Genomic DNA, 56,779 nt, shown 5'->3' on the forward strand with positions numbered 1-56,779 from the left:
TGATGTCGATCTGTCAAAAATCGTGATGTCATCCGGCTTCGGATTGACCTGGATTTCAGGGTTCGGTCCGATGACGTTCAGCATTTCTCGCCCGATCAGGAAAGGCGATCTCGACAGAGATGAGTTCTTCCAGTTCTCACTGGGTCAGACTTTTTAATCACCGGTTGATCGGTGGGTTTAATTTTAAATAACGAGGAAAACATTGTGACTGCGATACAAAAAATCTTTGCTGCTGTGCTGTTGTGTGTATTCTCAGCAGCAAGTCTGGCACAGGGCAAGGTGGTGATTGTTGATATTCAGGCGGCTATGCTGAGCACTGAAGTGGCTCAAAAAGAGCTGGCAAAACTGGACAAAAACCCGGAATTTGCCTCGCTCAAAGCCAAGCTTGATGGCCTGGTTGCAGACATGAAAAAACTGCAAGCCTCTGCTGAAAAAGACGGCCTCACCTGGTCTGCTGATCAGCAAGCCGAACACCGTAAGAAAGTAGAATATGTTCGTGCTGACTACGAGCTGGTTGGTAAAAAACTGCAGGCTGAGCAACAAGCGGTTATGCAAAAAGTGCTGCAAGACCTGAGCGCCAAAACCCGCACCGTACTGGAGCAACTGATCGCTTCTGACAATATTGGTTTGGTGTTGAACAGTCAGGCTGCTATTCATGCAACCCCGGCTTACGACATCACCCCGAAGTTGACCGAACTGTTGAACAAAGCCAAGTAAGTCCAGGATTATACCGTTGACCAGAACCTATTCTCTGGCCCATCTGGCTCAGCACCTCGGTGCTGAGCTGGTTGGTGATCCGGATCTTGTTATTGAAGGCATTGCCAATTTGCTCACTGCCGACTCCCGGCAAATCAGCTTTCTTTCCAATGCTACCTATCAAAAATACCTCGCAGAAACCCGTGCCGGTGCAGTGATTATTGCTCCTGACCTTGCGGAAACGTTTGCTGGTAACAAATTGGTGATTGCCAACCCTTATCTGGCTTATGCAAAGCTCACTAAACTCTTCAGTCGTCCATCTTCCTTGCAAGGCATTCATCCTTCCGCGGTGATTGGCGAGCAGGTTGAGTTGGGTGAAGGCGTTGCTGTGGGTCCTAATGCCGTGATTGGTAATCGCTGTGTTATTGGTGAAGGCACCATTATTGGTCCCGGAACGGTAATTGGCGATGATTGCAAAGTGGGCAAATTTACCCGGTTTGCCGCCAATGTAACGCTTTATGAAGACGTGATTGTTGGCGATGAATGCCTTATTCACAGCTCGGCAGTGATTGGTGCGGACGGCTTCGGCTTTGCGCGCGCCAGTGACAAATCCTGGGTGAAAATTTATCAGCTGGGCCGTGTGGTCATTGGTAATCGCGTTGAAATAGGTGCAACCTCCACGGTTGACCGGGGCGCGCTTGATGATACGATCATTGGTGATGGCGTAAAAATCGACAATATCGTCCATACCGCGCACAATGTACGCATGGGCAAAAACATTGCTATTGCGGCTATGACCGGAATTTCCGGCAGCGTGGACATTGGTGATAACTCCACCTTGTCGGGCGGTGTCGGGGTGGTTGGTCATATAAGTATCGCTAACGATGTACACATTACCGGAATGAGTATGGTAAGTGCGACAATTACCGAACCTGGCTCATATTCTTCAGGAACAGTACTTGCGCCTACGCGCGAGTGGCGTAAGAATGCGGTCCGCTTCAGACAGCTCGATTCTCTTGCTAATAGAATTCGCTCGCTCGAAAAAGCATTACAAAAACACGATTTATCGTAATCTACTATTACAACGCCAATGTGGCGTATGCAGGGGTCTTCGACCATGATGGATGTCAATGAAATCCGTAAATATCTTCCTCATCGTTATCCATTTTTGTTGATAGACAGGGTTGTTGAGATAGTTGACGGCGAATCAATTATTGCTTACAAAAACATTACTGTTAATGAAGAAGTTTTCAATGGCCACTTCCCGCAGGCACCGGTATTTCCAGGTGTGATGATCATTGAAGCGATGGCTCAGGCCTCCGGTATTCTCGGCTTTAAAAGCATGAACAAAACACCGGATGATGGCTCTATCTATTTATTTGCCGGCATTGATGATGTGCGCTTCAAGCGTCAGGTTGTGCCGGGTGATCGTTTGCAGCTGGAGTCGCGTGTGATCTCCAGCAAGCGTGGTATCTGGAAGTTTGAGTGCAAGGCGACGGTTGATGGTGTTTTAGCCGCCTCCGCTACTATTTTGTGTGCTGATCGCAAAATCTGAGTATTTTGCCCGGTTGGTTTTATTGCAAGCAGGTTAACGGCAACCCGTAACCTGCTTTCTGTTTTTTGATGAGCCGTGATTTACCCTGCCAAAGGGTTGCTGGATGTTTAAACTGGCGCTTCTGCCTTAATACGGAAGCAGGTCAAACGTCCAGATACAGGTATTGAACGGTATTTATCGCGAGAATCCTATTTTGATTGATCCTCAGGCAATTATTCATCCAGATGCCAAATTGGCTCCTGATGTACAAGTAGGGCCATGGACGACCATTGGCCCCGGCGTGGAAATTGGTGCCGGTACGATTATTTCTTCCCATGTGGTGCTGAAAGGCCCAACGGTAATTGGTAAAAATAACCGTATTTTGCAGTTCTCCTCGGTAGGAGAAGATACGCCTGACCTGAAATATAAAGGCGAACCCACCCGCCTGGTGATTGGCGACAACAATATTATTCGGGAAGGCGTCACTATTCACCGCGGCACCATTCAGGATCGCCACGAAACCACAATTGGTAACGACAACCTTTTGATGGCCTACGTACACGTTGGCCACGACAGCGTGATTGGTAACCACTGTATTCTGGTTAACAACACCGCTTTGGCTGGTCATGTGCATATTGGTGACTGGGCTATTCTTTCGGGCTTCACCCTGGTGCATCAATTTTGCCGCATTGGCGCTCACAGCTTCAGCGGTATGGGAACGGCGATTGGCAAGGATGTTCCGGCCTACGTGATGGTTAACGGTAGCCCGGCAGAGGCTAAAAATATCAATGCTGAAGGCCTTCGTCGTCGCGGTTTTGAAAAAGAAGACATCGCACAGCTGACCCGTGCTTACAAACTGATTTATCGCCGTGGTTTAACGCTGGAAGAAGCCTTGAAGGAATTGCGCGATATGGCAACCGGTTGCCAGCCGCTTAATGCTCTTATTGAATCTCTGGAATCATCGACCCGCGGTATTGTCCGCTGACGGAGGCTTTGTGACGGCTCGTTTGCGCATTGGTATCGTAGTAGGGGAGGCCTCGGGAGACATTCTCGGCGCCGCTTTGATGAACAGCTTGCGTAAACGCTTTCCCGATGCCGAGTTTTGTGGCATTGGTGGTCCGCGTATGTTGGCGCTGGGTTTTGAATCGTTTTTCCCGCAGGATCGCCTGGCGGTAATGGGCCTGGTTGAGCCGCTCAAACGCTTGCCGGAACTGCTGCGTATCCGTCGTTTTCTGATTGAGCACTTCATCGAAAATCCACCGGCGGTATTTATCGGCGTGGACTCTCCCGATTTTAATCTCACTATCGAAGAAAAGCTCAAAGCGGCAGGCATTGCCACGGTGCATTATGTCAGCCCATCGGTTTGGGCCTGGCGACAAAAACGCATCGTAAAAATTGCCCGCAGTGTGGATTTGATGCTGACGCTGCTGCCGTTTGAAGCCGAGTTTTATCAAAAAAACCATGTTCCCGTTGAGTTTGTGGGTCATCATCTGGCGGATGAAATCCCCCTCGATATTGACCAGAAAGCTGCCCGCGAACAGTTTCACATCCCCGAAAATGCCAGGGTAATTGCCTTGTTACCAGGCAGCCGGCATAACGAAGTGGAGATGCTTGGAGACCTGTTTTTGCAAACGGCTTCGCTGTGCTTCAAGCGTGACCCGTCGCTGCGATTTATTATTCCCGCTGCCAACCCGGATCGCTATCGGCAGTTACATTTATTGCTCGATGACTATGCGGAGCTGCCCATTCAACTGGTGCAGGGGCAATCGCAACAGGTAATGATTGCAGCGGATGCCTTATTAATTGCCTCGGGCACTACCGCTTTGGAGGCTATGCTGTTGAAGCGCCCCATGGTGATTGCCTACCGTCTGGCGTGGATGTCATGGGCGATTCTGTCGCGCATGATAAAAACGCCGTTTGTCGGTTTACCCAATTTGCTGGCCGGTCGGTTGATGGTTCCCGAGCTGCTGCAGGACAATGCAACACCTGAAAAAATGACCAATGCGTTGATGCATTATTTTGACTTTCCGGAGCAGGCCGAAACGCTGAAGCTGGAGTTTTACCGGATGCACGAACAACTTCGTCGCGACGCCAGTGAACGTGCCGCCGATGCGGTTGCAGCGCTGGTGCGTGCACGGCAACCCATCGCGGAGATTGAACATGCATGATCTTTTTGTGCCCGCTTATCAAGGGCATTTGTTAGCCGGTGTTGATGAAGTAGGGCGTGGCCCCCTGGCGTGGGATGTGGTTACCGCGGCGGTAATTCTGGACCCGGAAAATCCGGTGGAAGGGCTTAACGATTCAAAAAAGCTGACCGAAAAACGCCGTGAATATTTGTTTGAAGAAATTCAACTGAAAGCAAAGAGCTGGTGCATTGCCCGAGCTTCTGTTGCTGAAATCGACACGTTAAATATTTTGCAGGCCAGTTTGTTGGCGATGAAGCGCGCTGTGGATGGTTTGTCGATAACGCCGGAATATGTGCTGGTTGACGGTAATAAATTGCCGAAATGGAACTATGCTTCCGAAGCCGTGGTAAAAGGCGATAGTCGGGTGGCGGCGATCAGTGCCGCGTCCATTCTGGCTAAAGTCACGCGCGATCGTGAAATGTGCGCGCTCGACAGCGACTACCCCGGTTACGGTTTTGCCGGCCACAAAGGTTACCCGACCAAAGTGCATCTGGAGGCTTTGGACAGGCTGGGCGTCAGCCCGGTGCACCGTGTGTCTTATGCACCGGTCAAATTACGCATCGCGCAATTGGAACTGCTGTAACTTCTCTCTCCCGGCGGCACGCTATGCCGCCTCATAATGTTTATAACTATGGTCGCCAATTTCGTTCATCTTCGTTTACACACTGAATTCTCGCTGGCTGACAGTCTGGTGAGAATCAAGCCGCTCGTAAAACGCGTGGCTGAACTGAACATGCCCGCCTGCGCAATCACTGATCAAACCAATTTTTATGGTCTGATCAAATTTTACAAAGCGGCGCAGGGCACCGGTATCAAACCGATTGCCGGTAGTGATTTTTTAATTGCCCCCCAGGACAGCGAAGGCAAACCGGTGTTGCTGACGCTGCTGGCGATGAACGATATCGGCTACAGAAATATTACTGAACTGATCTCCCGCGCCTGGCAGCATGGCCAGGCTCAGGGCGTTGCCTACGTGCAGCGATCCTGGGTGGGTGAGCACAGCGAGGGCGTGATCGCGCTTTCAGGCGGTAAATGGGGCGACGTGGGTATGTCGCTGCTGGCGGGTCGTGCTGCCCAGGCGCAAAGTTTATTGCAAGAGTGGATGCGGGAATTTCCTGATCGCTTTTATCTGGAGTTGCAGCGCACCGGACGCGAGAACGATGAAAACCATCTGCATCAGGTGGTTGCTCTGGCAGAACAACTGCAATGTCCGGTGGTGGCTACCAACGATGTGCGTTTTTTACGCCAGGATGAATTCGAGGTACACGAAGCACGGGTATGTATCAGCGAAGGTCGCACACTTGATGACCCCCGTCGCGAACGCCGCTACAGTGATCAACAATATTTACGCTCTGCCGAAGAGATGTGCGAGCTGTTCAGTGATATTCCCGAGGCGATCGAAAACACTCTGGCGATTGCCTGCCGTTGTAATGTCACCATCCAGATGGGCAAGTATTTTTTGCCGGAATACCCGGTGCCCGAAGGGCTGACCGAAGCCGACTTTTTTCGCAAATTGTGTGCCGAAGGTCTGGAAGATCGTCTCGAGCGAATTCTCGATAAAAACTCGGCCACCTACGCAGTGGACCGCAACGTATACGATGACCGTTTGTCCTTCGAGCTGGATATCATTATCCAGATGGGGTTCTCCGGTTACTTCCTGATCGTAATGGACTTTATTCAGTGGGCCAAAGACCACGATATCCCGGTAGGCCCGGGGCGGGGTTCGGGTGCCGGCTCGCTGGTCGCTTACGCACTGAAAATTACCGACCTTGATCCCCTGCAATACGATTTGCTGTTCGAGCGCTTTCTCAACCCGGAACGGGTTTCCATGCCCGACTTCGATATCGACTTCTGCATGGACAATCGCGACAAGGTGATTTCCTACGTAGCCGATAACTACGGACGTGATGCGGTCAGCCAGATTATTACCTTCGGTACCATGGCCGCCAAAGCGGTAGTGCGCGATGTGGCGCGGGTGCAGGGCAAGTCTTACGGGCTGGCCGATAAGCTGTCAAAAATGATTCCGCCTACGCCAGGCATGACACTGGCAGTAGCGCTGGAGCAGGAAGCAGTACTGCGCGAATTCCTCGAAATCGATGGCGACGCCCAGGAAATCTGGGATATGGCCACCCAGCTTGAAGGTCTCACCAGAAACGTCGGTAAACACGCTGGTGGTGTGGTTATTGCCCCTACCAAACTGACCGACTTTTCACCGCTCTACTGCGACGAAAGCGGCGGTGGTCTGGTTACCCAGTTTGATAAAAACGATGTGGAAGAAGCGGGGCTGGTCAAGTTTGACTTCCTCGGCTTGCGCACGCTGACCATCATCGACTGGGCGCGTTTGATGATCGACAAACAGCGCGTAAAAAAAGGCGAAGAACCGCTGGATATCAGCGCCATTCCGCTGGACGATCCAAAAACCTTTGCGTTGTTAAAACGTGCCGAAACCACCGCAGTGTTCCAGCTGGAATCCCGCGGTATGAAAGACCTGATCAAACGTCTGCAGCCGGATAACCTCGAAGATCTTATCGCTCTGGTGGCGCTGTTCCGGCCTGGGCCGCTGGAATCGGGCATGGTGGATGACTTTATCAACCGGAAGCACGGTCGTGCCCAGGTTGCCTATCCCGATGCCAATTTCCAACACATGAGCCTGAAACCGGTACTCGAGCCCACTTACGGGGTTATCGTCTATCAGGAACAGGTCATGCAGATCGCGCAGGTGCTGGCCGGTTATACGCTGGGTGGCGCTGATATGTTGCGTCGTGCCATGGGTAAGAAAAAACCCGAAGAAATGGCCAAGCAGCGGGCGGTATTTGCCGAGGGGGCTGCCTCTCAAGGGGTTGACCCGGAGCTGGCTACCCGTATTTTTGACCTGGTAGAAAAGTTCGCCGGCTACGGTTTTAACAAATCGCACTCGGCTGCCTATGCGCTGGTGTCTTATCAAACCGCCTGGCTGAAAGCGCATTACCCGGCGCACTTTATGGCAGCCACCATGTCGTCGGACATGGATAAAACCGACAAGGTGGTGACCTTCATTGAAGAATGTCGCCAGATGAAATTGCGGCTCTTGCCGCCTGATGTAAACAGCGGCGAATTCCATTTCACGGTGGATGATAAAGGCAACATTATTTACGGCTTGGGTGCCATCAAAGGGCTGGGTGAAGGGCCGGTAGAGAGTATTATTGCCGCTCGCCAGCAGGGCGGGCCATTTCTGAATCTATTTGATTTTTGTGCCCGCGTTGATCCGCGCAAAGTTAACAAACGTGCACTGGAAGCACTGATCCGCTCCGGCGCCGCAGACAATTTGATTGACGGTGCCGGTATTGATCATGACCGCGCCGCCATGTTTGCCTCTATGAATGAAGCGGTGCGAACCGCCGAACAGGCGGCGGCCAATACCAGTGCCGGCATGACGGATTTATTCGGCGATGTAATTTCCACCACCGCCGGTGATGAAGACGTTTACCGCGATTTCCGCAAAACCCGCGCCTGGACTATCAAGGAGCGGTTGCACGCTGAAAAAGAAACACTGGGCTTGTATCTCACCGGCCACCCGATTGACGAATATGAAGTGGAGCTGCCGCATCTGATTAGCTCCCGGATCGGCGATCTGAAACCGGAGAAAAACAACCAGACGTTGGCGGGCCTCGTGGTTGCCCAACGGGTGATGAAAACCAAGCGCGGCGACACCATGGCGTTTGTCACCCTCGATGACCGAACGGCGCGCATTGAAGTCGCTATTTTTGCTGATACTTACAACCAGCACCGCGAGTTGTTATCGATGGATAACATGCTGGTGATTGGCGGGCAGGTGAGTTACGACGACTTTAGCGGCATGTTAAAAATGCGTGCCGACTCGATTCGCTTATTGGCCGACGTGCGCCAGGAAAAAGCGCGGGAAGTCGCCTTGAAACTTAACGCTGGCCAGTTGATGCCTGACTTTTCCAAGCGTCTGGCCGAATCGCTGGAACCTTACCGCGATGGTAATTGTTCGATTGTTATCGACTATTCCCGTAGTGATGCCCGTGCAGAATTGAAATTGGGTGCCGCCTGGCGCATAAGGCCGGACGATGAATTACTGCAGCGCCTGCGCGACCAGTACGGCAAAGACAGCGTCCGGTTGATTTACTGACAGCTTGCGAGCGGAGGATAAACCGAATGACAGTGACCTGGTTTAATCAGGGAGTGTTGCATGTGGAGATTACCGCGCAGCTGCCGGTGCAACACCCGTTGCTCGCGATTTCTGATGCAGAGTTAAAGGATGACCTGGCGGTTGATCAGGTATTGCAAGCCATCGAAAGTAACTATCAGCAAGGTTACGAAGCAAGCGCCAGTATTGAAGAAGAGCTGAATGGTATTGTGTTCGGCGGCCGGGGTGATCCGTTGCTCAAGCCGGATGTGCTGTTGGCGGCCGTAGAAGAATTCAAGCTGCATCGTCATGGTGTACCGGTTGCCGTGGCGAGCTTTGGCCTGGTGGGCGAACCGGATATGCAATCGCTGGCGGTGAGCCTGGCAGATGCCGGGGTAGAAACCCTGCAGTTTTTTTTGCCAGCGGGCAATCCATCCGCCTATGCCCGATTGTTGCAGGTCGAACCCGCGCTTTTTAATCGCTTATGTCAGTTTATTGAAGTCTGTGTGGCGGCAAATCTGCGCGTCGAATGTTTTACCCACACTGATTTACAGCAGTCTGCAGGCGAATGCAGAGCCCTGGCACTTGCTCTGGGAGCGGTAAGCTTTGAGGTGCGGGAGCTGGCTTCAACCGCGCAGGATTGATGCGGTATAGCCGTCAAAAACTGCTTTATTGCACGGAAAATATCGCTAAAAGGATGACTAAACGGGCGCTTTCGCGTAAGGTAGCGTCCTTTCGATGATGTTGATAAAACCGGTCCCCATTCGGACTTTTTGCGTCATTGGCACCTGCTTAAAACTTCCAGGCAGTCTCACACTGCCCAGACATCGAGCCGTTACAACATATGAACCTGAACTATCTGGACTTCGAACAGCCGATTGCCGACCTTGAAGGCAAAATTGAAGAGCTGCAATTGGTAGGCAATAGCAGTGATGTGAATATTGCCGACGAAATTGGAAAACTACGCGAAAAAAGCACCAAACTGACTGAAAGCATCTATGCCAATCTCACCCCGTGGGATGTGGTAAAAGTTGCGCGTCATCCGTTGCGTCCTTACGCTTCAGATTACATTTCCCGTATTTTTACCGACTGGGATGAATTGCATGGTGATCGCCATTTTGGCGATGACAAAGCGATTATCGCCGGTGTAGGTCGTCTTGATGGCAAGCCGGTTATGGTGGTTGCCGAAGAAAAAGGGCGCAGCGTACACGACAAGGTTTACCGCAACTTTGGTATGCCAAAACCGGAAGGCTACCGTAAAGCCCTGCGCTTGATGGAGATGGCCGAGCGTTTCAAATTGCCGGTGCTGACCCTGATTGACACCCCCGGTGCTTACCCGGGTATCGACTCGGAAGAGCGTGGCATCTCTGAAGCCATTGCGCAAAACCTGGCGGTTATGTCGCGTTTGCGTACGCCGATTATCTGTACGGTAATTGGTGAAGGTTCATCCGGTGGCGCATTGGCTATTGGTGTGGGTGACCACCTGAACATGCTGCAATACTCCACCTATTTTGTAATCTCGCCGGAAGGTTGCGCCAACATTATCTGGAAAACTGTTGCCAAGGCACCGGATGCAGCCCAGGCGATGGGTGTTACCTCCAAAGTGCTGGAAGACCTGGGTATTGTGGATGAAACCATCCCCGAACCTCTGGGCGGCGCGCACCGAAACGTAGATCAAATGGCGGCCAACCTGAAGCAGCGCTTGGTTGTGCAGCTGGATCGTCTGTCCGGTGAACCACTGGATGCGTTGATTGAGCGTCGTTACAAGCGATTAATGAGTTACGGTAATTAATTTACGGTATTAATACGCTTCAAAAAAACCGCCCTCAGATTCTGTTGGCGGTTTTTTTATGCCTGTCTCTATCCGGGCAATTTCCGGCATGCCATTGAAATGGCTTCTGCCATTTTCCGGTCAATATTTTTTTGCAATAACAAGATACTGGTGGTCACAATAAACGTGTTGTTAATAAAAGAGCTGGCTATATGGGTGACGTAATTCCTTTCAAAAAACCATCGCCGTTTGAAAAACACAAAGGAAAATCCCTGTGCAAAAGCGGTTTTCATAAATGGCTTGTTGTAAAAGAAAAACAGTTTGATGTGAAGCAGGGGAAGTTGGTGACGGTGTATCGCTGTGCGCGTTGCGATGCGCAAAAAGTGGAGGCCAAATAAGCATTCGGGAGCCGAAGCTCCCGAATTTTTTGCTTAGTGGTGATGACCGCCAGCGCCGTGCGCGTGGCCATGGTTTACTTCTTCTTCGGTTGCTGCACGAATTTCAGTAATTTCCACATCAAAGGTCAAATCAACGCCGGCTAACGGGTGGTTGCCGTCAATAGTGACTTCATCATTTTCAACCGAGGTTACGGTAACAACTTGCAGGCCGTGTTCGGTTTCTGCATGAAATTCCATACCGGCTTCAATGCTGTCTACGCCGCTGAACATACTGGATGGCAATTTTTGCACCATGCTGTCATCGCGCTCACCATAGGCTTCTGCAGCTTTAACAGAAACATTCAGCTTGTCGCCTACTTTTTTGCCCAGCAATTCTTTTTCCAAACCTGGAATGATATTGCCTGCACCGTGCAGGTAAGACAGTGGCTCCTGGCCCTCTGATGAATCCAGCACTTTGCCAGAGCCGTCGGTCAGGGTGTAATGGAAGCTGGCAACGCAGTTTTCAGTAATATTCATAGTTGTAGAGCCTATTGGTAAGTTAAATCAAGCTGTTGAGTTAAAGCAAACAGCGGCGCAGGGCACCGCTTTATTTCTGAAACGATTTGATCTCTTTGCCATTCATATTCGCTTTGTTAAGCGTGATGGTATAAGTATCGCCTTTTTCTTCCTGCTGCATCCGCACCAGTAAATAGTCCCACTCTTTTGCCAGCCACGCAAAAGTGACCCGGTCACTGTTTTCGCGGCTGCGTTTCACTTTGACGGTATTGACCTTGCCGAGCGGCGTATCCAGCGTTTCTTCGCCAACGACCTCAAAGGCATATTCACGAAGCGTGTTACCGCCATCTGCGATGGTGTAAGCAAATTGGGTTTTGCCGTCCAGTAAGTCCTGTTGCAGTTGCAGCTGGTAACTGAGTTTGTCCTGGATGCGCTTTGAGGTATCCAGCGGCTTGCTGCTGCTGGCCAGATTATCCACGATTCTGCCTTCCGCCCACTCAAACGCAATGTCGGTATCCTTGTTGCGGCCTACGCCCCGTCGCTTGTAAATATAGTGCAGGGGTAATACTTGCGATTTTTCGTCATTCCACTCCAGGTAACTGACTTCATCAATACTGGCAAACCAGGATTCCGCACGGAAATTCATTTTTTGCCGGCCGTTCTCCAGTTGTTCAAGAGAATGGGTCACGGTAATTTTGAAGCCCAGCGCACTGGACACATATTGATTGTGGAAGGTGTTCGGAAGCTCCGCAGCCAGCAGTGTTGAGCTGAAGGCAAGAGCAGCTGTGGCGAATAACGAACGCAGTACCGGATTCATCAGGTAGTTCCCTTTATGGCCGAGAGGTGGTGTCAATTAGATGGCCAGATGATGGTAAAGGTTCATTATCCAGCCATACCTGGCCCTCGCTGAGACGCAGGCGAGACTCAGTAAACCATTTTACGGCGAGCGGATAAACAATGTGTTCCTGCTGCTGCACCCGTTTTGCGAGCGATTCGGCATTGTCGTCGGTAAGAACCGGGACTTTGGCCTGAATCACCGAGGGGCCGCCATCCAGCTCGGCGGTCACAAAATGAACGGTTACCCCATGCGCGGTTTCACCGGCATCCAGTGCCCGCTGGTGCGTAGCAAGCCCTTGATAAGCGGGAAGCAGGGACGGGTGAATATTCAACATGCGACCGGCATAGCGCCCGGTAAACGCCGGGGTGAGGATGCGCATAAAACCGGCCAGCACCACCAGATCCGGCTGATAAGCATCAATGCGATCGGCCAGGGCCGCATCGAAGGCGGCCCGGTCGGCAAATTGCTTGTGATCCAGCACTTCAGTGGCAATACCTGCCTGTTCGGCTCGGGTCAAACCACCCACAGCGGGGCGATTACTGATCACCGCGACGATATCTGCCGCAATCTCACCGGCGCTGACGGCATCCATCAGCGCTTGCAGGTTGGTACCACTGCCGGAAATCAATACAACAATGCGATGGCGCAATTCACTCATCAGGCAGACAGCCCCAGCAACTCAACCTGCTCTTCGTCAGCTTGTGCTTTGGCAATATGACCTACCACGAAGGCGGTTTCACCGGCTTCGGCGAGCAGTTTCAGAGCATTGTCTTTTTCGTCTGCCGGGATAACCAGAATCATGCCGGTACCGCAGTTGAAGGTACGGTACATTTCACGGGCAACCACATTGCCGCTGCGCTGCAGCCACTGGAATACCGGTGGCAGGGTCCAGCTGCTGGCGTCAATCACGGCTTTGCAGTCGTCTGGCAATACGCGAGGAATGTTTTCCAGCAAGCCGCCGCCGGTGATGTGCGACAGAGCGTTGACGCGGGATTTACGGATCAGCTCCAGAACGGGTTTGACGTAAATGCGAGTGGGGGCCATCAGGGCGTCGGCCAGAGAAACACCGCCACAATCCTGATTCAGATCGGCATTGCTAACTTCAATGATTTTACGGATCAATGAGTAGCCGTTGGAGTGCGGGCCGCTGGCGGCCAGAGCAATCAATACATCGCCAGCCTGAACCTTGCTGCCGTCGATGATTTTGGATTTCTCAACCACACCGACGCAAAAACCGGCCAGATCGTAATCTTCGCCTTCGTACATACCTGGCATTTCAGCGGTTTCCCCGCCAACCAGCGAGCAGCCAGCTTGTTCGCAGCCATCGCCAATACCCGATACCACGGCAGCAGCTACATCAACATTCAGTTTGCCGGTTGCGTAATAATCCAGGAAAAACAGCGGCTCGGCGCCGGTCACTACCAGGTCGTTAACGCACATCGCCACCAGATCGATACCGATGGTGTCATGCTTGCCAAGATTCATGGCCAGGCGCAGTTTGGTGCCTACACCATCGGTGCCGGAAACCAGAACCGGTTCGGTGTAGCCTTTGGGGATTTCGCACAGTGCGGCAAAACCGCCCAGTCCGGCCATCACTTCCGGGCGACGGGTGCGCTTCGCTACCCCTTTAATGCGTTCGACCAGCGCTTCACCGGCATCAATATCAACACCGGCGTCTTTGTAGCTGAGAGAGGGAGTAGGGGACTGTTGTTCGCTCATAAGAGAGATCCGCTTGCGAGAGGTTGGTAAAAATGGCCAGCATTCTACCAGCTTATCGCCCATCATGCCGATAGCCGAACAGACTTTGCGATGCAGATAATGCGCTCTATTGGTGAAATTTGCCCTCGGGTCGCGCGGAATTGCCTGCTACAATAGGCAATTCGAACATTTCGCAAATCCCTCACTATTGTCGGGACGGTTTTCACCGGTGCTTTTTTAGCCGCCAGCGGTTGATGCGCAGGCGGTAAACCAGGGTGGGCCAATCATTTCAGGAGCTGATTTTGGCACGATTGCTAGCAACACTGACGTTTTTACTGGTAGCAGTTCAGGTGTGTGCCGGGCAACAGGTAGACATTTACCGTGCCGAGGCGCTGGTTACTTCCCAGCAGGCCAGTGAGCGGGCTACGGCGGCGCGTGGTGGTTTGCGCGAAGTCATGATCCGGGTGTCCGGTGACCGTGCTGCTGCCGATCATCCCACCATCGCCAGTGCGATCCGCCAGGCGCAAAACTACCTGCACGAGTTCAGCTACGCATCGACCGACAAACGCATTGAAAGCGACACCGGCTCCCTGCCTGCGACCTTGTTAATCATGAAGTTTTCTCCCGCCGGTATTGAGCAGCTACTGCGCGATGCCGGTTTGCCCCTGTGGCCGGCCAACCGACCCAAGTTAATGGTATGGATAATCTCCGAAGACAACCAGGGCGCGCAGCACCGTGTGCCTGATGAGCCGGCTTTGCAGGCGATTTATGCCCAGGCGGCGGTGCGCGGTTTGCCTTTGTTATTTCCCTTGCAGGATTTTGAAGACACGATTGCCTTGCCCTCGGAATTGTTGAGTGAACTGGACGAGGACGCTATTCGCAGCGCTTCTGAACGTTACAAGCCGGATGCCATTCTTGCAGGCAAGCTGAGCCAGGCACCCGACGGACAATGGCAGTCTTCCTGGTTGCTGATGCAAAGTAATGATGTGCAGCCGGTGAATGGCAGCGGTGCCGATCTGGCTGCACAGATTTCCAGCGCCATTGATTACAGCGCCGATCAGTTTGCGCGTCAGTACGCTATTGTTCCCCGCGCCGGCAATGCTGACCCGGACGTAGTTGTGCTGCGTATTAATGATGTTGCAGATTTTGCAGACTTCAAACAGGTGCAGCGTTATTTTGAAGGCATGGCGATGGTCAAGCATTTCGAGTTGTTGCAAGCAGAAGGCAACCGCTTGACGGTGCAGTTGCAAATTGAAGGTGATTTGACGCTCTTGTCGAGTACCCTGGAACTGGGCAAAAAACTCTTTCCGGTAGCCTCTGTCTCAATCGAAACACCTTTTATGGCCGTTGCCAGTCAACCTGGTGAATTATCTGCCGACCCGGTTGCAGCGCCCTCGGCGTCTATTATTGGTTCCGGCAGTCGCGATAACCCGCTGACGTACCGGTGGGCTGACTAATGACCGGCCTTAACCGGTTTGCTGAGGATCAAGTGTCAAGGTGACCCGAATCCCGCAACAACTCTCGCTCGGCGTTATTCTTAATGACGAGGCACGGTTTGAAAATTTCTACTCCACCAAAGGCTCTGTCAATGAGCAGGCTGTAGCCTTGCTGCGACAGCAGGTGGACACCCAGGGCTACCCGTTTGTTTATTTGCAGGGCGGCCCCGGTAGCGGTCTGAGTCATTTGCTGCAAGCCGGTTGTCACTACGCACAAGCCAAAGGTTTGCATATTCAATACCTGCCGATGGCAGATTTGGTGGATTACGCCTCGGTAGAGTTGTTCGCTGATTTGGGCTATCTCGATTACCTGGCGCTGGATGACTTGCAAGCCATCGCCGGGAAAAAAGAATGGGAACAGGCGCTATTTCATTTGTACAACCTGTTACGCGATAGCGGCAAGCGATTGCTGGTGGCGGCCAACGCCAATGTGCGGGAATTGCCTTTTCAGCTGGAAGATTTACGCTCACGGTTGCAGTGGGGTCTGACCTATAAAATTCAACCGCTCAACGACACCGAAAAACAACTGGCACTGCAAGCGCGGGCGCGGGCGCGCGGGTTGGAATTGAGTGATGATGTGGCGCATTATTTATTGCAGCGCCTGCCGCGGGATGTACATCAGCTATTTTCCCGATTGCATTATCTCGATTGCGCTTCGCTGGCCGAGCAGCGCAAATTGACCATTCCTTTTGTAAAAAAAATATTATCTCTCTGAAAGCCTGTCTGTTTTTGTAAATTACCGTTAAAGGGCTGGGGCGGCCTTCGGCTCTCCTCTACCCTGAATACTTTTGATTCAGCCAATTAATAACGATAACTTTGCATCTTTATGATGCCATGGAGCTCAGGTATGACTACGCCTTTCAAACGCGGCCGATTTTTACTGCCTCTTTCCCTGATGACGCTGGCTCTGGCCGGGTGCAATAGCGGCGGCATTACCTCTGCAGCCACTTCATTATTTTCCGGTGGGCCGGAAGAAGTGGCGGACAAGATTAAAGTCAATCAGGTGGGTTACCTGCCCGGTGGCACCAAGCAGGCGGTAGTGCCGGCTGGCAAGCAAAGTCATTTTTCGGTAGTCAATACAGCAACCAACCGTGAAGTATTCCGCGGCCAACTAACACCCGCAGCCCACTGGGGGCCGTCGGACGACTCGGTACACATTGCCGACTTTACCGGTTTGAAAGCGCCGGGCGAATACCGCTTGCAGGTTGAAGGTTTAAAAGCGTCGGTGCGTTTTCGTATTGATAGTAATATTTACCAGCAACTGAATGCAGCGTCTATCAAGTCTTATTACCTCAACCGCAGCGGTATTGAATTATTGCCGCAATTTGCCGGGGAATATGCACGCCCTGCCGGTCATCCGGATACCCGGGTACTGGTGCACGCGTCAGCGGTCAGTGCGCAACGCCCCGAAGGGACGGTAATCAGCAGCCCGAAAGGATGGTATGACGCGGGCGATTACAACAAATACATTGTGAATTCCGGTATCAGCACTTACACCTTGCTCTCCGCCTACGAACATTTTCCGCAGCACTATCGCCAGCAATCGTTGAATATTCCGGAAAGCAGCAATGCCGTGCCCGATTTGTTGGACGAGGCTTACTGGAATATCGCCTGGATGTTGACCATGCAGGACCCTGCCGATGGTGGCGTCTACCATAAGCTGACCAACAAACGCTTTGACGGTGTGATCATGCCGCACGAGGCGGTGGAGCCCCGTTATGTAGTACAAAAGGGCACCGCAGCTGCGCTTAACTTTGCTGCGGTAATGGCAACCGCCAGCCGTATTTTCGCTCGCTACGATCAGCAATTTCCGGGCTTGTCCGGTGAGATGCTAATTGCTGCCGAAAAAGCCTGGCGCTGGGCTGTCGCCAATCCGAATGTTGCTTACGAACAACCGGATGATATTAAAACCGGTGCCTACGGCGACAAGCAATTTGCCGATGAATTTGCCTGGGCTGCTGCCGAGCTGTACATAGCCACGCGCAATGACAATTACTATCGCACCTTTACCCTGTCCAACCCGGCCATTGGTGTTTCTTCGTGGAGTGATGTGAGCGGTTTGCCGTGGATTTCACTGGCGCACCATGTGGATAATCTTACGCCAGCTGCTGATAAAAATTTGATCCGTCAAACTGTTATGAGCGAGGCGCGACGTTTATGGAGTCGCAGCAGTGAGTCTGCCTACCGTTTGCCGATGCAGAGCGAAGATTTTAAATGGGGCAGTAATTCGTTTGCGCTTAATCAGGCCATTATGTTGTTGCAGGGTTATCGCTTGAGTAAAGAAGCTGCTTATCTCGATGCAGCGCAATCCTTGCTGGATTATACGCTGGGTAAAAATCCGCTCAATACGTCTTACGTCACCGGTTTCGGTGAGCGTTCGCCAATGCATATTCACCACCGTCCATCCGAAGCCGATGGCATTCGCGCGCCGATTCCCGGTTTTATTTCCGGTGGCCCTAACCCGGGGCAACAGGATGCGGATGACTGTCCGGTGCCATATCCCTTTGCCGAGCCTGCCAAGTCCTGGCTGGATCACTGGTGCAGTTATGCCAGTAATGAAATTGCAATTAACTGGAACGCGCCGCTGGTTTATGTAAGTGGCGCCATTCAGGTATTAACCGCAGAATAAATAAAACTGCCGGGCAAATAAAAAAGCCGCTGTGAGAATTTCACAGCGGCTTTTTTGTTGTTGCTATGTAACAGGTTTTATCAGGGCGCTACGCAATCCACACAGGCCGCATAAACTGACTGCGGATCATTCATGGTTTCCAGTAGCTGCAGTGTTTTGGTGATTGGAGAGAAATTTTGCAAGCTCTTCAATGACGAAAACGATTGTGCCAAATCTCGCGGTACCCAGGCTTTGGCACTTTCCCCGAGAATTTGACGAATCAATACTTCTTTTGGCGAAAGCGGTTGCGTCACCAGTTGCACACTGTATTGGGTCAGCCCGGCTTTTTCTGCTGCGGCGGCAATAACATCGTTCAAATTACCCAGCTTGTCTACCAGCCCCAGCTCCAATGCGGAAATACCGCTCCACACATGGCCTTGCGCAACACGGTCAATATCTTCTGCGTCTGCATTGCGCGATTCGGCAACCAATTGAATAAAGCGCTGATAAATATTGTCGACACCGGTTTGCAAAATAGCAGCGGCCTCGGGGGATAGCTCGCGATCAATCCGCAAACTGCCCGCCAGATTGGTGGTGCCTACACCATCGGTATAAATGCCTAGCCGCGCCAGACTTTTTTCAAGCGTGGGGAATGCACCAAATACACCAATCGAACCGGTGATAGTGGCCGGTGTTGCCCAGATTTCGTCACCACCGGTTGCCATCCAGTAACCGCCGGAGGCGGCAACGCTGCCCATGGAAATATAAACCGGTTTGCCGGTGGCGCGCACAGAATTGATTTCTGCGCGAATTACTTCAGAGGCGAAAGCGCTGCCGCCGCCGCTGTCGATACGAATTACCAGCGCTTTAATGCTGTCGTCATCGCGAATACCGCGCAGCATTTCCAGAAAGGTTTCGCTACCGATAGTGCCGTCCGGCTGTCTGCCGTCAACAATATTACCGGATGCGACCAGCAGGCCAATTTTGTCCGCTGAAGGTACTTTGAAACGGTTGATGTCAGCCAGGTAACTGCGCACACCAACGCCGTTGTAGAAATCACCTTCGGCGCTGTGACCTACCTGTTCAATCAGTTGGCGATGGATGACACCGCGGCTGGCCAGCTGGTCTACCAGACCCGCTTGAACCGAAAGCGCTGCGCTATCACCGCCAGCCTGATTCAATGCCTGGCCCATGTTATTGATGTAGCCGGTAATGGCACCGCGAGGAAGGTTGCGACGGGTTTCCACGTCCCTGGTGTAAATTTCCCAGAGTTGGTTAACCAGTTCCTGATTGTGCTCGCGGGATTCATCGGACATATCGTCGCGCAGTAAAGGCTCAACGGCATCCTTGTATTTTCCGGAGCGGAAAATATGGAAGTTGACATCCAGTTTATCCAGCGCACTTTTAAAATAATTACCGTAGCGGCCATAGCCGGTCAGTAATACAGAACCCATATCATTTAAATAAATCTCGTCGGCGTAGCTGGCGAGATAATATTGGTCCTGGGTGTAGTTATCCGCAACGGCGATAATATTTTTGCCGCTGGTTTTAAAATGTTCCAGGGCCTCGCCGATCTCCTGCATTTTGCTCAAGCCGCCGCCATAGAGTTTGTCCAGTTCGAGAACAATACTGCTTACGCGTTGATCAAGCGCGGCATGATAAATGGCATCCACCACTTCGCGAACCACGGTTTCCGATTCTGCAGGGTCCTCGGATGACAGTAAAAAAGTAGCCGGATCAACATAGGTTCGTTGATCTACCAGTATGCCTGCGGGAGCGATGCGCAAAGCGAAGTTATCGGGCAATGGCATATCACCGCCAGAGCGGAAAGCCAGCACAATAACCAGAATAATCAGCAGAAATAATAAATTGAAAAACGCTACCCGCGTCCAGGTAAGAATGGACCAGAGCGTAATAAAAAAGCGTGCCACAAGGCCGCGTCGTTTGGTTGATGTAGTCACACCATTATCCTTTCACGTGAAAGAGTGGTTTTTAACGGGATTCAGCCGCTTGTTGTTGATAAAGATTCCAATACTGTAGCCAACGGCTGACCATCATGGCACTGAGAAAAATAACCGAGCTCAAGATAACCACCACCACATCGGACCAGCGAATAAAGGGCGACATGCTGTTCACAACGGACCAGGTGAAGTAGGGCAGAATCACAAAGCATACCCAACTGTAGCTGCGAAAACGCTGCCTTAACAGGCCGGGAACAAAAATTAACAAGGGCACGCACTGTACCAGCCACAGCGCAATTCCCCCGTCAATTCGAATGATATTCAGCGAAGTAAACAACAATAACAGGGCCACGAAACTGGCGGTGAAGATGGCTTTGCCCACCGTCAATTTGCGAAAAATTTTCTGGCCTTCGTCTTCAGTTAATACAATCTGACGTTGGCGGCGCGATTCACTCATAGTAATACCGGCGTTGTTAGTGGGAGTCTGATAATTTCAAAGCAAGGTGGGCGATACGTTTGCCCAGTGCCTGGCACAATTGTGTTTCGTCGGCGCTCAGGGCTGGCGGCTGGTCATTGGCGGCCAGATGCGAAGCACCGTAAGGCGTACCGCCGGTGGTGGTTTGTGACAGCGCCGTTTCACTGTAAGGAATGCCGCTGATGACCATGCCGTGGTGCAACAGGGGCAGCATCATGGAAACCAGCGTGGTTTCCTGGCCACCATGCAAAGACGCAGTGGAGGTAAATACCGCGGCCGGTTTACCAATCAGGTCGCCATTCAGCCATAGCGCGCTGGTGGTATCGAGAAAATATTTCATCGGTGCGGCCATATTGCCGAAGCGGGTTGGGCTGCCCAACGCCAGGCCGGCGCAATGGCGCAAATCATCCTGGCTGCAATAAACCGCACCTTCATCGGGAACGGCGGGTTCAGTGGCTTCCGATACCGGTGATATGGCGGGTACGGTGCGAAGACGGGCTTCAATACCGGTAGTGCGCTCAATACCGCGGGCAATTTGCTGGGCCATCAGGCGGGTAGCCCCGTAGCGGCTGTAATAAAGAACAAGTACGTAAGGATGTATCACACAAACTCCTGTCAATCGATCAAGTTCAGCACATTTTCAGGCGGTCGGCCAATCACTGCACGATTTTTAGCAATGGCAATCGGGCGTTCGATCAGTTTGGGATGCGTCACCATCGTTTCAATCAACTGCTCTTCGCTCAGCGCTTCGTTGTGCAATTCGAGGGTTTTATAATCGGCCTCGCCTTTGCGCAATAAATTACGTGCGGGTATCTTCAGTTTTTTCAATAAAGTGCGCAGCTCGGTGGCATCCGGCGGATTGTCGATATAGAGTCTAATAACCGGTTCAATATTGTTTTTCCGCAACAGCGCCAGCGCCTCCCGGGATTTTGAACAACGCGGATTATGAAACAGGGTCATCATGCCGGGAGTTCTCCTGATAATGCATGGATTATGACGTTTTGTTGAAAGCTGCTCTGTCAGTGAGTTGTCACCGCAGCTTGTGCCAGGAGTGCAGGCATTATGTAAACGCCCGGTATTTCCTATGTGGAAATGCCATTCAACAAAAAGTGCAATAAAAGAATATGGTAAAGAGTGCAATGGTAAAGTATACCCGGTTGCGCGTGTGCTTTCAGTGGCTGTTGATGGTTGTTCACGCAGGGTTTTGTGAGTGGTATGGAGAATAAAGCAGCTATGTTAATCAATCGCCCCTTTCTGCGCTCTGCATGGAGCTTCCTTCGGCTGATTATTGAGCAGTTTTTTGAGAAAAAATGTCAGAAAAGTGCGGCATCGCTGACCTATGTCACTCTGTTCGCCATAGTGCCGTTAATGACGGTTACCTATTCCATGTTCTCCATTATTCCTGCTTTTCAGGGTGTGGGAGAACAGCTTCAAGGGCTGATTTTCGAACATTTATTACCCACCACCGGCCAGGAGCTGGTGGGATATTTACAGGACTTTTCCAACCAGGCGCGCAAGTTGACGGTAGTGGGCGTCATCTTTCTGGTGGTGTCTGCCTATTTCATGCTGGCCAATATCGAAGAAAACTTTAATGCCATCTGGGGGGTTCCGGAGGGGCGTAAAGGCATTGCCAACTTCCTGCTCTACTGGGCCATCCTGAGTCTCGGCCCGCTGTTGCTGGGCGCCGGGTTGGCAATGAGTACCTACCTCTTGTCTTTGCAGTTTTTTAATGAAGTACACGCTTCTGTCGGTATTCTTCAGCCGCTGTTTCGCATCACGCCTCTGGTGTTGTCGATTGCCGCATTTACGCTGTTGTTTGCTACCGTGCCCAATTGCAAGGTGCCGCTCACCCACGCGCTGATCGGCGGTGTAGTCACCGCACTGGTATTTGAAGTGCTGAAGATGATCTTCAGTCTGGTGGTCAGCAATTCATCTTACACGCTGATATATGGCACTTTTGCGATGGTGCCGCTGTTCCTGCTTTGGATTAATTTGATCTGGATGACGATTCTGGCCGGCGCGGTATTGGTACGCACTATCAGCACTTATCAAATTACGCTGCGCGACAAGGCTTACCCGGATTTACTGGCTGCGTTACTGATTCTGTGGAAATTTCATCAGGCGTCTATTCAGGGCTCCAGTCTCGATGACCGTCAGTTGATTAATGGCGGTATGTCCAATACGCAATGGCAGCGGCTCAATGCTGCCCTGTTAAAACACCATGTGATCACTGCCACCAGCCAGGGTGACTATGTGCTGAGCCAGGATTTGCATTACCTGACGCTGGCGCGCCTGCGGGAAATTCTCAAGTTGCCACGGCAATTGCCGGAAAGTAACAAAGAACTCCGGGATCTGCCTTGGTACCCCGAACTTGAGTATCGCCTGGGGGCGTTGGAGGAGTTTGTGGACGAGCGCTTTGATATTTCCATCGCCGCCTTGTTTGGCGAAACGCTGGATGATCAGCCGGTCAAAACACTAAGTGATCCTTCATAAAAATGTTTCTTGCGCCAAAGGGTGGTGCAATGGTTATAATTTGGGCAAATTCCTTATGATTGTTGTACCCGCTTATGTCCACTCCTTTACTGATTTGTGATGATTCATTAATGGCGCGCAAGCAGGTTGCTCGTGCGTTGCCGGATAACTGGGACGTAGCCGTCAGCTTTGCCACCAACGGTGTGGAAGGGTTACAGGCGATCCGTGAAGGCAAAGGCGAGATGGTATTGCTGGACCTCACCATGCCGGACATGGACGGTTATCAGGTGCTGGAAACCATCCGCAACGAGGGGTTGGACACCATGGTTATTATCATCTCCGGGGATATTCAGCCGGCTGCCCGGGCGCGGGTCAAACAATTGGGCGCGCTCGATTTTATTCAAAAACCGGTCAACCCTGAAAAATTGGCCAGCGTTTTATCAACCTACGGTTTGATTTAAAACCGGGTTACGAGCTATTCCCCCATGCGCTTTTCTCTGTTTGGTCAAAAACTCTCCCGTGACGCCGGCATCATTTCATTGATGGATGATCTCGGTTCGGCGTTACGGGAAAACCCTGAAATGATTTTTATGGGCGGCGGCAACCCGGCGCGAGTGCCGGCAATGGAGGCTTTCTTTGAACAAGCCTTGCACCGGGTGCTGGATGACCCTGAAGAAAAGCTGCGCCTGCTGGGTATTTATCAACCACCGGCGGGCGATAGCGCTTTGCTGGATGACCTGGCCTCCATGCTGCGTCGCGAATACGGCTGGCAAATTACCCGCGACCATATAGCGCTGGCCAACGGCAGCCAATCGGCTTTTTTTGTCTTGTTTAATTTGTTTGGTGGCACCGATGCCGAAGGCAATTTTCTTCGCATCCAGCTACCTATGACGCCGGAATACCTCGGTTATAACGAACAGGGGATCGAAGAAAAACTTTTTATCAGTTCCCGTCCTGAAATTGAATTGCTGGACAATCAATTTTTTAAATATCACGTCGACTTCAAACAGCTCGAAGTGCACCCCGATGCCGGTGCGCTTTGTGTTTCGCGCCCGACCAATCCCACCGGTAATGTTATTTCCGATCAGGAGTTGGATGGTTTGCAAGTGTTGGCCGCCCGGCAGCAAATACCGCTGATCGTAGACGGCGCCTACGGCACGCCTTTTCCCAATATTATGTTTGTTGATGCCGCTGCCAGCTGGAACGAAAACATGATTTTGGTGTTGAGCCTTTCCAAACTGGGTTTGCCCGGCGCGCGCACCGGCATCGTCATTGCGCGTCCGGATATTATTCAGGCGTTTGCCCGCGCCAATACCATTGTCAGCCTGGCGCCGGGAAATATGGGTGCAGCATTCATGAAACAATTGATTGCAGGTGATCAATTGCTTTCGCTTTCTCGCAATACCGTACAGCCTTTTTATCAAGCCCGTATGCAACAAGCAGTGAGTATTTTCAAGACAGCTTTGGCCGGCCTGCCATACCGATTACATCAGCCCGAAGGGGCAATTTTTTTATGGCTTTGGTTTGAAGGCTTGCCGATAGATAGCGATGCGTTATATCAGCGTTTGAAGCAGCGAGGGGTGTTGGTGGTATCGGGGCATCATTTTTTCCCCGGACTGGAGCAGCCATGGTCGCACCGGCAACAATGTATTCGTATCACCTATTGTCAGGACAACGAAAAATTGGTGGCCGGTGCAAACATTATTGCGCAGGAAGTACAAAAAGCGTTTCAGGGATAAATAGACAAACAGAATAAAGGGCAGGGTGCTTTAGTGGCTTACACTGCCCAATCGCCAGAACCAGCGGGTAGGGGCTTTGCACAATTGGTTCATGTAGTTGCTCTTGTGCGACTCGCTGGTAAACCAGAAATAATCCTGTTTACTTTTGGGTTTCAACCACTGGTTGACCGGGGTGATTTTTTCAATGCGCAGCCGCGGCAAACCGAGTTTACGGTCAGCGTTAAACTGTTGGTTCCATTGCACCAAAATGTCGCGTTTTGAGGTGGCTATAGCCAGCTCTTCAGATGAAGCCTGAACAATGCGGTTGGCTAAAAAGCCAATAACCGGTTCGGTTTTTTCATCGTTTTCAAAAAAAATCCCGTCACCCGAGACTATGATTTGGTAGTACATATTTTTACTCAACAAGTAGACCTTGTCTTTACATAATAGCGTGGAATGTTGATATCCGCTGTGGCCGCCGGAAAAAATACCAACAACATTAAAATATTTTGACGCTATTCCCATTCCCCATCCGTGCGGGCCTCATAGATGGGCTCGGTAGCGGGTAATTTTTTGAACAATTTGTTGAAGTGCTGCTGCACTCTGGCCAGATTGGTCAATGACATACCGCTGGAAAAGCCAAACCATACATATAAACCGTTGAGGTCGCGAAACATCGCAGGCAGGTATTTGGGGCCAATTACGACGCCTTCAAGGTAGCGCTCATATAAAAGCGGCAGATCGTCCAGTGTGACCTTGCCGAGAAACAGCATCGGAATGATTTCCGGCACACCGGATTGAATGGCGCTGCGAATAAAATTGACGTTTTCAACAAACCCTTTGACATAAGAAATATCTTTGGTGAAAACCGAACCGCCGGCCAGTGTGCCGCCCCGAAAGACGCGCTGCGTAACCCGGTAGCTGTCATGCTCGCTAATCCCTCGCTCCAGAAAATATTGATAGACCTCACAAAAATCTGCCCCTTGTTCCGCAAGATCAACCGCGACTACCCGGTCACTGATGCGCCGTGCGCGCTGCGGAAAGGAACTGAACGTCAGGGTTTCCATTAAAACCGCCATGCCTTCCTGAATGGCGGTAATGCGCGGCGATCCGACACTCAGCCAGGTTGCCCAGGGCTGCTGGCGTCCGTTGAGGGTGGTGCCGATATGAACCCAGCCTTCGTGAACCTCCAGGACTTGTAAGTCCAGTTCGGAAAAGAAGGCGCGACGGTTGACCTTGATGCAGTCGCCCCCGGCCGCGGCGTCTGAAACAATATTGTCACTGATTTCGACCCGCACGGCGCCCGGTGCAAAATACTGGTTCATGCGCTGTTGCAGAATATCTACCGCTTGCTGGGCATCAATGTGCTGGTTGTAAGGTCGATTGAGGTGCTCCACCGCAGGCAACGAAAAAATATGACAAAGCCGTTCTCCCATTTGCCGCAGGGTTTTTCTATCACCGCGAATCCGGTCGCTGGCCGAGCCATAAAGCAAGCGGCTGAAATGGCCAAATTGCGGTGTACCGCGGGCGCGCAGCAGCTCGATGACGATTTGATATTGTTCAATGGTGACATGCAAAATCTGGCCGAGCGCATCGCCCCGCCCCAGCTGCCGTTTTACATCCTGCTTTAATTCGCCCAGTGCCAGGTAAAGCTGATCCGGGTCAAAATTGAATTTGTATTGCTGGTAAAAATCTTTATCGAGCGCCGGTAATTTTTTACCTTTGGCAGCCCGGAAATCGGCTTCCAGCTCGGCGGGCCACTTAATGGCATCGAGAATACGAATGGGCTTTTGTAATAACACCAGGCGTGTTGAGAGTGCTTTCAGGCGTTCAAGGTAAGCTTGTTGACTCATATTGATTTTCCGAAAGGTGCCAGCTCACCCGCCTGCCTGGCAGGGATAAACTCGCCGGTTCATTCGTTTTACCACCACCGCAACCCGGCGTTGATAAGGTATCTATTTTTTATAGCAGCCAGTGAGTGACGCTGCGCAAAATAACTGCCATAAAATGGTGCAAGATGTTCTGCTGCTATTGCTGTGCGCGCCAGCGGCAGACAGGGCGCGCATAGTAACAGCAGCTTGCCGGAAAGGTTAATCTTATGGGGCTTGTTGTGTCCTTGCTGTCGCGAGATACTGTGCCGATCATCACGCGGATCTGTCATTGATTACAAGGCAGCCATGATTTTCACGGGATCATGGCGGTGAGGTAGGGCATGGGTTATCTTGCGCTGGAAAAATTGCATCAGTTGTATGACGGCTATCGCCGTCCGGTTCGAATCAGTGGTAATGAGTATTTGTTGTTGCAGGAGGAAGGCAGGGTATATCTGCTGTTAAATCGCTGTCCGCACCAACAGGCACCTTTGCAGCAGGCCAGTATTTCCAATGGCCAGTTGCGCTGCCCCCGGCACGGTATGGTTTTTGATCTGCTCAGTGGTCGACCGGTGACTGCCAACGGGTGTGCCGCGCTGACCTTTCTGCCTCTGGTTTACGACGGTAATACGCTGGGGGTGGATGTATAGCGGCACAATAAACGGGTTAAAATGACGGAATGGCTGAACCTGAAGGAGTCAGGTACAAATTATGTACAAACTACTCATTATAAAAATGCTGGGCGTGATATTTATTGCGATGGTCGGCGTGCACTATCTGTTGTATCTCAAAACCGGCCGGATGCCGGATAATCCGCTTGGCAATTTTTCGCTGGATAGCGTGAGCTTGCCCAAGGTTAATCTACCGTTTATTTCCAGTGAGTCCGGGGCTGGTGGAACCAGTTTGTCGGACAAGCCGGTATATACCTGGCGGGATGAAAACGGTGTGCTGCATTTTTCCGAATCGGCGCCCGAGGGGGGCAACGCCAGTCAGTTTCATAGTGACAAGCCGGTTAACATTGTTCCCGCGGTTAACGTTCCGCCCCGTCAGGATGGCGTGGTTGCTCCCCGAGCGGGTCGCACGGTAGAGTCCGAGGGTGCTTCGGCTATTGATAAGGCGCTCGATGCCCGTGACCTGTTGGAGCAGCGTCAGGCGGAGCAGCAAAAAGTCCTCGATCGGTTATAAAGCATTCCGGTTAACCGCCATCTTCTGTATAAAATCCCGAAAGCCAGCCGTCAGGCGGTTCTACACGCCCGGTTGATCAGGTATAATCGCCCGTTTTTTGGTCTGGCAGAAGGGTTTTGGCCTTTTGTCAGCTGTTGGCGCACGATGTTCGCTCCTGTGAAACTCTTCATTCGGGTTGAGGATGAGTGCGGTTGGTCTTTCGGGTAGTCTTTTTCGGGTTTTAAACATGCCTATTTATGAATATCAGTGCCAGTCTTGTAATCATGAATTGGAAGCATTGCAAAAAATTGCCGATGCACCGCTGGTAGAGTGTCCCGCTTGTGGCCAGGCTAGCCTGCAGAAGAAAATTTCCGCAGCCGGGTTCCGCCTGAAAGGCGGTGGTTGGTATGAAACCGACTTTAAATCCGGCAGTAAAAAAAATCTGGCAGGAGATAGCAGCGCGCCTTCAAGCGGTAGTAAATCCGCCGACAAGCCTGCCTCCGGTGGCCAGGCCTAATTTTTGAACATCGACGACATGACGGGAAAAACCTATGCGCAGTGAATACTGTGGCGTTTTGAATGCCTCATTTATTGATCAGGAAGTAACACTTTGCGGTTGGGTTGACCGCCGCCGCGACCATGGTGGCGTCATCTTTATTGATTTGCGCGACCGCGATGGTGTTGTGCAAGTGGTATTTGACCCGGATGCCAAAGAAAACTTTGCCCTCGCTGACAAGGTGCGTGGCGAATACGTATTGCAGGTAACCGGTAAAGTGCGCGCGCGCGCCGCAGCTGCTGTTAATCCGAACATGAACACCGGTGAAATTGAGGTGTACGGAACGGCGCTGACCATTCTCAACGAAGCCGAAACCATTCCTTTCCCGCTGGATTCCTACGCCAACGTGGGAGAAGACATTCGCTTGAAGTATCGCTTCCTCGACCTGCGTCGTCAGGACATGCAGAAAGCTTTGCGCTTCCGCTCCAAAGTGACCAGTGCGATTCGCAACTACCTGGACACTAACGGCTTTCTGGATATTGAAACCCCTATCCTGACTCGTGCAACACCGGAAGGTGCTCGCGATTATCTGGTGCCATCACGTACCCACGATGGTAAATTTTTCGCCTTGCCGCAATCGCCGCAGTTGTTCAAGCAATTGCTGATGGTGTCCGGTTTTGACCGTTACTATCAAATCGCCAAATGTTTCCGCGACGAAGATCTGCGAGCAGACCGTCAGCCGGAATTTACCCAAATCGATATTGAAACCTCCTTTATGTCCCAGGAGCAAATCATGTCGATCACCGAAGGCATGATCAGAGAGGTTTTCAAAGACCTGAAAGGCGTTGAGTTCGGCGAGTTACCGCGCATGCCTTTCTCTGAAGCAATTACCAAATACGGTTCTGATAAGCCGGATCTACGTATTCCGCTGCAATTGGTAGACATCAAGGATCTGGTTACCGAGGTGGATTTCAAAGTATTCGCCGGCCCGGCCAATGATCCGAAATCCCGCGTTACTGCCTTGAAAGTGCCTGGCGGCAACGACAAACTGACCCGTAAGCAAATCGACGAGTACACCAAATTTGTCGGTATTTACGGTGCAAAAGGTTTGGCGTATATCAAGGTAAACGACAAGTCTGACCTGGAAGAAGGTTTGCAATCTCCGATTGTTAAAAACCTGCCATTGCCGGTTCGTGCAGCCATCCTCGAACGTGTTAACGCTGAAAACGGCGACCTGATTTTCTTCGGTGCTGACCGTCATAAAGTGGTTACCGAAGCGCTGGGCGCACTGCGTTGCAAGCTGGGTGCAGATCTTGATTTGTACACTGCTGAGTGGGCACCGTTGTGGGTGGTTGATTTCCCGATGTTTGAAGAAGACGACAAGGGTAACTGGAGTGCCTTGCACCACCCGTTCACCGCGCCGTCCTGTTCACCGGAAGAGCTTTCAGCCAATCCGGGAGCTGCTTTGTCGCAAGCCTATGATCTGGTATTGAACGGTACTGAACTGGGTGGTGGTTCTGTGCGTATCCATACCAGCTCCATGCAACAAACCGTATTCGGTTTGCTGGGTATTGAAGAAGACGAGCAGCGCGAGAAATTCGGCTTCCTGCTGGATGCACTGAAATACGGTGCACCGCCGCACGGTGGTTTGGCGTTTGGTCTGGACCGTCTGATTATGTTGATGACCGGCGCTGCGTCAATTCGTGATGTTATCGCTTTCCCGAAAACCCAGAGTGCTGCCTGTGTTATGACAGATGCACCGGGGATTGTAGACGAACTGCAATTGCGTGAATTGCACATTCGTTTGCGCAAAAAAGAGCAGGCAGCAGCGGCACAAGCTGCTGAATAATTGCTAATACCGGATTGTCCGTAAGGTTGGCCAAGTGCCGGCTTTACGCTTGATGGCAGCGGACAATTCTCATCCACCCGCGAACTGCTCCGGCAAGCGCGGGTGATTTGTTTTCAGCCTCTCTGCTTGATTGAGCGGTGCGGGCGCAGGTCTGGAGGTTGTAACATGGCCGGTCATTCCAAATGGGCAAATATCAGACACCGTAAAGGTCGTCAGGATGCCAAGCGCGGTAAAATATTTACTAAAATTATTCGTGAGCTCACCGTAGCCGCCAAAGGCGGTGCTAACCCGGCCGATAACCCGCGGTTGCGTGCAGCGGTGGATAAAGCGCTCAGTGAAAACATGAAGCGCGATACCATTGATAAAGCAATTTCCCGTGGTGCCGGTACCAACGAAGCCGACAATTACGAAGAGCTTACCTACGAAGGTTATGGTGCGGGCGGTGTAGCATTTATTGTTGAATGCATGACGGACAACCGCAATCGTACCGTTGGCGATGTGCGCCATGCGTTTACCAAGCGCGGTGGTAATCTCGGAACTGACGGCTCTGTCTCCTATTTGTTTACCCGTCAGGGACAAATCAGTTTTGAAGCCGGCGTTGATGAAGATGCGATTATCGAAGCAGCGCTGGAAGCCGGTGCCGACGATGTCGTTACCAACGATGATGGTTCGATTGAAGTGATGACCGCCTTCGAAGCTTACCTGACGGTGAAGGATGCATTGCTCGCTGCCGGTTTTACCCCGGCCAATGCGGAAATCACCATGGTGCCTTCCATTTCTGTGCCGCTCGATAAGGACGGCGCAGAAAAAATTCTTGGCCTGGTAGATATGCTGGAAGATCTGGATGATGTGCAAAATGTGTACACCAATGCTGATATTCCCGACGAGGTTATGGAACAACTGCAATAATTATATCGGCGTTGTTGCCGGCGTAATTGATGTGCTGCAGGCGGTGACCCGGTTTTCCGCTCTGCAGCGCTGAATTGATTTTTCTTTTTTGTGGCTGCCAAAAACTGCCTCACTTCATGGAACGCTTTTGCGCTATGCCAAGTTCACTGTACCCCAAGGGTAATAACCTGTGACGCTGATTTTGGGTATTGACCCCGGGTCACGCAAAACCGGCTTTGGTATTATTCAAGCCATCAGTGGCCAGGTGCACTATGTGACCAGCGGTGTAATCCGCATTCCCGACGGTGAATTGGCAGGGCGGTTGAAAGTTATTTTTGACGGGCTGACGACCATTATTACGCAGTATTCGCCGGATGAAATGGCCATTGAGCAAGTTTTTATGGCCCGTAACGCCGCATCGGCGTTAAAGCTGGGGCAGGCGAGAGGGGCAGCGATTGTTGCCGCTGCTGTTCGCGAGTTGCCGGTGGCTGAATATGAAGCGCGCAAAGTAAAACAATCGGTGGTGGGCAATGGCGCTGCCGATAAATCCCAGGTGCAACACATGGTGAAGACGCTTCTGCGTTTGCCCGGTGTGCCACAGGAGGATGCGGCCGATGCGCTGGCGGTCGCGCTCTGCCATGCCAATACCCGTCAGCATCTTATCAAGTTGTCCGGCTCCAGTAGTTTCCGTCGCGGTCGCGTTGTCTGACCGGTTCCTGAATTCCCGATTTATTTGTTAGTCTTACGATAATTTTGAATCGGCAGACTTGCCTGCCTGTTCGTCAGAGCCAAAGGTGTATCAATGATAGGTTTATTGCGTGGCAAACTGCTGGAAAAGTCGCCGCCTGATTTATTGCTGGACGTAAATGGTGTGGGCTACGAAGTTCAGGCACCGATGACGACCTTTTATTCATTGCCGGGTATTGGCGGTGAAGTAACGCTCTACACGCATCTTTCCATCAGCGAGAATTTGCATCAGCTGTTTGGTTTTATTCGCGTGCGAGATCGGTCTTTGTTTCGTACGCTGATCAAAGTGAATGGTGTAGGGCCGAAGCTGGCTATCTCCATTTTATCCGGTATGGAAGCGGACGATATTGCCCGCTGCGTGCGCGATAACAACACCGTGGCACTGACCAAAGTGCCGGGTATCGGCAAAAAAACCGCCGAGCGTCTGGTGGTGGAATTAAAAGATCGCTTGAAGAATTGGGATTTACCGCATGCTGCGCTAGCATCAAGCGGTGATACCTTGCCATTGGCCGTCACTGACGATGCGTATGTTGAGGCTGAAAGTGCTCTTATTGCCCTGGGCTACAAACCGGTTGACGCCAGCAAAATGATCGCCAAAGCGCTTCATTTGCAGCCTGAAGCCACCAGTGAAGAATTGATTCGTCTGGCCTTGAAGAGCATGGCTCCCGTTTAATCCCTTTATGAAAAGCTGACCATGATAGAAACGGATCGCCTCATAGCACCCACTGCCAGAGATCGCGAAGATCATCTGGATCGTACCGTGCGACCCAAAAGCCTTGCTGATTACGTCGGGCAGCCGGTGGTGCGCGAGCAGATGGAAATATTTATCGGGGCTGCCAAAAAGCGTCGTGAAGCGCTCGATCACACGCTGGTATTCGGGCCACCTGGTCTCGGTAAAACCACCCTGGCGAATATTATTGCCAACGAAATGGGCGTGTCTTTAAAAAGTACCTCCGGCCCGGTGTTGGAAAAAGCCGGTGACCTTGCGGCGCTGATGACCAATCTCGAGCCGGGTGACGTGCTGTTCATCGACGAAATTCATCGATTGAGTCCCGTTGTTGAGGAAATACTCTATCCGGCCATGGAAGATTTTCAGCTGGATATTATGATTGGTGAGGGTCCGGCGGCTCGCTCCATTAAATTGGATCTGCCGCCTTTTACGTTGGTGGGTGCAACCACCCGAGCCGGTCTGCTCACCTCGCCGCTGCGTGATCGCTTTGGTATTGTGCAGCGGCTGGAGTTTTATAACGTGGCTGACCTTACCCATATTGTTGCGCGCTCGGCATCCTTGCTGGGTGTCGATATGGAGCCGCGCGGCGCCGAAGAAATCGCCCGCCGTGCTCGCGGAACACCGCGCATCGCCAACCGATTATTGCGCCGGGTGCGTGATTATGCCGATATTAAAGGCAATGGTCAGGTGACGGCAGATATTGCAGACAAGGCACTGAATATGCTGAATGTGGATGAGCGCGGTTTCGACCATATGGATCGGCGTTTACTGATGGCGTTAATGCACAACTTTGACGGTGGGCCGGTCGGGGTTGAAAGTCTGGCGGCAGCAATCAGTGAAGACCGTGGCACCATTGAAGATGTTATTGAGCCTTACCTGATTCAGCAGGGGTTTATGTCGCGTACACCGCGTGGTCGGATGCTGACGCAAAATGCCTATCTGCATTTTGGCATTGCCATGCCGAAGCGATTACAGGAAAGCGGGGAGTAGCCGGTAAAGCGGCGGGATGTTATGAGTAATGTTTTTTCAATAAATGTTCGTGTGTACATTGAGGATACCGATGCCGGAGGCATTGTTTATTACGTTAACTATTTAAAATTTATGGAGCGTTCCCGTACAGAATTTTTGCGCAACCTGGGGTATGATAAGCCGGCTATTCTGGACGAAAACATGCTCCTTGTTGTTCACTCGGCCAATGTCCAGTATCGCCGCCCGGCCCGCCTTGATGATTCTCTCGAAATCACTGCTGAAGTAGTCAAACTGGCCCGATCTTATGTTGAGTTCAGGCAGCAGGTGTTACGGGGGAACGAATTATTGTGTGACGGTCTAATCCGCATCGCCTGTGTCAACGGGATAACAATGAAACCCTGTGCGATACCTTCTGCCATGCACCAACACATCAACCATCAGATAACCCATCAATAAGAGTCTGTTACTGTTATGTCGGAAACTGAAAATACCCTGTCCATCTGGAGCCTGATTGCCGAAGCCAGTTTTCTGGTGCAAATGGTCATGCTTATTTTGTTGATGGCCTCGGTCGTCTCCTGGATCATGATTTTTCAGCGCGGCATTTATCACCGCAAAGCTACTGCAGCGCTGTCCTCCTTCGAAAAACAATTCTGGTCAGGCATTGATCTGAACCAGCTGTTCCGTCAGGGCAATGGCCGCACGGATATCGAAGGTATCGAAAATATATTCCGTGCCGGCTTCAAGGAATTTACCCGCTTGCGTCAGCAAACCGGTGTAGACCCGGATGCGGTAATGGAAGGTTCACAGCGCGCCATGCGGGTCGCGCTGGCCCGTGAAGGGGAAAAACTGGAAACCGGTTTGCCATTTCTTGCCAGTGTGGCATCGGTAAGCCCGTATATCGGCCTGTTTGGTACCGTGTGGGGGATTATGAATTCATTCCGCGGTCTCGCCAATGTTCACCAAACCACGCTGGCTACGGTGGCGCCAGGTATTTCCGAAGCGTTGATCGCGACGGCAATTGGTCTGTTTGCGGCGATTCCTGCGGTGTTGGCTTACAACCGTTATTCTGCCCGCGCAGAAGCACTGATGAATAATTATCAGACCTTTGCGGAAGAATTCTCGGCCATCCTTCACCGTCAGGTACACAGCAAGTAATTGTGCTTGCAGGAGTCAATGCCATGTCAGCGTTTGGACCAAAGATAAAAAAGAAGCCGATGGCTGAAATCAATGTGGTGCCCTACATTGACGTCATGCTGGTGCTGTTGATCGTATTCATGGTGGCCGCACCTATGATGACCCAGGGCGTGAAGGTTGAACTGCCTCAGGCAGCATCCGAGCCCATCGAGTCGGAAGATGACGAGCCGATCACCGTTTCCATCAAAAAAGATGGCAGCTATTACATAACACTGGGCGGGAACCCTGAAGAGGCCCGGTCACTCGTAGATATCAAGGACCTCGTCAGCAAAGTACTGCGGCAGTCGCCAAAAACCCAGGTTCTGGTGCAGGGCGATCATGCGGTTGACTACGGCGCCGTCGTATCACTGATGAGTGAATTGCAGAGTGCCGGTGCGCCCTCTGTAGGTCTTGTCACCGAACCTCCCCGCTAGGCAGCTTATGAAGTTTGAGCGTTTTCTCAATTTGCCGGTTTTATTAAGTGTCGGGATGCATTCGATACTAATGGCGGTAATAATCATTAACTGGACTCCTGCCAAACCGGAACAGGAGGAGCAGCCTCCGCATTTTGTGAAGGCTACTCTGGTAGATATGCAGCCGAAGGCTATTGCGGCACCGCAGCAACCCAAGCCCCAGGTGCTGGAAGCCCAGCGTCGACAGGAGCAGGAGCGGCGTCGCCAGGAAGAGCAAAAACGCCAGCAGGCCGAAGCTCAAAAGCGTCAGCAGGAACAGCAGCAGCGTGAAGAAAAGGCGAAAGCCGAGGCTCAGCAGCAGCAAAAAGTAAAAGAAGAGCAAGCGCGTCAGGCTGCGGCGAAAACCAAAGCCGAGCAAGAGAAAAAAGCCGAGGCAGCAAAGCAGGCAAAGGCGAAAGCTGAGCAGCAGAAAAAAGCTGAGCAGGAGCGTCAGGCCAAAGCCGAGCAGGAGCGTAAAAATCGCGAGCAGCAACAGCGCGAAGAGGCTGAGCGGCGTGAAGCAGCGTTGCAAAAAGAGCAGCAGCATTTAAGTGATCGCAGTGATTCGGTAAACACGCAAACCTGGGAAGGGTTGATTCGTGAGCAGGTTACCGAAAACTGGAGCCGACCACCGGGTGCCCGTAATGGTATTACGGTTGTGCTGGAAGTAAACATGGTGCCAACCGGGCAAGTAATGAATGTCCGGGTGGTCAAAAGTAGCGGAGACATTCCGTTTGACCGCTCTGCAGAGCAGGCGGTTAAGCGCGTTGGACAATTTCAGGGTATACGTGAAATGCCTAACGATGTTTTCGAACGTTATTTCAGAGTTTTTCAACTTACCTTTAGACCGGAGGATTTACGCCAGTGAGACATGTTCTGTTGCTATTGGTGTTACTTGTATCAAGTGTTGCGCAGGCGCAGCTGAATATTCAAATCACCAGGGGTACGGATAATCCTACCCGGATTGCCGTTGTTCCTTTTGCCGCGCAAGGTTTGTCACTGTCTGAAGATATCAGTCAGATTGTTGCCAAGGACCTTGAGTTTACCGGTCAATTTGCCGCTATTCCCCGTACCGATATGCTTTCTCTGCCCTCCCGTGAGGCAGATGTGCACTACCGTGACTGGGCTGCGATCAAAAGTGAGTACCTGGTAATCGGTTCTGTTGAGCAACGTGGCGGGCGCTACTACGCCAGCTATGAATTGTTTGATGTGCTGGCACAGAAAAAAGTGCTGGCCCGTATCACCGTTGATGGTGCGGAAAATCAGCTGCGCGATATGGCGCACCACATCAGTAACAAGGTGTATGAAACCATTACCGGTATTCGCGGTATTTTCACCACCAAAATTATTTATGTTGAAGCGTTCAAGCAGGGCAACAAACACCGTTATCGTTTGATGCTGGCAGACTTTGATGGTGCGCGTCCGCAAATGTTGCGTGATTCACCCGAGCCGCTTCTTTCACCGGTATGGTCTCCTGATGGTCGTCGCGTGGCTTATGTTTCTTTCGAAACAACCCGCCCTGCTATTTTTATTCAGGAAATTACTACCGGTCGCCGCGAGCAAATTACCAACTTCCGCGGTTTGAACGGTGCACCGGCATGGTCGCCTGATGGAAAAAAACTGGCCATGGCGTTATCAAAAGATGGCAACCCGGAAATTTACGTAATGGATTTGGCCAGTCGCCAGCTGTCGCGTATGACCAATCATTTTATGATTGATCACGAACCATCCTGGAGCACTGACGGCACCGGAATTTATTTTACGTCTGACCGCGGTGGAAGACCCCAAATCTATAAAGTAAATGTTGCAAGTTTGCAGGTTGAACGTGTAACCTTCGACGGCGAGTATAACGCTCGCGGTCGCGTTTCTCCTGATGGTGATAACCTGGTTACCGTGCATCGAAATGGTGGTACTTACATGATCGCTGCGCTCAATTTGAAAACCGGTCGTACACGCATTTTGACAGAGACAGACCACGATGAATCGCCTAGTATAGCGCCTAATGGTGCTATGTTGATGTACGCGACAAGCTCTGGTGGAAAAGGGGTGTTGGGTGCGGTATCTCTGGATGCACGCACGCGAGTTCTGCTGCCATCAAAGCAGGGTGATGTGCGGGAACCTGCATGGTCGCCATTTTTTGACTAGACTAGTTTTACCTTTACAAATAAATCAACAACTTGAATGGAGTTACACACATGATTACCAAGGCATTGAAACAAGGTTTGACCCTCGCCGTTGTTATGGCTTTCCTGGTTGGTTGTTCCAGCAGCAGCAACAAGGGTGATGCAAACACTCAGTCCACCGGTTCTTCAGCTTCTTCTGAATCAGTAGGTTCTTCTTCTACTGAACAGCGTCTGGAAACCGTTGTTTACTTCGGTTTTGACCAGTCCACACTGACCCCTGAGTCACGTGCACTGTTGTTGGCTCACGCCGAGCGTCTGAAAGGCGGTTCTACCTCCGTACGTCTGGAAGGTCATGCGGATGAGCGTGGCTCACGTGAATACAACATGGCTCTGGGTGAGCGTCGTGCTAACTCAGTGCGTGATTTCCTGGTAGTTCAAGGTGTTAGCGCTTCCAACCTGGAAGTTGTTAGCTACGGCGAAGAGCGTCCAGCTGTTAGCGGTTCAGGCGAAGCTAACTGGTCTCTGAACCGTCGCGTAGAAATCAAGTACTAAGAGTCGATCTCCATGTATAAGCACCTGCTTGCTGTAGCTCTTATTGCTATAGCTACATCTTCGCAGGCGCAGGTACGGGTTGTTGAATCCTCACCCCAGAGCGGTCGCTCCGGGGTGGGGACACTCCCCCTTGAACCTGCCGGCGGCGCTCAGACCGATGTTTTCTCCGAAATTCAGGCTCTCAAGTTTGAAATTGCAAACTTGCGTGGACTGGTAGAAGAGCAAGCTTACGAGCTGTCACGTCTCAAACAGCTGCAAACTGATGGCTACGTTGATCTTGATTCACGTATCAGTGCACTCAGTGGCAATGCTGCTCCAGCCAGTGGTTCGGCCGGTACAAATCCGGTAACTCCGCCAAGAGCGTCTTCTTCCTCTATTCCCGCCTCTGCTCCGGTTCAGGTTGCTTTACCGCCTGCCAATGCCAGTGATGCGGAAGTGTATACAGCCGCTTATGATTTGTTGCGTCAGCGTGAATACGATGCAGCGATCGTTTCCCTCAAGGATTATCTTGAGCGTTTTCCCTCCGGGTCTTACGCAGGCAATAGCTACTATTGGTTGGGTGAAATTTACCTGTTGAAGGAAAACCTGGGTGATGCGCAAGACTGGTTCTCGCGATTACTGGAAAAATTCCCAAACGATCGAAAAGTGCCTGACACCCAGTTCAAGCTGGGCAAGGTTTATCATTTGCAGGGTAATAATACCGAAGCTCGCAGAATGCTGAATCAGGCTGCCAGTGGTAATAGTGATGCCGCCCGATTGGCGCGTCAGTATTTGCAGGATAACTTGCAGTAAATATCAGTTCAGGTGCAGTAGATATATTAAAGGCCGCATAGTGTTTGCGGCCTTTTTGCTTTCGGAACACTCCAAAAATTCCCTGCGAGCATCCTTGTTTCGTTGCTCGCAGGGAATTTTCAGACTATTTATTTTATTCTTATTTATATAGGAGTGGGGCCGGTCATAATGACCGGCCCCATAGTCTTACATTTCCATGATGAGGTTTGGCGACCGCTTGTGTCGTTAAGGCATCCTGCCTTCCTCTTCTGCCCGGGCGCCGTCTTCCTGAATCCATGGCACCTGATCACTCCTGTGATTCCATATCGGGCAGATTATCCCTTTAATCATCCTGATTAATGTGCTTCCCTATCACTTCCCTGTGTTGGTCATTTTCATGCAAAGGACCTTTGTCAGCCAGTCGCTAATGTCACTTCTTTTTGTAGGAAATTGACCTTTTTTGACGTATTAATTAACCGACTCACACCTGCTTTAAAATCTTATAGCAGGGGTGATAGGCCTTGCCGGGTAGCTTCATACGGTTTTGTGCTGCGAAAGAGGCCAGCAGTTCGTCAACCGGTTGCATGATTTCGATATCGCCATCCAGTTCAAATACACCAAACTCTTCAATTGCCCTAATGCCTTCTTCCTTGACATTACCCGCGACGATGCCGGAGAAGGCACGGCGCAAGTTGGCTGCCAGTAAGTGGTCCGGTTGTGTTTTATGCAGTGCCAGATTCTTCATGTTTTCGTGGGTCGGCATGAAAGGCTGTTGGAAGTCTTCGTTGATGCGCAGTTGCCAATTGAAATAGTAGGCATCGTCAGTATGTTTGCGGAATTCGCGAACCTGGCGGATACCGGCGACCATTTCGCGAGCGACGGTGTCCGGCTCGTCAATAATAATGCGATACAAACGTTGGGCTTTTTCGCCGAGTGTTTGACCAATGAATTCATGAATCCGCAGGAAGTAATCTGCGGAATTTTTCGGGCCGGTAAAAATAAGCGGGAAGGGGATATCGCTATTTTCCGGGTGCAGCAGTATGCCTAAAATATAAAGAATTTCTTCTGCAGTGCCGGCGCCGCCAGGGAACACAATAATACCGTGGCCGGTTCTGACAAACGCTTCAAGACGTTTTTCAATGTCCGGCATAATAGTCAGTTGGTTGACGATAGGGTTGGGGGCTTCTGCGGCAATAATTCCCGGCTCGGTAATACCGATGTAGCGGCCGCCCGGGATGCGCTGTTTGGCGTGACCAATGGTGGCACCTTTCATCGGCCCTTTCATTGCGCCCGGGCCGCAGCCGGTGCAAATATCCAGACCGCGCAACCCGAGTTGATAGCCCACCTCTTTGGTGTAGTCATATTCGCCGCGGCTGATCGAGTGTCCGCCCCAGCAAACCACCAGATTGGGATCAAGGCCTGGTACCAGCATGCCGGCATTTCTCAGCATTTGAAAAACGGCGTCAGTGAGCCCCTTGGTGGTAACCAGGTCAAACTTGCCGCTGCTCTGCAATTCACCGCTGGCGTAGATGACATCGCGCAATACCGTGAACAAATGTTCGCTGATACCTTTGATCATTTTTCCGTCAACGAAGGCGCTGGCAGGGGCATTTTTAATGGCGAGTTTGATACCGCGTTCTTCCTGTACCAAACCAATGCTGAAATCCGGGTAGCGTTCCAGCAATTCCTTACCGTCATCCAGGTAATTGCCGCAGTTCAATACTGCCAGCGAACAGCTACGAAACAGGTGGTAAAGCCCGCTTTGGCTGGCATCCAGTAATTTTGCGATTTCCATTTTGGAGAGAATATTTAACGGGCCTTGCGGAGAAATAATTCCGTCGTGCGTCTCGTATTTTCCTGGTTCATGGTGCGTAGAAACGTAGGGGTTACTCAGGCTGTTATCCATCATAAAAACTATCCGGCTCAATCGTTGTTTGGCAAGAATACGGTAATTGTTAATATGAGTGTAGCGCTGTGGCGTTAATAATGTGCGACTTTGGATGTTTGCCTGTCGTTGTGAGGTGGTGTTTCGGCAGGCATGTTTTATTCGTTACTATTTATAGTTAATGGTTTGTTGTGGATGTTTTTTGTGCTGCCTTGCTCTTCTGCCGGGTGTCCGGCTCATTAAACGTTACAATGATTTTTTTGATGCGGATGTTGTTATGAATGATCTGGAATTTATTGAAGTAGAACCGGCCAGCCCGGCAGATGCCGCGGTTATCTGGTTGCACGGGCTTGGCTCTAACGGTCATGATTTTGTTCCGGTGGTGCCTGAGTTGGGGTTGCCCGCCGACTTGCCGGTTCGTTTTATTTTCCCTCATGCGCCCGAGTTGCCGGTAACGGTAAATGGTGGCTATGTGATGCCGGCCTGGTATGACATTTACGAGCTGTCGCTTGACCGTCGTATCGACACGCAACAGCTGGAGCGGTCAGCGGCTGCTGTTGAAAAACTGATTGATCGTGAAATAGCCCGTGGTATTCCTGCGGAGCGAATCGTATTGGCAGGTTTTTCCCAGGGCGGTGCCGTGGTGTACCAGGCAGCGCTGGCGAGTGAAAAAAAGCTGGCGGGTTTGCTGGTTTTATCGAGCTACTATGCGACCGGAAAAACCATTCAGTTGAATCCGTTGAATAAAACCTTGCCGATCTTAATTCAGCACGGTGTTCAGGATCCGGTAGTGCCGGAAGTATTGGGACAGACGGCTACACAGCAATTAACCGCGTTGGGGTACAGCGTGCAGTATCAGCAATACCCTATGCAGCACACCGTGTGCGGGTCGCAAATCCTGGCCATTGGTCAGTGGTTGCAGAAGATTCTCCCGGTGAAGTCCTGATCTATGTGTAGCCATGCAACCGCTGCGTATTTCCTTGCGTGATTTGCAGCGGTTGAATGCTTTGCCGATACAACCATAAAAAATACTGCTATATCTGACGATCCAGTTCTCCGGTATCGAGAAACGGAGACGCGTCAATATCCTGAGCATTCATCATATGTGCAATGCGTTGCAGCGATGCCAGAATCATCGACTGCTCCCAATCCGGTAATCCATTAAAACGATTGACGAACTCCTGTTGCAGCGCGGTAGGTGCGCTTTTCAACAGTGTCTGACCTGCCGCCGTCAGGTGCACATGCACCTTGCGTTTATCCTGCTCTGACCGCTGGCGATACACCAGCTCCCGCTTTTCAAGACGATCCAGAATGGTCGTCACCGTTGCCTGACTCAGGCTTACCTCCTGCGCCAATTTACTAATGATGGCGTTCTCCTGCCGATGAATCGCCTGCATCAGCAATAGCTGCGGCGCTGTCACGCTGGCGGTTTTGATGAGCTGGCGCGAATGCAGATCGGTGGCGCGAATTACCCGGCGCAAGGCGATAAGCACTTCTTCTGTTTTGCTCATAAGATCTTTTCCATCTCCGGTGTAAACAGTGAATTATAGATTTTTGACACAGTTCTTGTCTTGCGACTCTCGAATTGCGTCTATTATTGTTTAGTGTACAATGTATTTTTTTATGATTACTAAGCTGTTTTATGTAATAAATGTGTAAAAATGCTTATGCATCTAAATAAAAAGGGTAATTTGTATGGTTATGCTTCAGGAAGCCCCGGCGGCTTCACAGGCAATACGGGCAAACAAGGTCAGTTTGCGTAAACCGGTCTCGGATGATGGTTTGTCTCTTCACAGGCTGGTCGCTGCCAGCCCCCCGCTCGATCCCAACTCCCTGTATTGCAACCTGTTGCAATGCACGCATTTTGCGGATACCGCTATCGCTGCCGAAGCGGCGGGTCATCTGGTCGGGTTTATCTCCGGCTATCGATTACCTGACTCGCCCGAGGTGCTCTTTGTCTGGCAAGTGGTGGTTGACGCCAACTGCAGAGGACAGGGGCTTGCCGGCCGAATGTTAAGCCAGCTGGTAACGCAACAATCTTCCCTGCGCTTCATTGAAACCACCATTAACCCGGGCAACCAGCCTTCCTGGCGACTATTTGAAGCGCTGGCCGCTGATCTTGGTGCGCCGCTGGAAACCCGCACGCTGTTTGCGCGTGACAGGCATTTTGGTGGCGAACATGCCGATGAAATTCTGGTGCGTATTGGTCCTCTAGCTTCCTGAACCCGATGAAATTATTCGCTCGGCATTGATTATCAACGCCGATATGGCAGCGTTTTATGCTGCTTTAACAAGGAGATTAACAATGAAAATTTTTAATGAACTTGAGTCTGCAGTACAAAGTTATGCCCGTTCGTTCCCGGTCGTATTCAACAAAGCCAAAGGCAGTTACTTGTACGATGAGCAGGGCAATGCCTGGTTGGACTTTCTGGCGGGTGCCGGATCACTGAATTACGGCCACAACAACCCGGTATTGAAGCAGGCTTTGCTGGATTACATCGAGCAGGACGGCATCACTCACGGTCTGGATATGCACACCGATGCCAAAGCTGAATTTTTGCATACCTTTCGCGACCACATTTTGCAGCCGCGCGATATGAATTATCGCCTGCAATTTACCGGCCCTACTGGCACCAATGCGGTAGAGGCTGCGTTGAAAATCGCCCGTAAAGTCACTGGCCGCTCCACCATTATTTCTTTTACCAACGCTTTTCATGGTGTATCCCTCGGCGCAGTAGCGGCCACCGGTAATCAGCATCACCGCGGCGGTGCCGGTGTTGAGCTGAACGGTGTGGTACGTATGCCTTTCTGTGGCTACCACGGCAAAGATGCCGACACCTTGCGCATGATGGAAAAACTGATTGTTGACCCGTCCAGCGGTATTGATTTGCCAGCGGCCGTTATTGTTGAAGCGGTGCAGGGTGAAGGCGGTTTGAACGTCGCCGAGAAACAATGGCTGCAAGGTTTGGAAAAGCTCTGTAAACAACACGAAATTTTATTGATCGTGGATGACATTCAGGCCGGTTGTGGCCGTACCGGTACCTTTTTCAGTTTCGAACATGCCGGCATTAAGCCGGACATTATCACCTTGTCGAAATCGCTCAGCGGTTACGGTTTGCCTATGGCGCTGGTGCTGTTGAAGCCTGAGCTTGACCAGTGGTTGCCAGGTGAGCACAACGGCACCTTCCGTGGTAACAATCACGCGTTTGTAACCGCCAGTGCTGCGATTAAAGAATATTGGAGCGATGAGACGTTTACCAAAGAAATCGCGGAAAAGTCGGCGATGGTGACGGCGCATTTCAAAAAAATCAGTGATCGTTACGGGGTAACCCATTTGCGCACCAAAGGTCGCGGCTTGATGCAGGGCCTGGAATGCCGCAACGGTGATATCGCAGAAAAAATCAGCCGTCAGGCATTTGAGCGTGGCCTGATTATCGAAACCGCGGGTAACCGGGGTCAGGTTGTTAAATGTTTCTGCCCGCTCACGATTACCAAAGAAGAGTTGAGCAAAGGTTTGAAAATTCTTGAAGACAGTATTGTCGAAGTATTTGCCGAGTTGTCGCTGGGCAAAACCGGTTGATCCATTTGCCGTGTTTATAAACTCAAATGAACCGATAATTTTATAGACCTGGTGGTTTTAATGAGCCGGGTCATGCAGAAAAGGTGAATTATGCTGGTAAGAAATTTACAGGATGCAACCCAAAGCGAGCGCCGGGTTGTATCCGAAGGTTGGGAAAGTACGCGTCTGTTGCTGGCTAACGACAAGGTAGGCTTTTCTTTCAACATTACTACCATTTACAAAGATGCAGAGTTGCATTTGCATTACAAAAATCATTACGAAGCGGTTTACTGTATTCGTGGCGAAGGCAGCATTGAAGATATCAAAAGCGGCAAAATACACCCGATTCAGGCTGGCACGCTGTATGTATTGGATCAACATGACCAACATATCCTGCGGGCGAAAGAAGAAATGATCATGGCGTGTGTTTTTAATCCGCCATTGCACGGCAAGGAAGTGCACGGGCCGGATGGTGCTTATGCCCTTGAAGCAGAAAGTGTTGCGGATTAATCGAAGCTGCCGGATCTTTTTGCGGTAATCATCGCTTTTTGTAAATAAGCGATGATGGTAGTCAGTGCTGCTTGCCCGTAGTCGTGGAGTAATGAGCGTCTTCGTTGCATCACCGTAAAAGCAACAGGCACTCGCTTGAAAATCAAGTCAGGTTACGGATGCTGCGATCCGTAACCTGATTTTTTTTGCAGAATTTTTTTCAGTCGGTTTGCGTTATTGTTTGTATCAATAAAGCCCGGGTAAGCCTGCGCATCCCTTTTCAGTCGCCATTTTTCAAGATTATCCTGCCAGAATCTTCTCAATAGTCTGCAATTCTTCTGTTGAAAACTTCAGGTTGTCCAGCGCTTTTACCGAGTCTTCAATTTGGGCAACACGGCTGGCGCCAATCACCGAACTGGTAACTGCAGGGTGGTTCAATACCCACGCCAGTGACATTTGTGCCAGTGTTTGCTGACGGGATTGCGCTACATCATTCAGCGCGGCTACCTTGGCCAGCTTTTCCGGGGTGATGTCTTTGTTGCCGAGGTAAATTTGTTCCTGACGAGCGGCGCGGGAATTTTCCGGGATGCCCTTGAGGTATTTATCGGTCAGCAGGCCCTGAGCGAGCGGAGAAAACACAATGGCTCCCACGCCTTCTTCCTGCAGTACATCGGTAAGGCCACCTTCAATCCAGCGGTCAAACAGGTTGTAGCGCGGTTGGTGAATCAGCAGCGGCGTACCGAGGGATTTCAAAATCGCAGCGGCTTCACGGGTTTTCCCGGCGCTGTAGTTGGAAATACCGGCGTACAAAGCGCGACCGGAGCGAACAATGTAGTCCAGCGCCTGCATGGTTTCTTCCAGCGGGGTTTCCGGGTCCATGCAGTGCGAATAAAAAATATCGAAATATTCCAGGCCGGTACGCTTCAGGCTTTGGTCGCAGCTCGCCACCAGATACTTGCGTGAACCGCCAATACCGTAAGGGCCGGGCCACATGTCGTAACCGGCTTTGCTGGAAACAATCAGTTCATCGCGGTAGCCCTGAAAGTCGCGCTTGAAGATTTGGCCAAAAGTGGTTTCTGCCGACCCGAAAGGCGGGCCGTAATTATTGGCCAGGTCGAAATGGTTAATACCGAGATCGAAAGCTTTGCGCAACATGGCACCGGCGTTGGCGAGTGAATCAACGCCGCCAAAATTTTGCCACAGGCCGAGAGACAGGCGGGGCAAACGCAGGCCGCTTTTGCCGCAGCGTGCATAAGGCGTACGCTGATAGCGCTCGGGGTGGGCGACATAGACCGGATTGGGTTCGTGAGTGATCATGTAAACCTTCTGATTACGAGTGGATGCCAGAAAAAGCCGTGTGGGCGTAACGGCTTATCTTACCGTATATTGCCGGTTCGCTTGTCTATCAAGAATTGTTAACTGTGAGGCAGCAGGCGGGTCGAAAAATAACCAAAATGCAAGGTGAACCATGGAATGCGCAAATTTCATGTATTTATCATCGACAGATGCCTCAGGTTTCTGCATTATTTGCGACTCTGTCCGGCTGCAGAATGTCCCCGAATCGGCTATAACTGATACAGCTTGCCGTTACCCTCAAGGCGCGTAGAATGCGCATTTTTCCTGACCCGATATTGCCGGTATTACACCGGTCGATACGCACGTAATATTGATGGAGTATCCATGAAATTTCGCTTTCCCATAGTCATCATCGATGAGGATTTTCGCTCGGAAAATACCTCCGGGTTGGGTATCCGCGCACTGGCGGATGCGATAGGGCAGGAGGGCATGGAAGTGTTAGGGGTAACCAGCTACGGTGATCTGTCGCAATTTGCACAGCAGCAATCCCGTGCCTCGGCATTTATTTTGTCGATTGACGATGAGGAATTCGGTGGCGGTTCCCGTGAAGAAACCGATGTCGCCCTGAAATCGCTGCGCGCTTTCGTTGAGGAAATTCGCTACAAAAATGCGGATATCCCTATCTATTTGTACGGTGAGACGCGCACATCGCGCCACATCCCTAACGATATTTTGCGCGAACTGCACGGCTTCATTCATATGTTTGAAGATACGCCGGAGTTTGTAGCGCGCCATATTATTCGCGAAGCCAAATCCTATCTGGACGGTTTGTCGCCACCGTTTTTCCGTGCACTGGTTGACTACGCCAAAGACGGTTCCTATTCCTGGCACTGCCCCGGTCACTCCGGCGGCGTGGCGTTTTTGAAATCACCCATCGGCCAAATGTTCCACCAGTTCTTTGGTGAAAACATGCTGCGTGCCGACGTGTGTAATGCGGTAGAAGAGCTTGGCCAGTTGTTGGATCACACCGGGCCGGTAGCGGCATCCGAGCGCAATGCGGCGCGTATTTTCAACGCTGACCACTGCTACTTTGTCACCAACGGTACTTCCACTTCCAACAAAATGGTCTGGCACTCCACCGTTGCGCCGGGCGATATCGTGGTGGTTGACCGTAACTGCCACAAATCTATTTTGCACTCGATTATTATGTGTGGCGCGATCCCGGTATTTTTGATGCCGACGCGTAACCATCTTGGCATTATTGGCCCGATCCCACTGGAAGAATTTACCCCGGAAAGCATCGCTCGCAAGATCGAGAACAATCCGTTTGCCCGCGAAGCGGCCAATAAAAAACCCCGTATTCTGACCATCACCCAATCCACTTACGACGGTGTGGTTTACAACGTGGGCCTGTTGCAGGAAATGCTGGACGGCAAGATTGATACCTTGCATTTCGATGAGGCCTGGCTGCCGCACGCGACTTTCCACGAGTTCTACAAAGACATGCATGCGATTGGCAAAAACCGTCCGCGTGCCAAAGAGTCGATGATCTTCTCCACCCAATCTACGCACAAACTGCTGGCCGGTCTTTCCCAGGCATCGCAGATTCTGGTGCGTGAGTCAGAGAGCGTGAAGCTGGATCAGGATGCTTTCAATGAAGCCTATTTGATGCACACCTCAACGTCACCGCAATATTCCATTATTGCCTCCTGTGACGTGGCGGCGGCCATGATGGAAGCGCCCGGTGGTAAAGCGCTGGTAGAAGAATCCATTCTGGAAGCACTGGATTTCCGTCGCTCGATGAAAAAAGTTGATGAAGAGTGGGGCCAGGATTGGTGGTTCCAGGTGTGGGGCCCGGACACCTTTGCCGAAGAAGGCATTGGCACCCGTGATGACTGGATGATCCGTGCTGAAGATACCTGGCATGGCTTCGGTAATCTGGCTCCCGACTTCAACATGTTGGACCCGATCAAGGCGACCATCATCAACCCCGGTTTGTCACTGGATGGTCAGTTTGGCGAGAGCGGTATTCCGGCCTCTATCGTCACTAAATATCTGGCAGAAAACGGCGTTATTGTTGAGAAGTGCGGTCTTTACTCCTTCTTCATCATGTTTACTATCGGTATCACCAAAGGCCGTTGGAACACCTTGTTGACTGCCTTGCAGCAATTCAAGGATGACTACGACAAGAACCAGCCAATGTGGCGCATCATGCCGGACTTTGTAAAAGCCAACCCACGCTATGAGCGTTATGGCTTGCGCGATCTCTGCCAGGAAATTCACGATTTCTACAAGCTTTATGATGTGGCCCGTCTGACCACCGAGATGTACTTGTCCGATATGCAACCGGCTATGAAGCCTTCCGATGCGTTCGCCAAAATGGCGCACCGTGAAATTGAGCGGGTGGCCATCGAAAATCTGGAAGGGCGCATCACGTCCATTTTGCTGACGCCATACCCGCCAGGTATTCCGTTGCTGATTCCGGGTGAGCGTTTCAATAAAACCATTGTGGATTATCTGAAATTTGCCCGTGATTTCAACGAACGCTTCCCCGGCTTCGAAACCGATGTACACGGTCTGGTGAAGCGTGAAGTTAACGGCAAGCGCGATTACTTTGTGGATTGCGTAAAGCAGTAAATTCCTCGTCAGCGTTAATAGGGTAATCAAACAAGGCCGGAGCAAAATCCTTTGCTCCGGCCTTGTTACTTTTAAGGCGTCAATCTCCGATTGCCATTCCCGGAACAGCTCGCCATACTGCGCCCCGGTTCAATGTTTTTGATCAATTTTCGGGAGAATTTGTATGTCTATCGGCACTAATAGCGTGGTGAGCTTTCATTACCGTCTCAGTGAAACCGGCGGCGAATTGTTGGAAAGCTCGTATGATGCTGAGCCGACGCTTTACCTGCACGGCCACAACAATCTGTTGCCCGCATTGGAAAAAGCGTTTGAGGGCAGAGCTGCCGGTGAGCGTTTTGAAACCGAATTGTCTCCGGAAGATGGCTATGGCCACCGTAAAGACGGCGCCACCCAGCGCATTCCGGTAAAACACCTGCTGGACTACGCGAAACTGAAAAACCGCCTCAAGCCAGGTATGAAAGTGGCGGTGAATACCCAGCATGGTCCGTGGGAAGCGATTGTATTAAAAGTGGGCAAATTCAACGTAGATATCGACAGCAACCACCCGCTGGCGGGTAAGCAACTGACCTTTGATATCGAAATTCTGGAAGTACGTGATGCCACCGCCGATGAGCTGGCGCACGGACATGCCCATGGCGTGGGTGGTCATCACCACGATTGATGTCGGCGGCGGTGTCTGCACGGGCACCGCATCTGCCCCGCGTTCAGCTTTTTCCTCCCGGTTCTGTTTTTCTGATTAATGGTTGACTCCGCTGCACAATAGCTTTTGCTGTGACGGGTTTACCGCACTTTCTGGCTGCGGCGTTAACCGCCACACGACCCCTCGCCAAACAAACTGCTATGATATTAAGACGACAAGCGGTTACGTTCTTTTCGCAATCAGACAGCAGGTTATTATGTTTTCATTGGCAACCGGCAACAAAGCCCTTTTCCTTTCCCGTAGCAGATTATTGGTCGCAGCGCTGCTTCTCGGCCTGTTTAGCGCGCTTTGTCAGGCAGAGCCTGACGACGATCTCGCCTACAACCTCAGATACACCGTGGAACTGCAACCGGAAAAAAATCGCGCCTGGGTGGTGATCCGCATTGATCGCAGCCATTTACTGCGGGCGATGAATTTCGATGCGCGCCCGGAGATGTACTCCAACTTTAAAGCCAACGGCAAATTTGAAATTCGTGATGGTCGCGCCTACTGGGAGCTGCCCGAAGAAGATGCACGGCTGACTTTTTACACAAAAATTACCCGCGAGCGTGATCCGGGGCGTTACGACGCCCGCATGACCGATGACTGGGCTATTTTCCGTGGCGACAATATTATTCCGGCTGCGCAAACCAGTGAAGTGCCGGGCGCACACGCCATTGCAACGCTGCGTTTTCAGCTGCCAGATGATTGGAGCGTAGAAACCGGCTGGCCGCGCAAACGCGGTAATACCTTCCGTATTGATAACCCCGAGCGCTTGTATGACCGCCCGGTGGGCTGGATGATTGCCGGTAAACTGGGCACGCGCCGCACTCAGGTGGGCAATACCAGCGTAGCGGTGAGTGCACCTGTGGGCGAAAAACTGCGCCGCATGGACGCCCTGACATTCCTCACGTTTGTTTGGCCGCAGGTGCAAAAAGCCTTTGGCCAATCACCGGATAAATTGCTGATTGTTGGCGCTGGCGATCCTATGTGGCGGGGCGGTTTGTCTGCGTCCAATTCTCTGTTCCTGCACGCTGACCGGCCCCTGGTCAGTGAAAATGGTACCAGTCCACTGGTGCATGAAATCGTCCATATGGTGACGCGCATCAGTGGCGAAAAGAGCAAGGATCACAGTGAAGACTGGCTGGCAGAAGGGATTGCCGAGTTTTACTCCTTTGAACTTATCTTCCGTGCCGGAGCCATGACTCCGGATCGTCGTGATCAAATTATCAAGCGATTGAAAAAGTGGAGTGCGGATGTTGACCTGCTGCGTCAACCGCGTTCACATGGCCCGATAACCGCCGGTGCGGTGGTGTTGCTGGACGAGCTGGATAAGGAAATTCGCAGTAAAACCTCGGATAAGGCCAATATCGATGATCTGGTACGCTTGCTGATACCGATTCGCAAGGTGTCTTTCGAGGAGTTTGTGAAAGCTGCAGAAACCGTTGCAGGCGGCAAACTGAAAACCCTGGATACGCCGTTGTTACGCTTGCCGCAATAAAAGCGGCATCCTCAACAGCTGATAAAAAAAGCCGGGCATCCATTGCGATGCCCGGCTTTTTTTACAGAAATAGGCAGGGTTTTAAAAAGACCTACTGTGGAGTTTCTTCGCTTTGCTCTTCGCAGCGGAATAGTACGGTGGTGTCTTCCGGCGGCGCAGTATGGTCAAGAATCAGGTTGGTCAATACACCTTCTTTGCCTTTGGTCAGCCATTGAATGCCTTCGTCGGCCTGGATACCGTTTTCCGACGCGTAACGGGCGCCCGAAGCGCTGATAACCTGATAGAGCGAATAGGTTTTGTCGTTGATGGTTAAAATGGCAGCGCCAGCTTCGGTTCGGTTGTCATACTGCACTTGAATACTTTCGCCGTTGTCGCAATCGTAAGTAACGGCAGTAATATCGGTGCTGTCATGGCCATGATTCTGATGACCTTCATGACCTTCATGACCTTCATGACCTTCATGACCTTCATGGCGGGGCTGGGCTGTGGATGTGACGGCTTCATTGGCCGCTGGCACATCGGGGTTGCCTCGTTCACAAGCGCTTAAAAACAGGGTGCTGGTGATCAGTAAAGGCAGCAATGCTTTCATAGGTGAAATCCTCCGGACTCAAATCTGTATCGCCGATGGGGCAATCAGACACCGGGCACGAGGCCCGGTTCCGGTGAGTATACGCCTGTTACCTGAAATATCAGTTATCTGGATTCCACTTCCATAATGTCACGCTCGCGCGCCAGAATGTCGGCTGCCTCGTCGGGCGAAACCTTATTGCGCGGGGTGAGCAGGCTGATCAGGATACCGGCCGCAAAGGCACCACCCATGGCCGGGATAATCGGATTACCCCAATAGGTCATCAACGATGGGCTCAACATGACGCCGCCGGAAATAAGCGAACCGCCCATCAGTGAAGCAATGGCACCTTGCCAGGTGTAGCGCTGCCAGAAACGCCCCAGTACGCCACAGGCGCACATGCCCGACATAATGGTGGCAATCATCCCGGTGATATAGACAATGATATCGTCGGAAATAAATGCCAACAGCATCGACACGCCAATAATTGCCACCAGCCCGATGCGTGAATAGCGCACCATATTTTGTTCCGCTGGCACCCGACCTGTGAAAAGGATGTAAATATCACGCAGCAAAATTGCCACCCCGGCAATCGCATCCGAGCTGGCACTGGACATGGTGGCCGACAGACCAGCGATCAGTACAATTACGCCCACCGTGAGTGGTAACACTTCCATGGCCAGAAATGGAAAGGAAAAATTTCGGTTTTCCAAATCCGGATTCATCGCATACGCGGCCATACCAATGAGCGCCGGAATAAATGAAAAGAACAAATATAAACTGCCGGACAGTGCGAAGGAATTGCGTGCTGCTTTTACGCTGCTCGCTGAATAAATTCGCTGGCGAAACGACGGTGTTGCCATCACCCCGACCATAATCACGGCCACCAGTGACAAGGCGTGAATAGCGCCGATTTTTTCTATACCGAGAAAAGACAAATTTTCCCGTGGCTGGTCAGACATTAAACTTTCCCAGCCACCGGCGAGATAAACCGACATGGCGGCCATCAGAATAAATCCAAAAAATAACACCACGACCTGAATGGCATCGGTCCAGACCACCGCCCGGTAACCACCGATGACGATATAAATACTGAAGCCGGCGGCGATCAATAATTTGGCGATAGTGGGGTCAACCCCGGCGATCCACGCCAGGTACATGCCGCCGCCGAGAATGTGCGCGCCCAGCCAGCCAATGCAGGCCAACAAAATGAGCACGCCCACCAGATTTTTAACATAGCGATTGGCGCCCACGTACCAGGACAACTCTTCGCTCATGGTCATAAAGCGTTGTGCCCGTACCGGTGCAAACCACCAGGCGGTTAATAAAATACCCAGTGCGCCACCAATGCCATAAAGCGTTCCTGCCCAGCCGTTGCTGTAGGCAAAACCTACTGCACCAATAGAAGAGCCTGTGCCGACCATGGTGGCCAGGGTTGTGGCCAGTGTCAGCATCATTGGCAGGCTGCGCCCGGCCAGCAAAAAATCTTCCCCGCCGCGTTGTTGACGCGAAACAAACCAGCCCAGCCACACCAGAAATGCAATGTAAATAACAAATGCGCTGACAAATACAGAGGTGTTCATAGAATTTTTATGCACTCATTAATTTTTTTAGTCGCACCCTGAAAATGGCCAGCTGATGCCAGCGGCTCAGCTGCCCCGTTATCGGGTGTCAGCCTTTGAAACAAACCACTCCGACTTCAACTTTACAGTCCACCACCAGATCGCAAACCGAGCAAATTCGCGCGGGCGGATGTGCCCCGAATACGTCCTTGAATACTTTATTAAAAGACTGGAAGTAACGGGCATCGGTAAGAATCACCGTAACGTGAACCACATGTTCAAGATCATAACCGGCTTCACGCATAATGCTCAGGCAATTATCTATCGCCAGGCGTGACTGTTCTACCACGCTGCCTTCTACCACTTCGCCATCTTTCATCGGGGTCTGGCCGGAAACATACAACCAGCCGCCGGCTTCTACGGCGCGCGAAAAGGGCAGGTGTTGCCCTCCGGTGCCGGTACCGCCTTCGGCTCCGTAACGTTTAATACTCATGGTGTCTCCTGATAAGTTATTCAAAAAAATATGAAAATAATAGTTAGTTTTTGCGATATAAAAATTGCCCGGCGCGGGCTTCCAGCGGTTGCTGGTCGCTAAAGCTCAATACGCCATTCACCCACACTTTTTCGATGCCCTCGGCGGCTTGCACCGGCTTTTCCCAGGTGGCGGTGTCGCGAATGGTTTGCGCATTGAAAAGCACCAGGTCGGCGTGATAACCGTTGGCAATCAGGCCACGTTTTTCAAGTTGAAAGCGTGATGCCGACAAGCCGGTCATTTTATGAATGGCGGTGGCGATGGAAAACAACCCGCGTTGGCGGGCGTAGTGGCCAATCACCCGGGGAAATGCGCCCCATAACCGGGGATGTGGATGCGGGTCGTTGGGCAAGCCATCCGAGCCGATCATGGTGTGTGGCCAGGCGAGAATATTTTCGACATCGTCATCGTGCATACAATGATAAACCGCACCGGCCGGCATTAATTTTTTAGCAGTTTCTTCCAGTGATAATTGCCAATCGCTGGCGATATCGGCCAGCATGTTTCCGCTTTGTTCCGGGTGCGGGGTAGACCAGGTGATAAAAATATCGTTGTCTGCGGTGACCTGTTTCAAATCCAGTGTGCTGGAGCTGGCGGTATAAGGGTAGCAATCACAGGCAATGGGATGTGCTGTCGACGCGCGCTGGAGGTGTTGCAATATTTCGCCACTGCGGCCCCAGTTGCCGGCACCGGCGCATTTCAAATGCGATACTACCAACGGCACCTTGCCGTGTTTGGCGGTGGCAAACGCTTCGTCCATAGCTTCAAGAATGCCATCAAACTCGGTTCGTAAATGCGAGGTGTAAATGCCACCGGTGTTGGCCATTTCGCTGACCAGAGTAACAATTTCTGCGGTGCTGGCCGCATTGGCGCTGCCATAGGCGAGGCCTGAGCTTAACCCCAGGGCACCTTGTTGCAGCGCCTGCCGCAGTTGTTGCCGCATCTCATTGATTTCTTCATCGGTTGCGGTACGCAACAAATCATCCATCACATTATTGCGCAGTGTGGTGTGACCAACCAGCGCAGCGACGTTGACGTTGGGGCGGGCCAACTCAACGGCGCGGGCGTAAGCGGTAAAGGTGGGGTAGCGAAAATCTTTTTGTTCACCCAGTAAATTCATCGGATCGGGCGGGGCAGTTTTCAGACGGGCGCCCGCGGCACTGATGCCACAGTTACCGGTAATCACGGTGGTAACACCCTGACTGATTTTGGCAAACATGTGCGGCGCTTTAATGACGTTGGTATCGTCGTGGGTGTGTACGTCGATAAAACCCGGTGCGAGGAATAGACCCTCACCATCAATAGCGTGAGTGGCCGGGGGAGCGCTGCCTTCCGGCAACAGCGTTAGCATGCCATCGCGGATGGCGACTTCCGCGTTAAACGGAGCACTGTTGCTGCCATCAATAATGGTGGCGTTGCAGATGAGCGTGTCGTAAATCATGTTGCCCCTTGAACACAGGGCAACCGATCAGTCGCCCAGTGGTAAACGGTCGTTACCGTGTTTATGGTTGTCGAGGTGCAGCTTGAGGCGGCGTAATTTTTCCCGGCTTTTACGCTTGTGACGAATTGCCACCTCGGTTGCCAGTACATCAATAGCTGCCAGCAGCACATAGCGCGAAGCGCTGGGTTTAAAAATATAATCTGTCTCAATCGGCGCGATAGGAATCACCAGATCGCAGCTTTCTGCCAGCGGCGTGTCCAGCGGTGTAATCGTTACCGCTTTGGCACCGTATTCCCGGGCGATATTGACCGCATCGGTTACATCCGGGCTAAAACCCCCCAGCGATAGCGCCAGAACCACATCATTGGGCTCAATGGCAGCTGCTGCCATGCGCATCAACATCGGATCGTTGTAAGCGGTGGCTGCCAGCCCCAGTCTGAACAGCCGATGCTGACACTCTTGCGCCATGATGGTAGAGCCGCCTCCCACGCCAAAAATTAATACCTGTCGGGCGTTACTGATCAGGTCGGCAGCCGGTTCAATAATCTCCGTGGTAATCAGGTTGGCATTAAAATCCAGCGCTGATTTGATGGCTTCGTACACACCGTGAATGCCGGTGGGTTCAATCGTCACCTCGGAAATAAAACGCTGCCCTACCGCCAGCGATTGCGCCAGGCGTAATTTCAGGTGGCGAACATCTTTGCAATCCAGCACTTTGGCAAAGCGGGTAACCGTGGCTTCGCTAACTTCGGCCCGTTTTGCCAGAGTGTTGATGCTGGCGTGGGCGGCAAAATTCAAATCCTCCAGAATCAGGCGGGCGATTTTTTTCTCGGCCTCGCTGAATTGATCCTGCAGCTTGCTGATTCTTGAAACAATATCGATGTCGTTAGCCACAGCGCATTCCCATGTGGATGGTCGAACAGTTCATCAACCTGCAAATGCAAATTGATACCGAAAGCCATTCTACCGCCGGGGTTGCTGCTTTAACACCGTCTATGATTTACCTTGCAGACGATGACGGGTGATTATCGCTATGTTTTTAAATAACATTTAATGTGTTATTTTGTTGGTACTTTATTTCATTTGTTGGCGTTAAGCAATGGATGGCTGGTAAATTTCCAGGGCGGTTCGCCAGTGTTCAGGTTCCGCGGCCAAGGCGCTTGTCAGAACTTTGTATTTCAAGAGATGTAGCAATGCAAAATCGAAAAGATGTGGTGAAAGGGATGGGCGAAGCCATGCTCAAGGGGCCGGCCAACCTGTTGCGAGAAGACATCAGTTTGCCAGCGGTGGTGTTGTATCAAAGTCGTTTGCAAAACAACCTTCACTGGATGCGCGATTTTGCCGCACATTATCAGGTGGCGCTCGCGCCGCACGGAAAAACCACCATGGCTCCGGCGTTATTTGCCCGGCAGTTGCAAGCGGGTGCCTGGGGCATAACGCTGGCCACTGCGGTGCAGTGCGTCCATGCCTGGCAGCATGGCGTAAGACGGATTCTGATGGCCAATCAATTGGTGGGGCGGCAGAACATGTTGATCATCTCCCGTCTTTTAACGAACCCGGATACCGATTTTTATTGCCTGCTGGATTGCGAAGAAAATCTGCAACAACTGGAGCAGTTTTTTACCGCGCAACAGCAACAGATCAAGGTTTTGATTGAAGTCGGTATCGCCGGTGGTCGCTGTGGTTTACGCACTCGCGAGGCGGTCATCGCGCTGGCAGAAAAAGTGCAGCAATGTCATGCGGTCAAGCTGGCCGGCATTGAAACCTATGAAGGCGTTATTCACGGTGAAGATGCGGTGGCTCAGGTCAACGCCCATTTGCTGCGGGTAAAGGATATGTGCCAAACGTTAATCACCCGAGGTTTGTTTCACACCGATAGCGTTATCCTCAGTGGTGCAGGTTCTGCCTGGTACGATCTGGTGGCTGAGCGTTTTGCCGAGGATCTTCCTGCATCCATACTGCCGGTTATCCGGCCAGGTTGTTACCTGGTGCATGACCACGGTTTGTGCGACTGCGGTCAGCAAAAAATTATGGCGCGTTCTTCGGTTGCTCGCGCCATGGGCTACGACCTGCAAAGCGCGATGGAAATCTGGGCTTATGTGCAATCCATTCCGGAGCCTGGTGTAGCGGTTATTGGCATGGGCAAGCGCGATGTGGCGTTTGATGCAGGCTTACCCTTGCCGCTGCTGCATTACCGTCCAGGTGAGGAGGCACCACTGGCTATTCAGGAGGAATGGCAAGTAGCATCCATGATGGATCAACATGCCAAACTGGTATTTCCGGCCGGCAGTGATTTACGGGTTGGCGATATGATTGCTTTTGGTACATCGCACCCGTGCCTCACCTTTGATAAATGGCGGCGGATGAATGTGA

At 51.6% G+C, this 56,779-nt stretch carries 58 protein-coding genes (2 of these 58 cut by a window edge); 40 read left to right on the plus strand and 18 right to left on the minus strand.

Annotated features, from left to right (window positions below):
• From bamA to C4F51_RS06955, 11 genes are all read left to right on the plus strand, one after another.
• Positions 1 to 157 carry the end of an outer membrane protein assembly factor BamA gene (bamA, locus tag C4F51_RS06905; RefSeq protein ID WP_193908400.1) on the plus strand. The gene continues 2,495 nt to the left of window position 1, outside the view, so 157 of the gene's 2,652 nt are visible here — the last part of the coding sequence; its start codon lies off the left edge, out of view; it ends in the stop codon at positions 155 to 157.
• A gap of 47 nt (positions 158 to 204) precedes the next feature.
• A complete protein-coding gene (locus C4F51_RS06910) occupies positions 205 to 717 on the plus strand; it encodes an OmpH family outer membrane protein (protein ID WP_328701319.1) in 513 nt (170 codons plus the stop codon).
• A gap of 16 nt (positions 718 to 733) precedes the next feature.
• On the plus strand, positions 734 to 1,768 hold the full coding sequence (lpxD, locus tag C4F51_RS06915) for a UDP-3-O-(3-hydroxymyristoyl)glucosamine N-acyltransferase (RefSeq protein ID WP_193908402.1): 1,035 nt from the start codon (positions 734 to 736) through the stop codon (positions 1,766 to 1,768).
• 45 nt (positions 1,769 to 1,813) lie between these two features.
• The gene (gene fabZ, locus C4F51_RS06920; RefSeq protein ID WP_193908404.1) at positions 1,814 to 2,251 is read left to right on the plus strand and encodes a 3-hydroxyacyl-ACP dehydratase FabZ; all 438 of its coding nucleotides are present in this window, start codon (positions 1,814 to 1,816) and stop codon (positions 2,249 to 2,251) included.
• A 193-nt stretch (positions 2,252 to 2,444) separates the two neighbouring features.
• Positions 2,445 to 3,215, plus strand: coding sequence for an acyl-ACP--UDP-N-acetylglucosamine O-acyltransferase (lpxA, locus tag C4F51_RS06925; RefSeq protein ID WP_193912428.1), 771 nt, complete (start codon positions 2,445 to 2,447; stop codon positions 3,213 to 3,215).
• Between the two features lie 10 nt (positions 3,216 to 3,225).
• Complete coding sequence (gene lpxB / locus C4F51_RS06930; protein WP_328701320.1) at positions 3,226 to 4,398, plus strand: lipid-A-disaccharide synthase; 1,173 nt, start codon at positions 3,226 to 3,228, stop codon at positions 4,396 to 4,398.
• Positions 4,391 to 4,999: a ribonuclease HII gene (rnhB, locus tag C4F51_RS06935; RefSeq protein WP_193908408.1), complete on the plus strand. Its 609-nt coding sequence runs from the start codon at positions 4,391 to 4,393 to the stop codon at positions 4,997 to 4,999. Before lpxB ends, rnhB begins: the two co-directional genes overlap by 8 nt.
• Before the next feature lie 48 nt (positions 5,000 to 5,047).
• Positions 5,048 to 8,548: a DNA polymerase III subunit alpha gene (gene dnaE / locus C4F51_RS06940; RefSeq protein ID WP_193908410.1), complete on the plus strand. Its 3,501-nt coding sequence runs from the start codon at positions 5,048 to 5,050 to the stop codon at positions 8,546 to 8,548.
• A gap of 26 nt (positions 8,549 to 8,574) precedes the next feature.
• Entirely contained in the window at positions 8,575 to 9,189 is a 615-nt protein-coding gene (locus C4F51_RS06945) for a hydrolase TatD (RefSeq protein ID WP_193908413.1), read from the plus strand.
• Positions 9,190 to 9,389: 200 nt separating this feature from the next.
• Positions 9,390 to 10,337, plus strand: a complete 948-nt coding sequence (locus tag C4F51_RS06950) for an acetyl-CoA carboxylase carboxyltransferase subunit alpha (protein ID WP_193908415.1) — start codon at positions 9,390 to 9,392, stop codon at positions 10,335 to 10,337.
• Between the two features lie 191 nt (positions 10,338 to 10,528).
• Positions 10,529 to 10,714, plus strand: a complete 186-nt coding sequence (locus C4F51_RS06955; protein WP_193908417.1) for a hypothetical protein — start codon at positions 10,529 to 10,531, stop codon at positions 10,712 to 10,714.
• Positions 10,715 to 10,747: 33 nt separating this feature from the next.
• On the opposite strand, the gene C4F51_RS06960 is transcribed toward C4F51_RS06955, so the two are convergent.
• The 4 genes from C4F51_RS06960 to purM form a co-directional block, all read right to left on the minus strand.
• Positions 10,748 to 11,230: an FKBP-type peptidyl-prolyl cis-trans isomerase gene (locus C4F51_RS06960; protein ID WP_193908419.1), complete on the minus strand. Its 483-nt coding sequence runs from the start codon at positions 11,228 to 11,230 to the stop codon at positions 10,748 to 10,750.
• Positions 11,231 to 11,300: 70 nt separating this feature from the next.
• Positions 11,301 to 12,026 (minus strand): DUF3108 domain-containing protein, encoded by a 726-nt coding sequence (locus C4F51_RS06965; protein ID WP_193908421.1) that lies wholly within the window; start codon positions 12,024 to 12,026, stop codon positions 11,301 to 11,303.
• 13 nt (positions 12,027 to 12,039) lie between these two features.
• Positions 12,040 to 12,705: a phosphoribosylglycinamide formyltransferase gene (gene purN, locus C4F51_RS06970; RefSeq protein WP_193908423.1), complete on the minus strand. Its 666-nt coding sequence runs from the start codon at positions 12,703 to 12,705 to the stop codon at positions 12,040 to 12,042.
• Positions 12,705 to 13,766: a phosphoribosylformylglycinamidine cyclo-ligase gene (gene purM, locus C4F51_RS06975; RefSeq protein WP_193908425.1), complete on the minus strand. Its 1,062-nt coding sequence runs from the start codon at positions 13,764 to 13,766 to the stop codon at positions 12,705 to 12,707. Before purM ends, purN begins: the two co-directional genes overlap by 1 nt.
• A gap of 281 nt (positions 13,767 to 14,047) precedes the next feature.
• Between purM and C4F51_RS06980 the strand changes: the two genes are divergently transcribed.
• From C4F51_RS06980 to C4F51_RS06990, 3 genes are all read left to right on the plus strand, one after another.
• Entirely contained in the window at positions 14,048 to 15,202 is a 1,155-nt protein-coding gene (locus C4F51_RS06980) for a DUF2066 domain-containing protein (RefSeq protein WP_193908427.1), read from the plus strand.
• Between the two features lie 40 nt (positions 15,203 to 15,242).
• Positions 15,243 to 15,956 carry a DnaA regulatory inactivator Hda gene (gene hda, locus C4F51_RS06985; protein ID WP_193908428.1) on the plus strand — a complete coding sequence of 238 codons (714 nt, stop codon included), beginning with the start codon at positions 15,243 to 15,245 and terminating at the stop codon, positions 15,954 to 15,956.
• 132 nt (positions 15,957 to 16,088) lie between these two features.
• Positions 16,089 to 17,870, plus strand: a complete 1,782-nt coding sequence (locus tag C4F51_RS06990) for a glycoside hydrolase family 9 protein (RefSeq protein ID WP_202987638.1) — start codon at positions 16,089 to 16,091, stop codon at positions 17,868 to 17,870.
• Between the two features lie 80 nt (positions 17,871 to 17,950).
• On the opposite strand, the gene sppA is transcribed toward C4F51_RS06990, so the two are convergent.
• Genes sppA through arsC form a run of 4 tightly spaced genes read right to left on the minus strand, consistent with a single transcriptional unit; the run spans position 17,951 to position 21,248 of the window.
• The gene (gene sppA, locus C4F51_RS06995; RefSeq protein ID WP_193908430.1) at positions 17,951 to 19,810 is read right to left on the minus strand and encodes a signal peptide peptidase SppA; all 1,860 of its coding nucleotides are present in this window, start codon (positions 19,808 to 19,810) and stop codon (positions 17,951 to 17,953) included.
• 31 nt (positions 19,811 to 19,841) lie between these two features.
• Positions 19,842 to 20,267, minus strand: coding sequence for a DUF2069 domain-containing protein (locus C4F51_RS07000; RefSeq protein ID WP_193908431.1), 426 nt, complete (start codon positions 20,265 to 20,267; stop codon positions 19,842 to 19,844).
• 16 nt (positions 20,268 to 20,283) lie between these two features.
• Positions 20,284 to 20,889 carry an NAD(P)H:quinone oxidoreductase gene (gene wrbA / locus C4F51_RS07005; protein ID WP_193908432.1) on the minus strand — a complete coding sequence of 202 codons (606 nt, stop codon included), beginning with the start codon at positions 20,887 to 20,889 and terminating at the stop codon, positions 20,284 to 20,286.
• 11 nt (positions 20,890 to 20,900) lie between these two features.
• A complete protein-coding gene (gene arsC, locus C4F51_RS07010) occupies positions 20,901 to 21,248 on the minus strand; it encodes an arsenate reductase (glutaredoxin) (RefSeq protein WP_193908433.1) in 348 nt (115 codons plus the stop codon).
• A 270-nt stretch (positions 21,249 to 21,518) separates the two neighbouring features.
• On the opposite strand from arsC, the gene C4F51_RS07015 reads away from it, so the two are divergent.
• From C4F51_RS07015 to C4F51_RS07025, 3 genes are all read left to right on the plus strand, one after another.
• Positions 21,519 to 22,778: a YihY family inner membrane protein gene (locus C4F51_RS07015; RefSeq protein WP_235992293.1), complete on the plus strand. Its 1,260-nt coding sequence runs from the start codon at positions 21,519 to 21,521 to the stop codon at positions 22,776 to 22,778.
• 74 nt (positions 22,779 to 22,852) lie between these two features.
• On the plus strand, positions 22,853 to 23,218 hold the full coding sequence (locus tag C4F51_RS07020) for a response regulator (protein WP_193908436.1): 366 nt from the start codon (positions 22,853 to 22,855) through the stop codon (positions 23,216 to 23,218).
• A gap of 24 nt (positions 23,219 to 23,242) precedes the next feature.
• Positions 23,243 to 24,496, plus strand: a complete 1,254-nt coding sequence (locus C4F51_RS07025; protein WP_193908438.1) for a valine--pyruvate transaminase — start codon at positions 23,243 to 23,245, stop codon at positions 24,494 to 24,496.
• A 30-nt stretch (positions 24,497 to 24,526) separates the two neighbouring features.
• On the opposite strand, the gene C4F51_RS07030 is transcribed toward C4F51_RS07025, so the two are convergent.
• Positions 24,527 to 24,886 (minus strand): hypothetical protein, encoded by a 360-nt coding sequence (locus C4F51_RS07030; protein WP_193908440.1) that lies wholly within the window; start codon positions 24,884 to 24,886, stop codon positions 24,527 to 24,529.
• 104 nt (positions 24,887 to 24,990) lie between these two features.
• Positions 24,991 to 26,328, minus strand: coding sequence for a flavohemoglobin expression-modulating QEGLA motif protein (locus C4F51_RS07035; RefSeq protein WP_193908441.1), 1,338 nt, complete (start codon positions 26,326 to 26,328; stop codon positions 24,991 to 24,993).
• A 359-nt stretch (positions 26,329 to 26,687) separates the two neighbouring features.
• On the opposite strand from C4F51_RS07035, the gene C4F51_RS07040 reads away from it, so the two are divergent.
• The 15 genes from C4F51_RS07040 (at position 26,688) to C4F51_RS07110 (ending at position 38,278) form a co-directional block, all read left to right on the plus strand.
• A complete protein-coding gene (locus C4F51_RS07040; protein ID WP_193908442.1) occupies positions 26,688 to 26,993 on the plus strand; it encodes a Rieske (2Fe-2S) protein in 306 nt (101 codons plus the stop codon).
• 61 nt (positions 26,994 to 27,054) lie between these two features.
• Positions 27,055 to 27,528 (plus strand): DUF4124 domain-containing protein, encoded by a 474-nt coding sequence (locus C4F51_RS07045; protein ID WP_193908443.1) that lies wholly within the window; start codon positions 27,055 to 27,057, stop codon positions 27,526 to 27,528.
• A 226-nt stretch (positions 27,529 to 27,754) separates the two neighbouring features.
• A complete protein-coding gene (locus C4F51_RS07050) occupies positions 27,755 to 28,024 on the plus strand; it encodes an FmdB family zinc ribbon protein (protein WP_193908444.1) in 270 nt (89 codons plus the stop codon).
• Between the two features lie 34 nt (positions 28,025 to 28,058).
• Positions 28,059 to 29,852, plus strand: a complete 1,794-nt coding sequence (gene aspS / locus C4F51_RS07055; RefSeq protein ID WP_193908445.1) for an aspartate--tRNA ligase — start codon at positions 28,059 to 28,061, stop codon at positions 29,850 to 29,852.
• 165 nt (positions 29,853 to 30,017) lie between these two features.
• On the plus strand, positions 30,018 to 30,761 hold the full coding sequence (locus C4F51_RS07060; RefSeq protein WP_193908446.1) for a YebC/PmpR family DNA-binding transcriptional regulator: 744 nt from the start codon (positions 30,018 to 30,020) through the stop codon (positions 30,759 to 30,761).
• 169 nt (positions 30,762 to 30,930) lie between these two features.
• Positions 30,931 to 31,449, plus strand: coding sequence for a crossover junction endodeoxyribonuclease RuvC (ruvC, locus tag C4F51_RS07065; RefSeq protein ID WP_193908448.1), 519 nt, complete (start codon positions 30,931 to 30,933; stop codon positions 31,447 to 31,449).
• A gap of 93 nt (positions 31,450 to 31,542) precedes the next feature.
• On the plus strand, positions 31,543 to 32,160 hold the full coding sequence (ruvA, locus tag C4F51_RS07070) for a Holliday junction branch migration protein RuvA (protein ID WP_193908449.1): 618 nt from the start codon (positions 31,543 to 31,545) through the stop codon (positions 32,158 to 32,160).
• A 21-nt stretch (positions 32,161 to 32,181) separates the two neighbouring features.
• Positions 32,182 to 33,207 carry a Holliday junction branch migration DNA helicase RuvB gene (gene ruvB / locus C4F51_RS07075; RefSeq protein WP_193908450.1) on the plus strand — a complete coding sequence of 342 codons (1,026 nt, stop codon included), beginning with the start codon at positions 32,182 to 32,184 and terminating at the stop codon, positions 33,205 to 33,207.
• Between the two features lie 21 nt (positions 33,208 to 33,228).
• Positions 33,229 to 33,642 carry a tol-pal system-associated acyl-CoA thioesterase gene (gene ybgC / locus C4F51_RS07080; protein WP_202987639.1) on the plus strand — a complete coding sequence of 138 codons (414 nt, stop codon included), beginning with the start codon at positions 33,229 to 33,231 and terminating at the stop codon, positions 33,640 to 33,642.
• Positions 33,643 to 33,657: 15 nt separating this feature from the next.
• Positions 33,658 to 34,341 (plus strand): protein TolQ, encoded by a 684-nt coding sequence (gene tolQ, locus C4F51_RS07085; protein ID WP_193908451.1) that lies wholly within the window; start codon positions 33,658 to 33,660, stop codon positions 34,339 to 34,341.
• 23 nt (positions 34,342 to 34,364) lie between these two features.
• The gene (gene tolR / locus C4F51_RS07090) at positions 34,365 to 34,793 is read left to right on the plus strand and encodes a protein TolR (protein WP_193908453.1); all 429 of its coding nucleotides are present in this window, start codon (positions 34,365 to 34,367) and stop codon (positions 34,791 to 34,793) included.
• Positions 34,794 to 34,800: 7 nt separating this feature from the next.
• A complete protein-coding gene (gene tolA / locus C4F51_RS07095; protein ID WP_193908455.1) occupies positions 34,801 to 35,679 on the plus strand; it encodes a cell envelope integrity protein TolA in 879 nt (292 codons plus the stop codon).
• Positions 35,676 to 36,956 carry a Tol-Pal system beta propeller repeat protein TolB gene (gene tolB / locus C4F51_RS07100; RefSeq protein WP_193908457.1) on the plus strand — a complete coding sequence of 427 codons (1,281 nt, stop codon included), beginning with the start codon at positions 35,676 to 35,678 and terminating at the stop codon, positions 36,954 to 36,956. Before tolA ends, tolB begins: the two co-directional genes overlap by 4 nt.
• A 50-nt stretch (positions 36,957 to 37,006) precedes the next feature.
• Positions 37,007 to 37,486 carry a peptidoglycan-associated lipoprotein Pal gene (gene pal, locus C4F51_RS07105; RefSeq protein WP_193908459.1) on the plus strand — a complete coding sequence of 160 codons (480 nt, stop codon included), beginning with the start codon at positions 37,007 to 37,009 and terminating at the stop codon, positions 37,484 to 37,486.
• 12 nt (positions 37,487 to 37,498) lie between these two features.
• Entirely contained in the window at positions 37,499 to 38,278 is a 780-nt protein-coding gene (locus C4F51_RS07110) for a YbgF trimerization domain-containing protein (protein WP_193908461.1), read from the plus strand.
• Between the two features lie 460 nt (positions 38,279 to 38,738).
• Here the strand turns inward: C4F51_RS07110 and ppnN are convergent, their stop codons facing one another.
• Complete coding sequence (gene ppnN, locus C4F51_RS07115; RefSeq protein ID WP_193908463.1) at positions 38,739 to 40,166, minus strand: nucleotide 5'-monophosphate nucleosidase PpnN; 1,428 nt, start codon at positions 40,164 to 40,166, stop codon at positions 38,739 to 38,741.
• Between the two features lie 253 nt (positions 40,167 to 40,419).
• On the opposite strand from ppnN, the gene C4F51_RS07120 reads away from it, so the two are divergent.
• A complete protein-coding gene (locus C4F51_RS07120) occupies positions 40,420 to 41,088 on the plus strand; it encodes an alpha/beta hydrolase (RefSeq protein WP_193908465.1) in 669 nt (222 codons plus the stop codon).
• 88 nt (positions 41,089 to 41,176) lie between these two features.
• On the opposite strand, the gene C4F51_RS07125 is transcribed toward C4F51_RS07120, so the two are convergent.
• Positions 41,177 to 41,653, minus strand: coding sequence for a MarR family winged helix-turn-helix transcriptional regulator (locus C4F51_RS07125; RefSeq protein ID WP_193908467.1), 477 nt, complete (start codon positions 41,651 to 41,653; stop codon positions 41,177 to 41,179).
• Between the two features lie 184 nt (positions 41,654 to 41,837).
• On the opposite strand from C4F51_RS07125, the gene ectA reads away from it, so the two are divergent.
• The 3 genes from ectA to C4F51_RS07140 all read left to right on the plus strand — a co-directional run bounded on the left by ectA (position 41,838) and on the right by C4F51_RS07140 (position 44,211).
• Positions 41,838 to 42,365 (plus strand): diaminobutyrate acetyltransferase, encoded by a 528-nt coding sequence (gene ectA / locus C4F51_RS07130; protein ID WP_235992294.1) that lies wholly within the window; start codon positions 41,838 to 41,840, stop codon positions 42,363 to 42,365.
• Positions 42,366 to 42,447: 82 nt separating this feature from the next.
• Entirely contained in the window at positions 42,448 to 43,722 is a 1,275-nt protein-coding gene (gene ectB, locus C4F51_RS07135) for a diaminobutyrate--2-oxoglutarate transaminase (RefSeq protein ID WP_193908469.1), read from the plus strand.
• Between the two features lie 90 nt (positions 43,723 to 43,812).
• Positions 43,813 to 44,211, plus strand: coding sequence for an ectoine synthase (locus C4F51_RS07140; protein WP_193908471.1), 399 nt, complete (start codon positions 43,813 to 43,815; stop codon positions 44,209 to 44,211).
• A gap of 279 nt (positions 44,212 to 44,490) precedes the next feature.
• Here C4F51_RS07140 and mgrA read toward each other — a convergent pair whose 3' ends face one another.
• Complete coding sequence (gene mgrA, locus C4F51_RS07145) at positions 44,491 to 45,507, minus strand: L-glyceraldehyde 3-phosphate reductase (protein ID WP_193908472.1); 1,017 nt, start codon at positions 45,505 to 45,507, stop codon at positions 44,491 to 44,493.
• A 363-nt stretch (positions 45,508 to 45,870) separates the two neighbouring features.
• Here mgrA and C4F51_RS07150 point away from each other — a divergent pair, with 363 nt between their 5' ends.
• The 3 genes from C4F51_RS07150 (at position 45,871) to C4F51_RS07160 (ending at position 50,303) form a co-directional block, all read left to right on the plus strand.
• A complete protein-coding gene (locus C4F51_RS07150; protein WP_193908474.1) occupies positions 45,871 to 48,123 on the plus strand; it encodes an arginine/lysine/ornithine decarboxylase in 2,253 nt (750 codons plus the stop codon).
• A gap of 163 nt (positions 48,124 to 48,286) precedes the next feature.
• Entirely contained in the window at positions 48,287 to 48,784 is a 498-nt protein-coding gene (locus C4F51_RS07155) for an FKBP-type peptidyl-prolyl cis-trans isomerase (RefSeq protein WP_193908476.1), read from the plus strand.
• A 235-nt stretch (positions 48,785 to 49,019) separates the two neighbouring features.
• Positions 49,020 to 50,303: a M61 metallopeptidase family protein gene (locus tag C4F51_RS07160; protein WP_193908478.1), complete on the plus strand. Its 1,284-nt coding sequence runs from the start codon at positions 49,020 to 49,022 to the stop codon at positions 50,301 to 50,303.
• Positions 50,304 to 50,394: 91 nt separating this feature from the next.
• On the opposite strand, the gene C4F51_RS07165 is transcribed toward C4F51_RS07160, so the two are convergent.
• The 5 genes from C4F51_RS07165 to C4F51_RS07185 form a co-directional block, all read right to left on the minus strand.
• On the minus strand, positions 50,395 to 50,892 hold the full coding sequence (locus tag C4F51_RS07165; RefSeq protein WP_193908480.1) for an MliC family protein: 498 nt from the start codon (positions 50,890 to 50,892) through the stop codon (positions 50,395 to 50,397).
• A 104-nt stretch (positions 50,893 to 50,996) separates the two neighbouring features.
• Positions 50,997 to 52,454, minus strand: a complete 1,458-nt coding sequence (locus tag C4F51_RS07170) for a sodium:solute symporter family protein (protein ID WP_193908482.1) — start codon at positions 52,452 to 52,454, stop codon at positions 50,997 to 50,999.
• A gap of 88 nt (positions 52,455 to 52,542) precedes the next feature.
• Positions 52,543 to 52,926: a RidA family protein gene (locus C4F51_RS07175; RefSeq protein ID WP_193908484.1), complete on the minus strand. Its 384-nt coding sequence runs from the start codon at positions 52,924 to 52,926 to the stop codon at positions 52,543 to 52,545.
• A 43-nt stretch (positions 52,927 to 52,969) separates the two neighbouring features.
• Positions 52,970 to 54,406 (minus strand): N-acyl-D-amino-acid deacylase family protein, encoded by a 1,437-nt coding sequence (locus tag C4F51_RS07180; RefSeq protein ID WP_193908486.1) that lies wholly within the window; start codon positions 54,404 to 54,406, stop codon positions 52,970 to 52,972.
• A gap of 27 nt (positions 54,407 to 54,433) precedes the next feature.
• The gene (locus C4F51_RS07185) at positions 54,434 to 55,300 is read right to left on the minus strand and encodes a MurR/RpiR family transcriptional regulator (RefSeq protein ID WP_193908495.1); all 867 of its coding nucleotides are present in this window, start codon (positions 55,298 to 55,300) and stop codon (positions 54,434 to 54,436) included.
• A gap of 299 nt (positions 55,301 to 55,599) precedes the next feature.
• Here C4F51_RS07185 and C4F51_RS07190 point away from each other — a divergent pair, with 299 nt between their 5' ends.
• Positions 55,600 to 56,779: the 5' portion of an amino acid deaminase gene (locus C4F51_RS07190; RefSeq protein WP_193908497.1), read on the plus strand. 50 nt of this gene lie beyond the right edge of the window; 1,180 of the gene's 1,230 nt are visible here — the first part of the coding sequence; its start codon is at positions 55,600 to 55,602; the stop codon falls past the right edge of the window.

The organism is Cellvibrio polysaccharolyticus (assembly GCF_015182315.1).
GTDB classification, from domain to species: Bacteria; Pseudomonadota; Gammaproteobacteria; order Pseudomonadales; family Cellvibrionaceae; genus Cellvibrio; species Cellvibrio polysaccharolyticus.

Excerpts from the sequence above, each read along its gene's own strand:
- C4F51_RS06955 (WP_193908417.1), top strand. The coding sequence starts at position 10,529 with ATGGGTGACGTAATTCCTTTCAAAAAACCATCGCCGTTTGAAAAACAC.
- C4F51_RS07015 (WP_235992293.1), top strand. The coding sequence starts at position 21,519 with ATGTTAATCAATCGCCCCTTTCTGCGCTCTGCATGGAGCTTCCTTCGG.
- C4F51_RS07120 (WP_193908465.1), top strand. The coding sequence starts at position 40,420 with ATGAATGATCTGGAATTTATTGAAGTAGAACCGGCCAGCCCGGCAGAT.
- C4F51_RS07020 (WP_193908436.1), top strand. The coding sequence starts at position 22,853 with ATGTCCACTCCTTTACTGATTTGTGATGATTCATTAATGGCGCGCAAG.
- rnhB (WP_193908408.1), top strand. The coding sequence starts at position 4,391 with ATGCATGATCTTTTTGTGCCCGCTTATCAAGGGCATTTGTTAGCCGGT.
- aspS (WP_193908445.1), top strand. The coding sequence starts at position 28,059 with ATGCGCAGTGAATACTGTGGCGTTTTGAATGCCTCATTTATTGATCAG.
- mgrA (WP_193908472.1), bottom strand. The coding sequence starts at position 45,507 with ATGATCACTCACGAACCCAATCCGGTCTATGTCGCCCACCCCGAGCGC.
- C4F51_RS07165 (WP_193908480.1), bottom strand. The coding sequence starts at position 50,892 with ATGAAAGCATTGCTGCCTTTACTGATCACCAGCACCCTGTTTTTAAGC.
- C4F51_RS07050 (WP_193908444.1), top strand. The coding sequence starts at position 27,755 with ATGCCTATTTATGAATATCAGTGCCAGTCTTGTAATCATGAATTGGAA.
- C4F51_RS07150 (WP_193908474.1), top strand. The coding sequence starts at position 45,871 with ATGAAATTTCGCTTTCCCATAGTCATCATCGATGAGGATTTTCGCTCG.
- ppnN (WP_193908463.1), bottom strand. The coding sequence starts at position 40,166 with ATGATGGATAACAGCCTGAGTAACCCCTACGTTTCTACGCACCATGAA.
- C4F51_RS06950 (WP_193908415.1), top strand. The coding sequence starts at position 9,390 with ATGAACCTGAACTATCTGGACTTCGAACAGCCGATTGCCGACCTTGAA.
- C4F51_RS07045 (WP_193908443.1), top strand. The coding sequence starts at position 27,055 with ATGTACAAACTACTCATTATAAAAATGCTGGGCGTGATATTTATTGCG.
- C4F51_RS06960 (WP_193908419.1), bottom strand. The coding sequence starts at position 11,230 with ATGAATATTACTGAAAACTGCGTTGCCAGCTTCCATTACACCCTGACC.
- C4F51_RS07180 (WP_193908486.1), bottom strand. The coding sequence starts at position 54,406 with ATGATTTACGACACGCTCATCTGCAACGCCACCATTATTGATGGCAGC.
- C4F51_RS07025 (WP_193908438.1), top strand. The coding sequence starts at position 23,243 with ATGCGCTTTTCTCTGTTTGGTCAAAAACTCTCCCGTGACGCCGGCATC.
- C4F51_RS06965 (WP_193908421.1), bottom strand. The coding sequence starts at position 12,026 with ATGAATCCGGTACTGCGTTCGTTATTCGCCACAGCTGCTCTTGCCTTC.
- tolR (WP_193908453.1), top strand. The coding sequence starts at position 34,365 with ATGTCAGCGTTTGGACCAAAGATAAAAAAGAAGCCGATGGCTGAAATC.
- C4F51_RS07140 (WP_193908471.1), top strand. The coding sequence starts at position 43,813 with ATGCTGGTAAGAAATTTACAGGATGCAACCCAAAGCGAGCGCCGGGTT.
- arsC (WP_193908433.1), bottom strand. The coding sequence starts at position 21,248 with ATGATGACCCTGTTTCATAATCCGCGTTGTTCAAAATCCCGGGAGGCG.
- tolQ (WP_193908451.1), top strand. The coding sequence starts at position 33,658 with ATGTCGGAAACTGAAAATACCCTGTCCATCTGGAGCCTGATTGCCGAA.
- C4F51_RS06945 (WP_193908413.1), top strand. The coding sequence starts at position 8,575 with ATGACAGTGACCTGGTTTAATCAGGGAGTGTTGCATGTGGAGATTACC.
- tolA (WP_193908455.1), top strand. The coding sequence starts at position 34,801 with ATGAAGTTTGAGCGTTTTCTCAATTTGCCGGTTTTATTAAGTGTCGGG.
- C4F51_RS07155 (WP_193908476.1), top strand. The coding sequence starts at position 48,287 with ATGTCTATCGGCACTAATAGCGTGGTGAGCTTTCATTACCGTCTCAGT.
- pal (WP_193908459.1), top strand. The coding sequence starts at position 37,007 with ATGATTACCAAGGCATTGAAACAAGGTTTGACCCTCGCCGTTGTTATG.
- purM (WP_193908425.1), bottom strand. The coding sequence starts at position 13,766 with ATGAGCGAACAACAGTCCCCTACTCCCTCTCTCAGCTACAAAGACGCC.
- C4F51_RS07175 (WP_193908484.1), bottom strand. The coding sequence starts at position 52,926 with ATGAGTATTAAACGTTACGGAGCCGAAGGCGGTACCGGCACCGGAGGG.
- C4F51_RS07060 (WP_193908446.1), top strand. The coding sequence starts at position 30,018 with ATGGCCGGTCATTCCAAATGGGCAAATATCAGACACCGTAAAGGTCGT.
- C4F51_RS07125 (WP_193908467.1), bottom strand. The coding sequence starts at position 41,653 with ATGAGCAAAACAGAAGAAGTGCTTATCGCCTTGCGCCGGGTAATTCGC.
- C4F51_RS06990 (WP_202987638.1), top strand. The coding sequence starts at position 16,089 with ATGACTACGCCTTTCAAACGCGGCCGATTTTTACTGCCTCTTTCCCTG.
- C4F51_RS07040 (WP_193908442.1), top strand. The coding sequence starts at position 26,688 with ATGGGTTATCTTGCGCTGGAAAAATTGCATCAGTTGTATGACGGCTAT.
- C4F51_RS07170 (WP_193908482.1), bottom strand. The coding sequence starts at position 52,454 with ATGAACACCTCTGTATTTGTCAGCGCATTTGTTATTTACATTGCATTT.
- C4F51_RS07000 (WP_193908431.1), bottom strand. The coding sequence starts at position 20,267 with ATGAGTGAATCGCGCCGCCAACGTCAGATTGTATTAACTGAAGACGAA.
- C4F51_RS07160 (WP_193908478.1), top strand. The coding sequence starts at position 49,020 with ATGTTTTCATTGGCAACCGGCAACAAAGCCCTTTTCCTTTCCCGTAGC.
- dnaE (WP_193908410.1), top strand. The coding sequence starts at position 5,048 with ATGGTCGCCAATTTCGTTCATCTTCGTTTACACACTGAATTCTCGCTG.
- ectB (WP_193908469.1), top strand. The coding sequence starts at position 42,448 with ATGAAAATTTTTAATGAACTTGAGTCTGCAGTACAAAGTTATGCCCGT.
- purN (WP_193908423.1), bottom strand. The coding sequence starts at position 12,705 with ATGAGTGAATTGCGCCATCGCATTGTTGTATTGATTTCCGGCAGTGGT.
- C4F51_RS07035 (WP_193908441.1), bottom strand. The coding sequence starts at position 26,328 with ATGAGTCAACAAGCTTACCTTGAACGCCTGAAAGCACTCTCAACACGC.
- ectA (WP_235992294.1), top strand. The coding sequence starts at position 41,838 with ATGGTTATGCTTCAGGAAGCCCCGGCGGCTTCACAGGCAATACGGGCA.
- ruvB (WP_193908450.1), top strand. The coding sequence starts at position 32,182 with ATGATAGAAACGGATCGCCTCATAGCACCCACTGCCAGAGATCGCGAA.
- C4F51_RS07110 (WP_193908461.1), top strand. The coding sequence starts at position 37,499 with ATGTATAAGCACCTGCTTGCTGTAGCTCTTATTGCTATAGCTACATCT.
- ybgC (WP_202987639.1), top strand. The coding sequence starts at position 33,229 with ATGAGTAATGTTTTTTCAATAAATGTTCGTGTGTACATTGAGGATACC.
- ruvA (WP_193908449.1), top strand. The coding sequence starts at position 31,543 with ATGATAGGTTTATTGCGTGGCAAACTGCTGGAAAAGTCGCCGCCTGAT.
- fabZ (WP_193908404.1), top strand. The coding sequence starts at position 1,814 with ATGATGGATGTCAATGAAATCCGTAAATATCTTCCTCATCGTTATCCA.
- C4F51_RS07030 (WP_193908440.1), bottom strand. The coding sequence starts at position 24,886 with ATGTACTACCAAATCATAGTCTCGGGTGACGGGATTTTTTTTGAAAAC.